The organism is Streptomyces sp. NPDC060049 (assembly GCF_042736715.1).
In the GTDB taxonomy this organism is placed as follows: Bacteria; Actinomycetota; Actinomycetes; order Streptomycetales; family Streptomycetaceae; genus Streptomyces.
Map to the genome: position 1 here is coordinate 55,537 of NZ_JBHWVV010000015.1, position 57,671 is coordinate 113,207.

The 57,671-nt window shown below is 71.7% G+C and carries 48 protein-coding genes and 2 pseudogenes (2 of these 50 only partly in view); 29 read left to right on the forward strand and 21 right to left on the reverse strand.

Features of this window, described 5'->3' with window-relative positions; genetic code table 11:
* From ACFWBY_RS26245 to ACFWBY_RS26255, 3 genes are all read right to left on the reverse strand, one after another.
* Positions 1-164, reverse strand: partial view of a cysteine dioxygenase gene (locus ACFWBY_RS26245; RefSeq protein ID WP_385333275.1) — the 5' portion only. 391 nt of this gene lie to the left of the window's left edge; the window shows 164 of its 555 coding nt (coding positions 1-164); its start codon is at positions 162-164; the stop codon falls past the left edge of the window.
* A gap of 111 nt (positions 165-275) precedes the next feature.
* Positions 276-1,181, reverse strand: a complete 906-nt coding sequence (locus ACFWBY_RS26250) for a LysR family transcriptional regulator (protein ID WP_385333277.1) — start codon at positions 1,179-1,181, stop codon at positions 276-278.
* A gap of 92 nt (positions 1,182-1,273) precedes the next feature.
* On the reverse strand, positions 1,274-2,794 hold the full coding sequence (locus tag ACFWBY_RS26255; protein ID WP_385333280.1) for a S1C family serine protease: 1,521 nt from the start codon (positions 2,792-2,794) through the stop codon (positions 1,274-1,276).
* A 234-nt stretch (positions 2,795-3,028) separates the two neighbouring features.
* Between ACFWBY_RS26255 and ACFWBY_RS26260 the strand changes: the two genes are divergently transcribed.
* The 3 genes and pseudogenes from ACFWBY_RS26260 to ACFWBY_RS26270 all read left to right on the forward strand — a co-directional run bounded on the left by ACFWBY_RS26260 (position 3,029) and on the right by ACFWBY_RS26270 (position 5,645).
* Positions 3,029-3,829 (forward strand): glycerophosphodiester phosphodiesterase, encoded by an 801-nt coding sequence (locus ACFWBY_RS26260; protein ID WP_385333283.1) that lies wholly within the window; start codon positions 3,029-3,031, stop codon positions 3,827-3,829.
* An 85-nt stretch (positions 3,830-3,914) separates the two neighbouring features.
* A pseudogene (locus ACFWBY_RS26265) lies at positions 3,915-4,516 on the forward strand (ATP-binding protein).
* A 154-nt stretch (positions 4,517-4,670) separates the two neighbouring features.
* A complete protein-coding gene (locus tag ACFWBY_RS26270; protein WP_385333285.1) occupies positions 4,671-5,645 on the forward strand; it encodes a DUF5926 family protein in 975 nt (324 codons plus the stop codon).
* Between the two features lie 220 nt (positions 5,646-5,865).
* Here ACFWBY_RS26270 and ACFWBY_RS26275 read toward each other — a convergent pair whose 3' ends face one another.
* Together ACFWBY_RS26275 and ACFWBY_RS26280 are read right to left on the reverse strand one after the other, a co-directional pair.
* Positions 5,866-6,471 carry a hypothetical protein gene (locus ACFWBY_RS26275; protein ID WP_385333288.1) on the reverse strand — a complete coding sequence of 202 codons (606 nt, stop codon included), beginning with the start codon at positions 6,469-6,471 and terminating at the stop codon, positions 5,866-5,868.
* 160 nt (positions 6,472-6,631) lie between these two features.
* Positions 6,632-7,330, reverse strand: a complete 699-nt coding sequence (locus ACFWBY_RS26280; RefSeq protein WP_385333291.1) for a bifunctional DNA primase/polymerase — start codon at positions 7,328-7,330, stop codon at positions 6,632-6,634.
* 419 nt (positions 7,331-7,749) lie between these two features.
* Here ACFWBY_RS26280 and ACFWBY_RS26285 point away from each other — a divergent pair, with 419 nt between their 5' ends.
* Entirely contained in the window at positions 7,750-9,351 is a 1,602-nt protein-coding gene (locus tag ACFWBY_RS26285) for a PP2C family protein-serine/threonine phosphatase (protein ID WP_385333294.1), read from the forward strand.
* A gap of 166 nt (positions 9,352-9,517) precedes the next feature.
* Positions 9,518-10,984 (forward strand): aminopeptidase P family protein, encoded by a 1,467-nt coding sequence (locus ACFWBY_RS26290; protein ID WP_385333297.1) that lies wholly within the window; start codon positions 9,518-9,520, stop codon positions 10,982-10,984.
* Positions 10,985-11,050: 66 nt separating this feature from the next.
* On the opposite strand, the gene ACFWBY_RS26295 is transcribed toward ACFWBY_RS26290, so the two are convergent.
* A complete protein-coding gene (locus tag ACFWBY_RS26295) occupies positions 11,051-11,509 on the reverse strand; it encodes an ATP-binding protein (RefSeq protein WP_385333300.1) in 459 nt (152 codons plus the stop codon).
* A gap of 257 nt (positions 11,510-11,766) precedes the next feature.
* Between ACFWBY_RS26295 and ACFWBY_RS26300 the strand changes: the two genes are divergently transcribed.
* The 9 genes from ACFWBY_RS26300 (at position 11,767) to ACFWBY_RS26340 (ending at position 21,732) form a co-directional block, all read left to right on the forward strand.
* Positions 11,767-12,588: a hypothetical protein gene (locus ACFWBY_RS26300; RefSeq protein ID WP_385333303.1), complete on the forward strand. Its 822-nt coding sequence runs from the start codon at positions 11,767-11,769 to the stop codon at positions 12,586-12,588.
* A gap of 109 nt (positions 12,589-12,697) precedes the next feature.
* Positions 12,698-13,417: a YcnI family protein gene (locus tag ACFWBY_RS26305; RefSeq protein WP_385333305.1), complete on the forward strand. Its 720-nt coding sequence runs from the start codon at positions 12,698-12,700 to the stop codon at positions 13,415-13,417.
* Between the two features lie 86 nt (positions 13,418-13,503).
* The gene (locus ACFWBY_RS26310; protein WP_385333308.1) at positions 13,504-14,157 is read left to right on the forward strand and encodes an SCO family protein; all 654 of its coding nucleotides are present in this window, start codon (positions 13,504-13,506) and stop codon (positions 14,155-14,157) included.
* On the forward strand, positions 14,154-14,660 hold the full coding sequence (locus tag ACFWBY_RS26315) for a copper chaperone PCu(A)C (protein WP_385333310.1): 507 nt from the start codon (positions 14,154-14,156) through the stop codon (positions 14,658-14,660). Before ACFWBY_RS26310 ends, ACFWBY_RS26315 begins: the two co-directional genes overlap by 4 nt.
* Before the next feature lie 22 nt (positions 14,661-14,682).
* On the forward strand, positions 14,683-16,833 hold the full coding sequence (locus ACFWBY_RS26320) for a copper resistance protein CopC (RefSeq protein ID WP_385333314.1): 2,151 nt from the start codon (positions 14,683-14,685) through the stop codon (positions 16,831-16,833).
* 5 nt (positions 16,834-16,838) lie between these two features.
* Positions 16,839-18,140, forward strand: a complete 1,302-nt coding sequence (gene efeB, locus ACFWBY_RS26325; RefSeq protein WP_385333317.1) for an iron uptake transporter deferrochelatase/peroxidase subunit — start codon at positions 16,839-16,841, stop codon at positions 18,138-18,140.
* Positions 18,141-18,182: 42 nt separating this feature from the next.
* Positions 18,183-19,118, forward strand: a complete 936-nt coding sequence (gene pheA, locus ACFWBY_RS26330) for a prephenate dehydratase (protein WP_385333320.1) — start codon at positions 18,183-18,185, stop codon at positions 19,116-19,118.
* A gap of 527 nt (positions 19,119-19,645) precedes the next feature.
* Complete coding sequence (gene serS / locus ACFWBY_RS26335) at positions 19,646-20,923, forward strand: serine--tRNA ligase (RefSeq protein WP_385333323.1); 1,278 nt, start codon at positions 19,646-19,648, stop codon at positions 20,921-20,923.
* Positions 20,920-21,732, forward strand: a complete 813-nt coding sequence (locus tag ACFWBY_RS26340) for an HAD family hydrolase (RefSeq protein ID WP_385333326.1) — start codon at positions 20,920-20,922, stop codon at positions 21,730-21,732. Before serS ends, ACFWBY_RS26340 begins: the two co-directional genes overlap by 4 nt.
* Before the next feature lie 142 nt (positions 21,733-21,874).
* On the opposite strand, the gene ACFWBY_RS26345 is transcribed toward ACFWBY_RS26340, so the two are convergent.
* A complete protein-coding gene (locus ACFWBY_RS26345; RefSeq protein WP_385333329.1) occupies positions 21,875-22,414 on the reverse strand; it encodes a hypothetical protein in 540 nt (179 codons plus the stop codon).
* Between the two features lie 153 nt (positions 22,415-22,567).
* Here ACFWBY_RS26345 and ACFWBY_RS26350 point away from each other — a divergent pair, with 153 nt between their 5' ends.
* Both ACFWBY_RS26350 and ACFWBY_RS26355 read left to right on the forward strand, forming a co-directional pair.
* Positions 22,568-23,557, forward strand: coding sequence for a sensor histidine kinase (locus ACFWBY_RS26350; protein WP_385333332.1), 990 nt, complete (start codon positions 22,568-22,570; stop codon positions 23,555-23,557).
* Between the two features lie 10 nt (positions 23,558-23,567).
* The gene (locus ACFWBY_RS26355) at positions 23,568-24,215 is read left to right on the forward strand and encodes a response regulator (protein ID WP_385333335.1); all 648 of its coding nucleotides are present in this window, start codon (positions 23,568-23,570) and stop codon (positions 24,213-24,215) included.
* A gap of 7 nt (positions 24,216-24,222) precedes the next feature.
* On the opposite strand, the gene ACFWBY_RS26360 is transcribed toward ACFWBY_RS26355, so the two are convergent.
* The 5 genes from ACFWBY_RS26360 to ACFWBY_RS26380 form a co-directional block, all read right to left on the reverse strand.
* A complete protein-coding gene (locus tag ACFWBY_RS26360; protein WP_385333338.1) occupies positions 24,223-24,873 on the reverse strand; it encodes a rhomboid-like protein in 651 nt (216 codons plus the stop codon).
* Between the two features lie 105 nt (positions 24,874-24,978).
* On the reverse strand, positions 24,979-25,698 hold the full coding sequence (locus tag ACFWBY_RS26365; protein WP_385333340.1) for an ABC transporter permease: 720 nt from the start codon (positions 25,696-25,698) through the stop codon (positions 24,979-24,981).
* 14 nt (positions 25,699-25,712) lie between these two features.
* A complete protein-coding gene (locus ACFWBY_RS26370) occupies positions 25,713-26,624 on the reverse strand; it encodes an ABC transporter ATP-binding protein (RefSeq protein WP_385333343.1) in 912 nt (303 codons plus the stop codon).
* Positions 26,621-27,508, reverse strand: a complete 888-nt coding sequence (locus ACFWBY_RS26375; RefSeq protein WP_385333346.1) for an ABC transporter permease subunit — start codon at positions 27,506-27,508, stop codon at positions 26,621-26,623. The genes ACFWBY_RS26370 and ACFWBY_RS26375 overlap by 4 nt, the downstream gene beginning before the upstream one ends.
* Positions 27,498-28,541 (reverse strand): ABC transporter ATP-binding protein, encoded by a 1,044-nt coding sequence (locus ACFWBY_RS26380; RefSeq protein ID WP_385333350.1) that lies wholly within the window; start codon positions 28,539-28,541, stop codon positions 27,498-27,500. The genes ACFWBY_RS26375 and ACFWBY_RS26380 overlap by 11 nt, the downstream gene beginning before the upstream one ends.
* Positions 28,542-28,776: 235 nt before the next feature.
* On the opposite strand from ACFWBY_RS26380, the gene ACFWBY_RS26385 reads away from it, so the two are divergent.
* From ACFWBY_RS26385 to ACFWBY_RS26400, 4 genes and pseudogenes are all read left to right on the forward strand, one after another.
* Positions 28,777-29,634 (forward strand): M24 family metallopeptidase, encoded by an 858-nt coding sequence (locus tag ACFWBY_RS26385; RefSeq protein ID WP_385333353.1) that lies wholly within the window; start codon positions 28,777-28,779, stop codon positions 29,632-29,634.
* Positions 29,635-29,639: 5 nt separating this feature from the next.
* Positions 29,640-31,412 carry an SDR family oxidoreductase gene (locus ACFWBY_RS26390; RefSeq protein ID WP_385333448.1) on the forward strand — a complete coding sequence of 591 codons (1,773 nt, stop codon included), beginning with the start codon at positions 29,640-29,642 and terminating at the stop codon, positions 31,410-31,412.
* A gap of 91 nt (positions 31,413-31,503) precedes the next feature.
* Positions 31,504-31,734: pseudogene (locus ACFWBY_RS26395) on the forward strand (metal-dependent hydrolase); the annotation flags it as partial.
* Between the two features lie 10 nt (positions 31,735-31,744).
* Positions 31,745-32,659, forward strand: coding sequence for a MerR family transcriptional regulator (locus tag ACFWBY_RS26400; RefSeq protein ID WP_385333356.1), 915 nt, complete (start codon positions 31,745-31,747; stop codon positions 32,657-32,659).
* A gap of 105 nt (positions 32,660-32,764) precedes the next feature.
* Here ACFWBY_RS26400 and ACFWBY_RS26405 read toward each other — a convergent pair whose 3' ends face one another.
* On the reverse strand, positions 32,765-33,598 hold the full coding sequence (locus ACFWBY_RS26405; protein WP_385333359.1) for an aquaporin: 834 nt from the start codon (positions 33,596-33,598) through the stop codon (positions 32,765-32,767).
* A gap of 134 nt (positions 33,599-33,732) precedes the next feature.
* On the opposite strand from ACFWBY_RS26405, the gene ACFWBY_RS26410 reads away from it, so the two are divergent.
* The 3 genes from ACFWBY_RS26410 to ACFWBY_RS26420 all read left to right on the forward strand — a co-directional run bounded on the left by ACFWBY_RS26410 (position 33,733) and on the right by ACFWBY_RS26420 (position 39,281).
* Positions 33,733-34,272 carry an RNA 2'-phosphotransferase gene (locus ACFWBY_RS26410; RefSeq protein ID WP_385333362.1) on the forward strand — a complete coding sequence of 180 codons (540 nt, stop codon included), beginning with the start codon at positions 33,733-33,735 and terminating at the stop codon, positions 34,270-34,272.
* Positions 34,273-34,404: 132 nt separating this feature from the next.
* Positions 34,405-36,264: an HSP90 family protein gene (locus ACFWBY_RS26415; protein WP_385333365.1), complete on the forward strand. Its 1,860-nt coding sequence runs from the start codon at positions 34,405-34,407 to the stop codon at positions 36,262-36,264.
* On the forward strand, positions 36,261-39,281 hold the full coding sequence (locus tag ACFWBY_RS26420) for a tetratricopeptide repeat protein (protein WP_385333368.1): 3,021 nt from the start codon (positions 36,261-36,263) through the stop codon (positions 39,279-39,281). The genes ACFWBY_RS26415 and ACFWBY_RS26420 overlap by 4 nt, the downstream gene beginning before the upstream one ends.
* A 104-nt stretch (positions 39,282-39,385) precedes the next feature.
* Here ACFWBY_RS26420 and ACFWBY_RS26425 read toward each other — a convergent pair whose 3' ends face one another.
* The gene (locus ACFWBY_RS26425) at positions 39,386-40,288 is read right to left on the reverse strand and encodes an LLM class flavin-dependent oxidoreductase (RefSeq protein WP_385333371.1); all 903 of its coding nucleotides are present in this window, start codon (positions 40,286-40,288) and stop codon (positions 39,386-39,388) included.
* A 399-nt stretch (positions 40,289-40,687) separates the two neighbouring features.
* Here ACFWBY_RS26425 and ACFWBY_RS26430 point away from each other — a divergent pair, with 399 nt between their 5' ends.
* Positions 40,688-41,611, forward strand: a complete 924-nt coding sequence (locus tag ACFWBY_RS26430; RefSeq protein WP_385333451.1) for a Cof-type HAD-IIB family hydrolase — start codon at positions 40,688-40,690, stop codon at positions 41,609-41,611.
* A 21-nt stretch (positions 41,612-41,632) separates the two neighbouring features.
* On the opposite strand, the gene ACFWBY_RS26435 is transcribed toward ACFWBY_RS26430, so the two are convergent.
* Genes ACFWBY_RS26435 through ACFWBY_RS26450 form a run of 4 tightly spaced genes read right to left on the reverse strand, consistent with a single transcriptional unit; the run spans position 41,633 to position 49,569 of the window.
* Complete coding sequence (locus ACFWBY_RS26435) at positions 41,633-43,381, reverse strand: GAF domain-containing sensor histidine kinase (protein ID WP_385333374.1); 1,749 nt, start codon at positions 43,379-43,381, stop codon at positions 41,633-41,635.
* A 43-nt stretch (positions 43,382-43,424) separates the two neighbouring features.
* Positions 43,425-46,994: a thiol reductant ABC exporter subunit CydD gene (cydD, locus tag ACFWBY_RS26440; protein WP_385333377.1), complete on the reverse strand. Its 3,570-nt coding sequence runs from the start codon at positions 46,992-46,994 to the stop codon at positions 43,425-43,427.
* Positions 46,995-47,043: 49 nt separating this feature from the next.
* Positions 47,044-48,045, reverse strand: a complete 1,002-nt coding sequence (cydB, locus tag ACFWBY_RS26445) for a cytochrome d ubiquinol oxidase subunit II (protein WP_385333380.1) — start codon at positions 48,043-48,045, stop codon at positions 47,044-47,046.
* A gap of 18 nt (positions 48,046-48,063) precedes the next feature.
* Positions 48,064-49,569: a cytochrome ubiquinol oxidase subunit I gene (locus ACFWBY_RS26450; protein ID WP_385333382.1), complete on the reverse strand. Its 1,506-nt coding sequence runs from the start codon at positions 49,567-49,569 to the stop codon at positions 48,064-48,066.
* A gap of 189 nt (positions 49,570-49,758) precedes the next feature.
* On the opposite strand from ACFWBY_RS26450, the gene ACFWBY_RS26455 reads away from it, so the two are divergent.
* Complete coding sequence (locus ACFWBY_RS26455; RefSeq protein ID WP_385333385.1) at positions 49,759-50,127, forward strand: cyclophilin-like fold protein; 369 nt, start codon at positions 49,759-49,761, stop codon at positions 50,125-50,127.
* A gap of 131 nt (positions 50,128-50,258) precedes the next feature.
* Here ACFWBY_RS26455 and hisC read toward each other — a convergent pair whose 3' ends face one another.
* On the reverse strand, positions 50,259-51,341 hold the full coding sequence (hisC, locus tag ACFWBY_RS26460; RefSeq protein ID WP_385333387.1) for a histidinol-phosphate transaminase: 1,083 nt from the start codon (positions 51,339-51,341) through the stop codon (positions 50,259-50,261).
* A 362-nt stretch (positions 51,342-51,703) separates the two neighbouring features.
* Between hisC and ACFWBY_RS26465 the strand changes: the two genes are divergently transcribed.
* From ACFWBY_RS26465 to ACFWBY_RS26475, 3 genes are all read left to right on the forward strand, one after another.
* On the forward strand, positions 51,704-52,819 hold the full coding sequence (locus ACFWBY_RS26465) for a LacI family DNA-binding transcriptional regulator (protein WP_214954921.1): 1,116 nt from the start codon (positions 51,704-51,706) through the stop codon (positions 52,817-52,819).
* 230 nt (positions 52,820-53,049) lie between these two features.
* Positions 53,050-54,312, forward strand: coding sequence for a metallophosphoesterase (locus tag ACFWBY_RS26470; protein ID WP_385333389.1), 1,263 nt, complete (start codon positions 53,050-53,052; stop codon positions 54,310-54,312).
* A 148-nt stretch (positions 54,313-54,460) separates the two neighbouring features.
* Positions 54,461-55,279 carry a hypothetical protein gene (locus ACFWBY_RS26475; protein ID WP_385333391.1) on the forward strand — a complete coding sequence of 273 codons (819 nt, stop codon included), beginning with the start codon at positions 54,461-54,463 and terminating at the stop codon, positions 55,277-55,279.
* Between the two features lie 15 nt (positions 55,280-55,294).
* Here ACFWBY_RS26475 and ACFWBY_RS26480 read toward each other — a convergent pair whose 3' ends face one another.
* Positions 55,295-55,693: a hypothetical protein gene (locus tag ACFWBY_RS26480; RefSeq protein WP_385333394.1), complete on the reverse strand. Its 399-nt coding sequence runs from the start codon at positions 55,691-55,693 to the stop codon at positions 55,295-55,297.
* Positions 55,694-56,464: 771 nt separating this feature from the next.
* Between ACFWBY_RS26480 and ACFWBY_RS26485 the strand changes: the two genes are divergently transcribed.
* A complete protein-coding gene (locus tag ACFWBY_RS26485; RefSeq protein ID WP_385333396.1) occupies positions 56,465-57,577 on the forward strand; it encodes a glycosyltransferase in 1,113 nt (370 codons plus the stop codon).
* Here ACFWBY_RS26485 and ACFWBY_RS26490 read toward each other — a convergent pair.
* Positions 57,574-57,671, reverse strand: partial view of an aldo/keto reductase gene (locus tag ACFWBY_RS26490; protein ID WP_385333454.1) — the 3' portion only. The gene runs 952 nt beyond the window's last position; only the last 98 of its 1,050 coding nucleotides appear in the window; the start codon falls outside the window, past its right edge; its stop codon occupies positions 57,574-57,576. The two genes, ACFWBY_RS26485 and ACFWBY_RS26490, sit on opposite strands and share 4 nt — an antisense overlap.

Here is a 57,671-nt window from a genome sequence, read left to right on the forward strand (position 1 = left end):
TGCCCGGCGGTGAGCAGTCCGGGCAGACCCAGGTGCGGCGCGAGGCGCTCGCCGACCAAGTAGGCGGTGAGGTCCGGGGCGAGCCCCCGGTTCACGACCGTGCGGATCTCACTGACGAGGGCGGCCATCCTCGCGGTCGTGCGGGCCGGCGTGGTGGTGGTCATACCCGGAGCGTCGGGGAGCCGATCCATCACGTCCAACGACAGTTCCGAGCTGAAATCCCTAGATCCGCTTATGGGTTGACGGGGCTGCGGGGCCGGATCCCGGTGGCCCGCTCAGCAGCCGACCCGGTTCGACGCGGCCCGCCGCAGGGCTTCGAGCACCACCGCCGTCGCCGGGATCCGCGCGTGGTCGCGGTAGACGTACGCGGCGATGTGGCGGCGTGCGGCCGGCTCCAGGACCCGGCCGCACGCCTTGCTCAGGGACAGCGACGGCAGCACCAGCGCGGGCATCATGGCGACGCCCAGGCCCTGCGCGACCAGACTCTGCACCACCAGGTTGTCGTCGGTGGCGAACCGGATGTCGGGGACGAAGCCCAGTTCCGCGCACTCGTGCAGGAGGTTGGCCCGACAGCGCGGGCAGCCCGCGATCCACCGCTCCTCGGAGAGGTCCGCGAGGTGCACGGCCCGCCGCCGGGCCAGCGGGTGGCCCGTCGGCAGCAGCACCGTCAGCTGGTCCTCCAGCAGCTTGACCTCGGAGACCTCCTCGGGGACCGCCTCGTGCAGCCCGGGATAGGTGAAGGCCAGGGTGATGTCGCACTCGCCGCGCTCCAGCCTGCGCAGGGAGTCCGGCGGTTCCTGCTCCAGCAGTTCGACCTGGATGCCCGGGTGGTCCTTCGCGAGGCTGCTCAGGGCTTCCGGGACGAGGGTGACGTTGGCGCTGGGGAAGCCGCACAGCCGGACGCGGCCGGTACGCAGCCGGGCGTACGCCTTGAGCTGTGCCTCGGCGGCGGAGAGGCTGCCGAGGATGGACTCGGCGTGCCGGGCCATGGACTCCCCGGCTTCGGTGAGCTGCATGCGGCGCCCGACGCGGGTGAACAGCGGGGTGCCGGCGGCGCGTTCGAGCGCCTTCATCTGCTGGGTGACCGCGGGCTGGGTGTACCCCAGGACACGGGCGGCGGCCGAGTAGGACCCGGAGGCGACCACCTCGTGGAACGTCCGTATGTGCCGAGTATCGAACACGCCCGAAGCATAAGCGGATGTTGGGAGGGGCCGTAGGCGTAATTTCGCCTACGGCCCCTCCCAACAAGCCAGTCGCGTCCTCGATCGGCTGCCTACTTGTCGCCGACCTGCGAGCCGAGGGTGATGTCCACCGTGGTCGGCTTGCCGCCGCGCAGGTAGGTCAGTTTCACCGTGTCACCCGGCTTGTACGTCCAGATCTCACTGATCAGGGTCGGGCCGCTGTCGATCGTCTTGTCGCCGAGCTGGGTGATGATGTCGCCGGGCTTCAGACCCGCCTTGGCCGCCGGGCCGTTCGGGTCGACCAGCACGTCGGGGGACGCGCCCGTCTCGGAGATCTTCGCGCCGTCGGTCTTGGCCGTGAGGTCCACGGAGACCTTGATCACCGGGTAGACCGGCTTGCCCGTCTTGATCAGCGATTCCGCGACGTTCTTCGCCTGGTTGATCGGGATGGCGAAACCGAGGCCGATGGAGCCGGCCTGGCCGCCGCCGAAGCCGCCGTTGCCCGCCGACTGGATCGCGGAGTTGATCCCGATGACCGCGCCGCGGCCGTCGAGCAGCGGACCGCCGGAGTTGCCCGGGTTGATCGAGGCGTCCGTCTGCAGCGCGCTCATGTACGAGTTCTTGCCGCCGGAGCCGTCACCGGAGGCGACGGGGCGGTTCTTGGCGCTGACGATGCCGGTGGTGACCGTGTTGGACAGGCCGAACGGGGCGCCGATCGCGATGGTCGAGTCGCCTACGGCGACCTTGTCGGAGTCGCCGAGCGGCAGCGGCTTGAGCCCGGACGGCGGGGTCTTCAGCTTGATGACGGCGACGTCGTACCCCTGGGCCCGGCCGACGACCTCGGCCTCGTACTTCTTGCCGTCCGAGAACGTCGCGCTGAGCTTGCCGCCGTTGGCCGCGGAGGCGACGACGTGGTTGTTGGTGAGGATGTGGCCCTGCTGGTCGTAGACGAAGCCGGTGCCGGTGCCGCCCTCGCCGTCACCGGCCGAGCCCGAGGCCTCGATGGTGACGACGCTCGGCAGTGCTCCGGCGGCCAGGCCCGCGACGGAGGCCGAGTCCCGCTTGAGGTCCTTGGGGGTGGCGGCGCTGACCGTGGTCGAGCCGGAGCCGTTGGCGCTGCGTTCCGCTGCCCAGTAGCCGACGCCGCCGCCGACGCCGCCGGCGACGAGGGCCGCCGCGAGCACGCCCGCGATCAGGCCGCCCTTGCCCTTCGGCTTGGGCTGCGGGGCGCCTTCGGTGCCCAGGGGCGTGCCCCAGCCGCCGCCCTGACCGCCGCCGGTCCCGTACGCGGGCGCCTCGGGCGGCGGGGGAGGCCAGCCCTCGGCGCCGTGCGCCTGCGGCTGGGGTGCGGAGTGCTGCGTCTGGGCGTAGGCCGGTGCGGCGGGCGGTACCGGGGACTCGGCGTACGCCGGAGCGGCCGGGGCCGTGGCCGCGGGCTGCGCGGCCGTGGTGTGGGGGAGCTGCTGGGTCGGCTCGGCGCCGGGCGTCGGCGGCAGCTGCTGGGTCACCGGCTCGGCGGAGGCGGGCACGGCATCCACGGGAGCGGCCACCGGGGGTGCGGGCGGGGCCGCGGGGGGCGTCGGGGCCGCGGTGCCCTCGTTCTCGGTGCTCACAGCGCTCTCTCCTCGTCACACACGGCTTCAGAAATACTGGCGATCGGTCCGACTGAACGTTCGACGTGGCGCACAAGTTCCTGGGCAAAGCTTTCCCCATGACCCGTCAGAGCACTGTAAGCCGGACCTGTGCGTCTCCCCCTATCCTTTATCTCCGACATTTCAGGCGCATCCTCAGAAGCGCCCACCGGACGCCCCCGACATCCGGAGCCCTCTCGGTGGCACCATGACCCGGTGACCCACGCAACGCCGCGCCCCATCCAGGTCGTCGCCCACCGCGGCGCCTCGGAGGATGCCCCCGAGCACACCCTGGCCGCCTACCGGAAGGCCATCGAGGACGGGGCGGACGCCCTCGAATGCGATGTCCGGCTCACGGCCGACGGCCATCTGGTCCTGGTCCACGACCGCCGGGTGAACCGGACGTCCAACGGCCGCGGCGCGGTCTCCGCCCTGGAGCTCGCCGATCTCGCCGCCCTCGACTTCGGCTCCTGGAAGGACCGGGAGGAGTCCCCCGACTGGGACGCCGACCCCGAGCGGACCTCCGTACTCACCCTGGAACGGCTGCTGGAACTGGTCGCCGACTCCGGGCGCCCCGTGCAGCTGGCGATCGAGACGAAGCACCCGACCCGCTGGGCCGGACAGGTGGAGGAGCGGCTGCTCTTCCTCCTCAAGCGCTTCGGCCTCGACGCACCGCCCGCCGGGGGACCGCACCCGGTCAGGGTGATGAGCTTCTCCGCGCGCTCCCTGCACCGGATGCGTGCGGCCGCGCCGACGGTTCCGACCGTGTACCTGATGCAGTTCGTCTCACCCCGGATGCGGGACGGGCGACTGCCGGCCGGGGTGCGGATCGCGGGGCCGGGGATGCGGATCGTGCGCGCCAATCCGGGCTTCATCCGAAAGCTTCAAGCCGCGGGCCATCCCGTGCACGTATGGACAGTGAACGATCCGGAAGATGTTCAGCTCTGCGCTGATCTAGGCGTAGAAGCGATCATCACGAACAGACCTCGACAGGTTCTGTCACAACTAGGACGCTGACGCCCCGTTTTGCCCTCCCGCCCCACAGGACCCGGGCGTCACGGGGTGTGCACCGGCGCATCCGCTCCGCATTCGGCCGTCGTCAATGCGCCAGAGGGCCCCGCTTGGGCGGTTTCCGGTCCAGGCCATTGGGGCATCCAGACCATGCGTGGGGCTAAGGAGGTTCCGGGGGTGGCGTTGATGGTGGCACAAGAAGTGCCCACGTCGTCGTGCATGGATGTACGCCATGGTCCTGCGGGAGTGGGCGAGGCGAGGCACCGGATGCGCGAGCAGTTGCGTATCGGCGGAGTGTCCGAATCGGTCGTGGACGATGCCGTACTGATCCTTTCCGAACTGCTCAGCAATGCCTGCCGGCACGGCAGACCGCTGGGCGCGCGGGACATCGGTGACGGAGGGATACGCGCGTCGTGGCGCGTCGACACGGCGGGGCGGCTGACGGTCGAGGTCACGGACGGCGGCGGGCCCACCCGCCCGGTCCCGGCCACACCCTCGGTCACCGCGCGGGGCGGGCGGGGGCTGAACATCATCAGCGCCCTGGCCCTGGACTGGGGTGTCCGGGACGGAGCGGCGGGTGAGGTCACCGTGTGGGTGATCGTGGCCTGCGGGGCCCGGCACGATGATTTCGCTACGCGCGTCGCGCCCCCGGCGATCGACTTCGTCTCGGCCTTCGACGACCTGGATCCCTGACCCCGATCCCCGGCCACGCGAGAGCAGATGGCGGCCGTCCGGGAGCGCACGCCGACCGTGCTCCCGGCCGCACCCCACCGGCTGCGGCGGTACGAACGGCTAGGCTCGCGCCCAGAGACCTACGCCGTACCGCCGCAACCGGGAGACACCCACGATGGCCAAGAAGCGCCCCGCAGCGAAGACCGCAAAGCCGCAGCTCAACAACGGTGAGATCCCGGTGGTGGGCGCTCGCGAGCCCTGCCCCTGCGGATCGGGGCGCCGCTACAAGGCCTGCCACGGCGCCGCCGCCGCGCACGCCGTCACCGAGCACGTGCGGCGCCCCTTCGAGGGCCTGCCCGGCGAGTGCGACTGGGTGGCGCTGCGCGAGCTCGTCCCCGCAGCCACCGTGCCGCTGACCCTCAAGGGTGCTCTGCCCGAGGGCGTTCCCTCCGTCACGCTGGTGACCGTGCTCCCGCTGGCCTCGCCGGCGCTGCGCCGCGAGGACGGCTCCGTCCTGCTCGGACTGCAGAACGACTCGAGCACCGGTGACCTCTCCCGCGACATGGCCGACACCCTGGAGCGCGCGCTCGCCGCCGAGCCGGGCACCGTCATCGAGGCCCGCCGGGTCCCGGCCGAGGGCCCGCGGCTCCAGGACCTGCTGTCCGCGGACGGCGTTTTCGAGCCGGTTGTTCACAGTGGGTTCGAATTCTGGATTCCCGAAGCGGAGAACGCCCAGACCGCCTCGCCGGAGATCGCCGCCTCCCTGGAGCGCGCCAACTCGGCCGCCATCCCGACCGTCAAGCTGACCGGCGTGGACGCCGCTTACTGGTGCGAGACCCCGGACAAGAACCACCTGCGCTGGGTCATGCCGCACCCCGAGGAGAAGCTGCTCGACGCGCTCGCCCGGCTGCACGCGGCCGGCACCTCCTCGCTCGGCGAGGGCACCAAGCTCGTCGGTTCCTTCCGCGCGCACGGCCTGATGGTTCCCGTGTGGGACCTGCCCACCGGTGTCACGGCGGACGACGTCGAGAAGCCCGCGGCCGAGCTCGCGGAGCGGCTGGCCGTCGCCCTCGCCACGGACGCGCCGCTGACCACGGAGGAGCGCCGGGCGCGCGGCGGCCTCACCAACCGTCAGGTGACGCTCAGCTGACCGGGGGCCGGGGGCCGTGCGCGACCCCCGGCCGCGGGAGGGCCACAGGTGCCCGGTTGCCGGTGACCGGTGTCACAACTCCCGCTAATCGCCTGCAAATCGGTGTCTGAATATCAGAGATCGAATTTGCGAACAGGCGATCTCTTGTTACCGTTCTTGTAGCCCGGTCGCTGGTGCATCCCCCGTCGCCAGCGACCGGGCCCTTGATTTCAGGCGGTGTTCAACCGTCACTCGGTACCGGTGAGTTGCTCCCGGACCGCAGCAGCAGGGTTCCTTCAGAATCCGGAACTGCAAATTCCGCCACGGCCGAGTAGTCGTCCTGCGTGCCCACCGATGGATCCCTCGGCGTCTCGCACAGACCCGGCTCGTCTCCCGCGCCGACAGTGCAGCGGATCTGCACCGTCCGTCCGGCCGGCCCCATCACCGTGAGCACCGCGTCGAGCGCACGGCCACTGGTGTTGCGGTAGTAGCTGCGCCCCCACGTCAGGCCCTCCCCGACCAGTACGCACGTCTGCGCCTCCACCCCTTGAGGGGAGGAGACTTCGGGCCCGCAGCGTGCGTCCGTGCGGGGCTGCTCGGACGGACCCGGGGCGGCCGGATTCCCGGCGGACGCCGGCGTACGCGACCGGCCGGAAGCGGAACTCGTTTCGGAATCACCGGAATCGGAAGTTCCGGAAGAAGATCGGCCGAGGCCGAAGGTGGAGAGCAGCCCGCCGCCCTTTCCGTCGCTCTGACCGGCGAAATCCGGCCCGGCGATCGCTCCTGCCAGCGGGAGCGACAAGATGATCAGCACACCGGCACCGATACCGATCAGGCGGAGATTCATTCGCCGAAGATAGCGACGCGGGAATGGGGCGCGGACTTCCCCGCGCCCAATTCCCCCGGAAACTCGTCCCGCTGGCACCCGTACGAGTGATCCGTGCGTACCGGAAGCCGGTACCCGAGGACCTACCCCGGGCCGGCGCCCTGAGGCCGGTACCCGAAAGTCAGTACGCGAGCCTGCTGCCGCCGCCCGGCGCCCCGGTGCTCGCCTCGACCAGCGCGTCCACGACCGCCTCCACCTCGGGCAGCCAGATCTCCCCGGCCGCCGCCGGCTCGCGCTCCCACCGCACGTGGCCGCCGCCGATCGCGGCGGAGGGCGGCAGCAGCAGGTAGCCGCCCTCGCCGTGGAAGCGCAGCGAGGAGGGCACGTGGTCCTTGGCGTAGAGGAGTTCGCCGAGCCGTTCCAGCGAGTACGGCGCCACCAGCAGCGACCACCGCGTGGACGTGGCGACCACCGGCCCGAGCCGCAGTCCCTGCGCGTCCAGTCGTACGAGGGCGCGCGCGGCCGCGGCGGCGGGCAGGCTCACCGCGCAGGGCGCGCTCCCGCCGGTGGCCAGCAGGACCGGTGCGGCGGGCCGGTTGGCCCACCACCAGGCCACCATCCGGGGGTCGGTGGTGGCCGCGAGCAGCCCCGGGTCGAAGGGATGCGCGCCGGGTACGACGCAGTCGGGGTCGGGGCAGGCGCACCGGGTGCTGTCGGCCTTGGAACGCCCGACAGCCGGCAGTACGGGCCACCGCCAGGTGGCGGCGCAGGTGAGCGCCGCGGCGAGCAGGGCCGAGCCGTCGTCCTGCGGTGGGGCGGGGCGCAGGGATCGCAAGCGATTGCGGAGCCGCTGGAGACGCCTTCCGAGGATCTCGCGCATGAGCGCTCGTTCCTTTCCGTTGAACGCCGAGGGCCACATCACACCACGTAGGCGGTGTCTCACCACACGTACACGTTTCGCGTCACTGTCCACAACAAGCAGGTTCACACGCTTCGTGCAGTTTTCTTACGGGTCCATGGAGCGTCCGGCGGGGGCGGAACGCGACGTGGATCGCGACCCCGGGCCGGGGCGGGAACGGCTGTCGTCGAAGGGGACGACTGGACGTGCCGGGCGGTTCCCGGCGGGTGACGGAGTGCGCCAACTGCCCCCGGTTGCCACCGATTACGTACCCGGACCGCCCGACGGACGCGCCCAGTCGACCGCAAAAACGGTGCGCTTCCCGCATTTTCCGGCCAAGTTCTAGCCTCGACCGGACAGTGAGTTGCCGTCCCACGGACACCAGGATTCCCACCTGGGCAATGCTGGACATCGCTCCTCGTGTGCGTGTAGATGTGGATTCATTGATGGCGGCGCAGCATGATCTGGGGGTTTGCGATGCTATATGGCGAATCGCACCAGCTGGAAAGGCGGACGCCATGAGCGCCCCGCATTTGCCGAAAGTGGCTGGAATCGATCCAGCAGTTACAGCGTCCCCGCACACTGTGGCGCCCCCACCGGCGCCCACGTCCCCGCTCACCCCCACCCCCGCGCGCACGGCCCACGCTCCGGCGCAGGCCCCCGCCGCGAGCTCTGTCATCCAGGACCGCCTGGCGGGCATGGTCTCCGACCTCACGACCCTCCACGAACTCACCGAGCGGCTCGCCCGCGCCACCGACCTCGCCTCCTCCCTCCAGGAGTTCCTGCGCGCCGGAGCGGCACTCGTCGGTGCCCGGCGCGGCCTGGTGGTCCTGGAGCCCTCCGACGGGCTCGGTCCCTCCACGACGATCGGCCTCGGCCTCGGCCACGCCGACCTCGGCCACATCGAGACGGTGCCGCGCAGCGCCACCTCCTACGGCCGCATCCTCGACGGCCTGCCCGACGCCCACGGCGGCTCCGACGTGCTCCCCGACCCGGGCACGTCCCCCGGTCCCGGTGGGTACGCCGCCCCCGTCGACCCCCGCCACCGCGAAGTCGCCGCCCGCCTCGGCTTCGCCGCCAGCTACGCGCTGCCGGTGACCGCCGAGGCCACCGGCCGGCTCGGCGCGGCCGTCTGGCTCTACGACGAACAGGCCGAGCCGAGCGAGCGCCAGCGCGACCTGGCCGGGCTGTACGTCCGGCACGCCGCCGAGCACCTGGCCCGCATGGTGGAGGTGGAACGCTCCCGCTCCGACCTGGCCACCGTCGCGGAGGAACTGCTGCCCAGCCGGCTCCCCCGCGTCTGCGGGGTCCAGCTCGCCGCCCGGCACCACACGGGTCCGCGCGGCGGAGGCGACTGGTACGACGCGCTGCCGCTGCCGGAGGGCGCCCTCGGGCTGGCCGTCGGCTCGGTCTCCGGCTCCGGCCCGAGCGCCGTCGCCGCCATGGGCCGGCTGCGGGCCTCGCTGCGCGCGTACGCCGTCATGGAGGGCGAGGACCCGGTCGCCGTCCTGTCCGACCTGGAGCTGCTGCTGCGCCTGACCGAGCCCGCGCGCTCGGCGACCGCGCTCTTCGCGTACTGCGAGCCCGCGGGAGGCTCCGACTCGGGCGGCCGGGGACGGAAGATCATCCTGGCCGGGGCGGGTCACACCCCGCCCCTGCTCATCGGCGAGCGCCGCACCGAGTACGTGGAGACCACGCTCTCCGCGCCGCTGGGAATGCTGTCCTGCTGGGAGGCGCCCAGCGTGGAGATCGAACCCGCACCCGGAGAAACGGTGCTGCTGTACACGGACGGACTGCTCCGGCGCACCGGCGACCCGATGGACCGGGCCTACGCGCGGCTGCACGCCGCGGCCGCGGGGATCCCCCGTAGCGCCCGCGAGGATCCCGCCGCCATCTGCGACCACATCCTGCGGACCGTGCTGCCCGAGGGCGACACGGCCGCCGCTGGATCACAGGGCGGCGCCGACGAGGACATCGTGCTGCTCGCGGCCCGGTTCGAGTGAGGAGCCCCGGACGGGCGGCCGGATGACAGGAGGACGACCCTGTGCGGGAGGGGTCGACTGACCCGGTTTGGCTGATTTGTCACACCCCCCGCCGGACCCCGTCCGCGCACACATACGATGGATGAGGTCCGTACCCGGTCCGTGTCCGTCGTACTGAGGAGAAGACGTGGCTGACGAGCTCACCCCGGAGACCCCGGAAGAAGAGCAGCCCAAGAAGAAGCACAAGCAGCGCAAGAACGGGCTGTACCCGGGCGTCAGCGAGGAACTCGCGCAGAGCATGCGCTCCGGCTGGGCCGACACCGAGCTGCGCGGACTGGAGCCGATCGCCCAGGCCGTGCACACCGCCGCCCGCCGCTCCGCGCTGTCCCTGCGCTTCCCCGGCGAGCGCCTCGTCATCCCGGCGGGCCGGCTGAAGACCCGCTCGAACGACACCGAGTACCCCTTCCGCGCCTCGACCGAGTACGCGTACCTCACCGGTGACCAGACCGAGAACGGCGTCCTGGTCATGGAGCCCGCGGGGGTGAGCGGCCACACCGCCACCGTCTACCTGCTCCCCCGCTCCGACCGTGAGAACGGCGAGTTCTGGCTCTCCGGCAGCGGCGAGCTGTGGGTCGGCCGCCGCCACTCCCTCACCGAGGCCGAGCAGCTCCTGGGCATCCCCGCCAAGGACGTCCGCAAGCTCCCCGAGGAGCTGGCCGAGGCCGAGGGCCCGGTTCGCGGCCTGCGCGGTCACGACTCGGTCATCGAGGCCGCCCTGACCGACAAGGTCACCAAGGAGCGCGACGAGGAACTGCGCGTCTACCTCTCCGAGGCCCGCGCCGTGAAGGACGCGTTCGAGATCGGCGAGCTGCAGAAGGCCGTCGACTCCACCGTCCGCGGCTTCGAGGACGTCGTGAAGGTGCTCGACAAGGCCGAGGCCACCTCCGAGCGCTACATCGAGGGCACCTTCTTCCTGCGCGCCCGCGTCGAGGGCAACGACGTCGGCTACGGCTCCATCTGCGCCGCCGGCCCGCACGCCTGCACCCTGCACTGGGTCCGCAACGACGGCGACGTCCGCTCCGGCGACCTGCTGCTGCTCGACGCCGGCGTGGAGACGCACTCCCTCTACACCGCCGACGTCACGCGCACGCTGCCGATCAACGGCACGTACACCGACATCCAGCGCAAGATCTACGACGCGGTGTACGCGTCCCAGGAAGCCGGCATCGCCGCCGTCAAGCCGGGGGCGAAGTTCCGCGACTTCCACGACGCCTCGCAGCACGTGCTCGCCGAGAAGCTCGTCGAGTGGGGCCTGCTGGAGGGCCCGGTCGAGCGCGTCCTGGAGCTCGGCCTGCAGCGCCGCTGGACCCTGCACGGCACCGGCCACATGCTCGGCATGGACGTCCACGACTGCGCCGCCGCGCGCACCGAGGCGTACGTGGACGGCACGCTGGAGCCGGGCATGTGCCTGACGGTCGAGCCCGGTCTGTACTTCCAGGCCGACGACCTGACCGTGCCCGAGGAGTACCGCGGCATCGGCGTCCGGATCGAGGACGACATCCTCGTCACCGAGGACGGCAACCGGAACATGTCGGACGGTCTGCCCCGCACGTCCGGCGACGTCGAGGCGTGGATGGCCCGACTCAAGGGCTGATACGTCCGCTGATCGCCAACGTGCCGATGGGCGGGACCCCGTACCGGGTCCCGCCCATCGCCGTGTCTACGACACCTTCAGCAGCGAGTCGTCACGCCACTTCAGCATCTTGTCGAAGCTCACCACGGCCCCCCGGCCCGGCCGGTTGCGGAAGCGGACGTGGTCGGCGAGTTCAGCGATCAGGTGCATGCCCCGGCCGTGCTCGGCCAGGGAGGGTCTGCGGCGGTCCACCGTCGCGGGCGGGAAACCGGGACCCGAGTCGCTCACCTCGATGCGGCAGCGGTCCCCGTCCAAGTAGGCCGTGACGTGGTACGCCCCGGTCTCGTCCGGGGCGCCCGCACGCGCGGCGGCTTCGCGGCCACCGTGCTCCACGGCGTTCGCGCAGGCCTCGCTCAATGCCACCGACAGGTCGAAGGAGATGTCCGGGTCGACTCCCGCGGTCTCCATCGTCCCCAGCAGCAGCCGCCTGGCGAGGGGCACACTCGCTGCTTCGCGCCTCAAGTGGAGAGACCACCAGATGCTCATACCGTTACCTATTGCCGCCCTGGGCACCGGGTAAGCCCCCGAGGCGGTACAGAGCCCCCGTTCGGCCGATGCGGCGCTCCCGGGCGGCGGTGTATGCGGCGATATGGGCGACGGTGGGCGGGGCCGTACGGGCTCCGGCACGACCGACGCCCGAGGGAACGCGGGTCTCCGGACGCGCCGTCCGTGCGCGGGAACGCAAAGTATCCGGCGCACCTGCCGTATGAGGCGGCCGGGGCCAGTGCGATGATGACCCGGCCATGACTGCCCCCCACGCGACACAGGCCGGACCCGGCCTGAGGCTGATCCGGGCCGCGGTGTTCACCGCGGTCTGTGTCGTGCTGTCCGCGGCCGGGCACGCACTGGCCTCCTGCGCGGCGGTCCCCTGGTGGTCGCTCTGCGCGGGCTTCCTCGCCGTCTTCGCGGTCGCGGCCCCGCTCGCGGGCCGCCGCCGCTCACTCCCCGGCATCGCCGCCGGGCTGGTGGCCGGACAGCTCACGCTGCACACGGTGTTCGGCCTCGGCCAGCACGCCGCCGCCACCCCGGCGGGCGCCGCCGGCACCGAGGACACCTCGCTCGCGGACCTCGCGGCCCAGCTGGTGTGCGGGGGCAACACCGTCCCGCTCGCCCCGGCGGAAGCCCGCCGGATCCTGGAGAGCGCCGGCCTGGACCCGACCGCCCTGGCCGCGCAGGCCGAGGCCCAGAACGGCCTCGCGCACGCCCACATGGGCCAGGGCCTCGTCGAACCGGCAACCGGCCTGGTGGGGTTGTTCAGCCCGGCCATGCTGCTCGGCCACCTGCTGGCGGCGCTCGCCGCCGGCTGGCTGCTCGGGCGCGGCGACGCCGCGCTGTTCCGCCTCCTCGAACTGTCCAGGCTCTCCGCCGAAGCCGGCCCGGTGCGCCCGCTGCGTGCCGCGCTGGCCTACGTACGGGCCCTCGGCGCCGGGCTCCATGACACGCCGGCCCGTACGCGCCGGGCCGCGCGGGCCGCCGCCGGACCCGCCGCCTCCACCGGCCGGGACTCGCTCCAGCACACGGTGATCAGGCGCGGGCCGCCCTCGGTGCTCGCCCTCGCAGCCTGACGCGGCACCCCCTCCCCGGGACACACGACGGGAGCACCGGTGCCGCGGACCTCCGCGCGCGCCGCACGCGGAGCCACCGTCACCACCGCTTCCGTGGAGTGTTCCTGCCATGAAGACCTCTCGCGTCTCCTTCGCCGCCGCCCTCGCCGCCGGCTCCGTCCTCGTCCTCTCCGGCACCGCCTTCGCCCACGTCGGCGTACAGCCCGGCGAGGCCACCAAGGGCGGCTACGCGACGATCAACTTCAAGGTCCCCAACGAGCGCGACGCCGCCTCGACCACTCAGCTCGAGGTCAACTTCCCGGTCGACCAGCCGCTGTCCTCCGTCATGCCGCAGGACGTTCCCGGCTGGACCGTGAACGTGGAGAAGAGCAAGCTCGACAAGCCGCTCACCGTGCACGGCAAGCAGATCAACGAGGCCGTCACCAAGGTGACCTGGTCCGGCGGCAAGATCGAGCCCGGCAAGTTCCAGCAGTTCCCGCTGTCCGTCGGCAAGCTGCCCGACAGCGTCGACAAGATGGTCTTCAAGGCGATCCAGACGTACGACAACGGCGAGGTCGTCCGCTGGATCGAAGAGCCCAAGGACGGCGCCGCGGAACCGCAGAACCCCGCGCCCGTCCTGAAGCTGATCGCCGCCCCCGCCGCGGCCGACCACCACGACGACGCCAAGGCGGACGGCGCGAAGAACGCCGGCGCCGGCCACGAGGACACTCACGTTGAGGCCGCCAAGAGCAGCTCCGACACGACCGCGCGAGCCCTCGGCGTCGCCGGCATCGTCGTCGGCCTCGGCGGCGTGGCCTTCGGCGTCGCCTCGCGCCGCCGCACCTCCTGACCTGCCGATCCCGCACTCCCGGCCGGCCACGACGGCCGTCCGGCGCGCGGATCCACCCGTACCGACCCGATCTCAGGGACATTCCCATGCGCACCACACGTGTGACGGTCGCCGCCCTCGTGGCGGCGGCCGCCCTCACCCTCACCGCCTGCGGCGGTGAGCCGGCCAAGACCGGCCAGGTCACCCAGATCAGCGGAGGCCAGGCGAAGGCCGGCTCCGCGACCGTGCTCGAGCGGCCCTTCGGCAAGCCGGACCTCGTCCTCACGGACACCACCGGCAAACCGTGGAACCTGCGCGAGCAGACCAAGGGCAAGCCCACGCTCATCTACTTCGGCTACACCCACTGCCCCGACGTGTGCCCCCTGACGATGAGCAACATCGCCGTCGCCAAGAAGGCGCTTCCCCCGGCCGACCAGGACAAGCTGCAGGTCGTCTTCGTCACCACCGACCCCGAGCGGGACACTCCCGAATCCCTCGGCGCGTGGCTCAAGGGCCTGGACCCGGCGTTCACCGGGCTGACCGGGGACTTCGCCACCATCCAGGCCGCCGCGCGCGCCCTCGGCATCGGCATCGAGGCCGCCGCGCCGGGGCCCGACGGCAAGGTCGTCTCCATGCACGGCGCGCAGGTCATCGCGTTCTCGCCCAAGACCGACGACGGGTACCTCCTCTACGGGGAGAGCGCCACCGTCGACGACTACACCCGGGACCTTCCGAAGATCCTCAAGGGAGAGAACCCGTGAACGCCCGCACCACCCGCACCCTCGCCGCCGCCCTCTCCCTGACGGCCGCGCTCGCCATATCCGGCTGCTCCTCGGACGGCGGCGAGTCCCCGGCCCGTGCCGGCGACAAGCCGAAACTGACGGTCAGCGGCGGCTACATGCCCGAGCCCGTCAACGCCGAGATGGCCGGCGCGTTCATGGTCATCAAGAACGACTCGAAGACGGCCGACAGGCTGACCGGGGTCACGAGCCCGCTCTCCGACGACCTGCAGATCCACGAGACCAAGGATCAGAAGATGCAGCAGGTGCAGTCCATGGACGTGCCCGCGAACGGGAAGCTCGCACTGGAACGCGGCGGCAACCACGTCATGTTCATGGGGCTCAAGAACACCCCCAAGGTCGGCGACAAGGTCACCGTCGAGCTGCGCTTCGAGAAGTCCGGCCCGGTCCGGGTCGAACTGGACGTCAAGGAGCGGACGTACAACGCACGGACCGCGACACCCACCGATGGCACCGCCCACTGACGGACCGAGGGACTGACACGCCATGACGGCCACCGCCCCGACCCCATCCACGGCCCGCGTGCGTGCCACGGCACTCCTGCCGCGGCTCACGCTGGTCCTCGCAGCCCTGCTGGCAGCCTTCTTCACCGCGGCCGCCCCGGCCTCGGCGCACGCCGCACTCACCGCGAGCGACCCCAAGGACGGGGCGGTGGTCGCCACGGCGCCCGCCCAGATCACCCTCTCGTTCTCGGAGGGGGTCGCCATGAACGGCGACTCCATCCGCGTCCTGGACCCGCAGGGCAAGCGCGTCGACACCGGTGAACTGCGCGACCTCTGCAGCGGCAACACCATCCGCTACGGAACCGCCCTGCGCCCCGGCCTGCCGGACGGCACCTACACCGTCGCCTGGCAGGCCATATCCGCCGACAGCCACCCGATCGCCGGCGCCTTCACCTTCTCCATCGGAGCCCCCTCCACCACGACCGTCTCCCTGCCCTCGCGGGCCGCGGGCGAGGGGCCCGTCGCCCTCGCCTACGGAGTCGCGCGCTACGCCGCCTACGCCGGCTTCGCCGTGCTCGTCGGCGCGGCCGCCTTCGTCCTCCTGTGCTGGCGGCGGGGCGCCGCCGAGCGGCCGATGCAGAAGCTGGTCGTCCGGGCCTGGGTCACGCTCACCGTGGCCACCCTCGCGATGCTGATGCTCCGCAACCCGTACACGGGGTCCGGGAACTTCGCCGACGCCTTCGACCTCGCCGGGTTGAGGGCCGTACTGGAGACCAAGTCCGGGGCCTCGCTCGTCTCACGGCTGCTCCTGCTGGGCGCCGCCGCGCTCTTCATCACCGTCCTGTTCGGCGCTTACGCGCGGCGCTACCAGCGCGGCGGCGGGGGCGGGGGCGAGGAGGCCGGCGCGCCGTCCACCGACGCCGCGGACCGCGGCTCCGAGGACGAGGACGCCAAGTCCGAGAGCGATCTCGTCTTCGGCCTCGGCATCGGCGGGGCCGTCGTCGCCGCCGGCATCGCCGCCACGTGGGCGCTGTCCGAGCACGCCTCCACGGGCATCCAGCCCGCCCTCGCCATGCCCCTCGACATCCTGCACCTGCTGGCCGTCGCCACCTGGCTCGGCGGGCTCACCGCCCTGCTCGTCGCCCTCCACAAGGTCCCGGGGATCGAGCGCGAGGCCGTCCGGCGGTTCTCCGCCGTCGCCTTCACCAGCGTTCTCGTACTGGCCGCCACCGGCGCCTACCAGTCCTGGCGCCAGGTCGGCAGCTGGTCGGCCCTGACCGGCACGGATTACGGCCGGCTGCTGCTCGTCAAGATCGGCCTCGTCCTCGTACTCGTCGCCATCGCCTACGTCTCCCGGAAGTGGACCTCACGGCTCGCCGGGGCGGCCGGCCGGGCGCAGGGCGAGGAAACGCAGGGCGAGGAGGCGGAGGGCGAGGAGGCGGAGGTCTTGGCCGAGACGGTCGGGGCGAAGACGGGTGTGGCCGAGACGGCCGGGGCCGAGACCGCCGTAGGCGAGACCGTCGGGGCCGAGACCGTCGGGGCCGAGGCCGTCGGGGCCGAGGCCGTCGTAGCCGCCGCGTCGAGCGATGTTTCACGTGAAACATCGGAGGCCCCCAAGGACCCCCGGCGCGCCGCCCAGCTCGCCCGCCAGAGCGCCGCCCGGCGCAGCGCGCGGGAGAAGCGGGCGCGCGACGCCGACCCGGACCGCGCGGGCCTGCGCCGGTCGGTGCTCGCCGAGGCGGGTGTCGCCGTGGTCCTGCTGGCGGTCACCACGATCCTCACGAGCACGGAGCCCGGTCGGGCGGCCGAGCTGGAAACGAGCGGCGGGGCAAGCGCCAGCGCCGTTCCGGACCGCGCGGTCAAGATCACCCTGCCCTTCGACACCGGTGGCCAGAACGGCAAGGGGTCCGTCCGGCTCCAGTTGGACCCGGGCCGCGTCGGGGCGAACAGCCTCCACGTATGGGCCGAGACCCCCGACGGCAAGCCGCTCGACCTTCCCGAGGTCAAGGTGTCCTTCACCCTTGCGGCCAAGGACATCGGGCCGCTGCCGGTCGAACCCGAGCTCCTCGCCCCCGGGCACTGGAGCGCGTCGGGCGTCCAGCTCCCGCTCACCGGCGACTGGCGGATCGACATCACCGTCCGCACCTCCGACATCGACCAGACGACCGTCCAGAAGAACATCAAGATCGGCTGACCAGCGTGACCCAGAACAGCAGCGAGACCACGGCGCGCGCCCAGGGCAGCCCCGACGTCGAGATCTCCCGGCGCCGCCTGCTGGGCACCGTCGGCGCCGCGGGCGCCGCCGGGCTCGCCCTCGGCGCCACCGGCGGGGCCCTCGTGCACGCGGCGGCGACCGGCTCGCAAACGGCGTGCGCCGGCGGCTCCGCGGGCACCCTGGCGTCGATCGGCTCCACACGGATCACCTTCGAGGGGGCTCACCAGGCCGGCATCACCACGCCGCTCCAGGCCAAGGGCCACGTCCTCGCCTTCGACCTGGCGCCCGGTGCCGGCCGGACCGAAGCCGCCGCCCTGATGCGGCGCTGGTCCGACACCGCCCGGCGGCTGACGGCGGGCGAGAGCGCGCCGGTCGCCGACAGCGGGATCGCCCTCGACTCCGGCCCCTCCTCCCTCACCGTCACCTTCGGCTTCGGGCACTCCTTCTTCGAGCGCACGGGCCTGACGGCCCGCCGCCCCGCCGCCCTCGAACCGCTGCCGGACTTCTCCTCCGACCGGCTCGACGCGCAGCGCAGCAACGGCGACCTGTGGGTCCAGATCGGCGCCGACGACGCGCTGGTCGCCTTCCACGCGCTGCGCGCCCTGCAGAAGGACGCCGGGCAGGCGGCCCGTCTCCGCTGGCAGATGGACGGCTTCAACCGGTCTCCCGGGGCCACCGCCACTCCCATGACCGCCCGCAACCTCATGGGCCAGGTCGACGGCACCAACAACCCGAAGCCCTCAGAGGCCGACTTCGACGAACGGATCTTCGTCCTGGGCACGGGGCCGGCCGAGCACGCCTGGATGGCCGGGGGTTCGTACGCGGTCGTACGCCGCATCCGCATGCTCCTCGACTCCTGGGACCAGCAGTCGCTCGCCCAGCAGGAGCAGGTCATCGGCCGCACGAAGGCCACCGGTGCCCCGCTGACCGGCGGCGGCGAGACCACCGCCATGGACCTCAACAAGATCGGCGCCGACGGCAGGGCGGTCATCCCCGCCAACGCCCACGCCCGGATCTCCGCGCCGGCGCAGAACGGCGGGGCGGCCATGCTCCGGCGCCCCTTCTCCTTCCACGACGGGACCGCCCCCGACGGGACCCCCGACGCCGGACTGCTCTTCATCTGCTGGCAGGCCGATCCGGCGCGCGGTTTCGTCCCCGTCCAGCGCAAGCTCGACCGCGGCGACGCACTGTCGGAATTCATCCGGCACGAGTCCAGCGGCCTGTACGCGGTGCCGCCCGGCGCACGCGCCGGGGAGTACGTGGGGCAGCGGCTGCTCGAGGGATGAACAGCTCAGGTGGCGTCCGGGTCCCGGCACTAGGCTGATCGCATGTCGGCCACCCGCTTCACCTATCTCGGTCCCGAGGGCACTTTCACCGAAGCCGCCCTTCGCACACTGCCCGAAGCCGCGACCCGGGAACTCGTCCCGATGGTCTCGGTCCCCGCCGCCCTGGACGCCGTGCGCAACGGCGAGGCCGCCGCGGCGCTGGTTCCGATCGAGAACTCGGTGGAGGGCGGGGTCACCTCGACCCTGGACGAGCTGGCCTCGGGCGTACCGCTGATGATCTACCGCGAGGTGCTGCTCCCGATCGCCTTCGCGCTGCTGGTCCGGCCCGGGACGAGCCTGTCGGACGTCAAGACCGTTACCGGGCACCCGGTCGCGCAGCCGCAGGTGCGCAACTGGCTGCGGGCGAACCTGCCGGACGCGCTGTGGGAGTCGGCCGCCTCCAACGCCGACGGGGCCCGCCTCGTGCAGGAGGGCCGCTTCGACGCCGCCTTCGCGGGCGAGTTCGCGGCGGCCACCTACGGGCTGGTGCCGCTGGTCACCGAGATCCACGACGCGCAGAACGCGGAGACGCGCTTCGTGCTCGTCGGCCGCCCCGCCCGGCCGGCCGCGCCGACCGGCGCAGACAAGACCTCGGTGGTGCTGTGGCTCGGCGACGACCGCCCCGGTGCGCTGCTGGAGCTCCTCCAGGAGTTCGCCGTCCGCGGCGTGAACCTGATGCTGATCCAGTCCCGGCCGACGGGTGAGGGGATCGGCAACTACTGCTTCGCCGTGGACGCCGAGGGGCACATCTCAGACCGCCGCGTCGGCGAGGCGCTCATGGGCCTCAAGCGGACCTGCCCCCAGATCCGCTTCCTCGGCTCCTACCCGCGCGCCGGTGTCGCTCAGGGTGACGTCCAGGGGGCGCGGCCCGGGACCTCGGACGGCGATTTCACGGCGGCCTCGGACTGGCTGACGCGTTGCCTCGACGGGCGCCCGTAGCGATCCGTCCACTGTCCACAGAGTTATCCACAGGCACAGAGGTGAACCTGGGGACAAGTCGACAGAGCGGCGCGACAAGGTCGACAAATCGGTCGGGTGGCTCAGGTTTCGCGCTGGGGAGCGAGAGGTGAACGGCGTCACCTCCGCATCGACGATCAACTCTTTGGGGCGAGTCATTCCCACCCGAATGAGCGTGTGAGGGCGGTTTGAACCCTGATTGAACCTGCCCGCTCCGCCGCTCGGATTGATCTATTCCTGTGTCCACAGATGCGGCGCACAGCCTGTGGATAAGCCGCTCCAAAGGGGAATCCCTGTGGACAAGGATCTCGCTGCGGCCCTGCTCAGGGGGTTCCCCGGTGAGCGCCGCGGGTCCCCTTTCGGGGAATGCCGGTGCTTTTGTCGACTTCGGAGGAAGGGCCACTTCCGGTCACCCCGTAGAAGTTTTCCATTCGCCGCAATTGGGGCAAAGTGCCACGCAGCGTGATATCGGTGCGCTCCCAGGAAGCCCGGCCCGGTAGCCTGGAGGGGTGATTGACCTCCGGCTGCTCCGTGAAGACCCTGACCGTGTCCGCGCCTCGCAGCGCGCCCGTGGAGAGGACGTCGCCCTCGTCGACGCCCTGCTCTCCGCCGACGAGCGCCGCAGGTCCTCCGGCATGCGATTCGACGAACTCCGCAACGAGCAGAAGTCGCTCGGCAAGCTCATCCCCAAGGCCTCTCCGGAGGAGCGGGCCGAGCTGCTGAAGAGGGCCGACCAGCTCAAGCAGGACGTCAAGGCGGCCGAGGCCGAGCAGAACGAGGCGGACGAAGCCGCCAAGCAGCTGCTCCTGCGGCTCGGCAACATCGTCCACACCGACGTGCCCGTCGGCGGCGAGGAGGACTTCACCGTCCTCGAGACGCACGGCACCGTCCGCGACTTCGCCGCCGAGGGCTTCGAGCCCAAGGACCACCTGGAGCTCGGCGAGTCCCTCGGTGCCATCGACGTCGAGCGCGGCGCCAAGGTGTCCGGCTCGCGCTTCTACTACCTCACCGGTGTCGGCGCCCTGCTGGAGCTCGCGCTCGTCAACGCGGCCATCGCCCAGGCCACCGAGGCCGGCTTCATCCCGATGCTCACCCCGGCGCTGGTCCGTCCGCGCGCCATGGAGGGCACCGGCTTCCTCGGCCAGGCCGCGGAGAACGTGTACCACCTGGAGAAGGACGACTTCTACCTGGTCGGCACCTCCGAGGTACCGCTCGCCGCGTACCACATGGACGAGATCATCGACGCGGACAAGCTGCCGCTGCGGTACGCCGGCTTCTCCCCGTGCTTCCGCCGCGAGGCCGGCACGTACGGCAAGGACACCCGCGGCATCTTCCGCGTCCACCAGTTCGACAAGGTCGAGATGTTCTCGTACGTCGCGCCGGAGGAGGCCGAGGCCGAGCACCAGCGGCTCCTGGAATGGGAGAAGCAGTGGCTGACCAGCCTGGAGCTGCCGTTCCAGGTGATCGACGTCGCCACCGGTGACCTGGGCTCCTCCGCCTCCCGCAAGTTCGACTGCGAGGCGTGGATCCCCACCCAGGGCAAGTACCGCGAGCTGACCTCCGCCTCGAACTGTGACGGCTTCCAGGCCCGTCGCCTGTCGATCCGCTACCGCGACGGCAAGAAGACCGCGCCGCTGTCCACGCTGAACGGCACGCTGTGCGCCGTCCCGCGCACGATCGTCGCGATCCTGGAGAACCACCAGCAGGCCGACGGTACGGTCCGCGTCCCCCCGGTACTCCGTCCCTACCTGGGCGGCCGCGAATTCCTGGAGCCGATCACCAAGTGAGCCCGGCCCCGTTCCCGTACAAGCTCGTCGCGACCGACCTCGACGGCACGCTGCTGCGCAGCGACGACACCGTCTCGGACCGCACCCGTGAGGCGCTCGTCGCGGCCACCGAGGCGGGCGCGGCGCACATCGTCGTCACCGGCCGTGCCGTGCCCTGGACCCGGCACGTCCTCGACGACCTCGGCTACAAGGGCATCGCGGTCTGCGGCCAGGGCGCGCAGGTCTACGACGCGGGCGCGCACCGGCTCCTGACCTCGGTGACCCTCGACCGGAAGCTGGCCGCGCTGGCACTGGAGAAGATCGAGGCCGAGGTGGGTCCGCTGGCGCTGGCCGCCAGCCGTGACGGCGTCGACGGCGAGGTGCTGTTCGGCCCGGGCTACCAGGTACAGGAGGGCCTTCCGGCGCTCTACCTGGAGGACACCGCCGACGTCTGGACGGCTCCGCTGAACAAGCTGTACATACAGCACCCGGAGTTGGACGAGGACGCCCTCGTCGAGGTGGCCCGGCAGATCGTGGGCAACCTGGTCGGCGTCGTCATGGCCGGTCCGGGCGTCGTGGAGATACTGCCGCTGGGGCTGAGCAAGGCCACCGGCCTCTCGCTGGCCGCGCGCCGGCTGGGCGTGAAGGCCGCCGACACGATCGCCTTCGGCGACATGCCCAACGACATCCCGATGTTCGGCTGGTCCGCGCACGGAGTGGCGATGGCCAACGCCCACGCGGAACTCAAGGCGGTGGCGGACGAGGTCACGGCCTCCAACGACGAGGACGGCATCGCGGTGGTGCTGGAACGCCTGCTGGGCGCCGCGTAACCAACGAAGGCACGCAGGAAGGGTCCGGAACAGCCCGCGCCGCGAGGCGCGCTCGAAGTGGCTGTCCCGGACCTTCTTGTTGCTCCCCGCACCGCTCACTCTGCCCCTGCCGCAGGCCTCGTACCAGTCATTTTTCCGTGAGTCAGCCGTGCACCCGGCGCCGGCGCCAGTAGGCGGCGGTCACCACCGCGAGCAGCGGGCCCCACAGCAGCAGCGGGGCGTAGCAAGCGGTCATCAACCACCAGCCGGCCCCGGTGGGCGCTCCCGGCATCGTCATGTTGGTCGACCACACGAAGGCACCGGACACCGTGACCAGGGTGACGGCGGCGGCCCCCAGGGCGGCGGGTACGACGGCCGCTAGGGGCGGGATGCGGCGGCCGCCCAGCCGGGGGATCCAGCTCGGGACCACCTCGCCCCAGCGCTGGACGAGGCCGAGGGTGAGTAGGCCCAGACCTTCCGCGAAGGCGCTGAGGGCCACCAGGTAGAAGGACCACACCCCGGGGAAGAGGTCGGCCTCCAGTCCGCTGCCGGCTCCCCAGCCGACGGGTACGCCGACCGCGATGACGACCCTCCACAGGCCGCTGGGGACGAGGGTGAGAGCGGCCGCGTGGGCGGCCCGGCGGATCGGGCGGCTGACGACGGGGCCGGCGCAGGGAGCCGGAGCGGCGGTGAGCGTGGTCATGGTCCAAGTCCTTTGCGGAAGACGGTCGGTGACGCCTCAAAGCCTGGTCCGGCCGGCGCCCCGGGACCATCCGCCGATCAGCAGGCGGTGGGGCGGCGGGTCTCTGCCGAACGGCAGATGTCCGGGGACGGGAGGCGCTCGTAGGGTCGGGGGGTGACCTTGAAACCGAGCGCGTCGTACGCCCCCGTCCTGGCCGCGGCGAGCCTGCTCTCCCTGACCGGTTCGGCCGTGCGCGTGCCCGACACCTGGACGCTGGCGGGGATGGCGGTCCTGCTGCCGCTGCTGGCCCTGGTGGCCCGATGGTCCCCGGTGCGGTCCGGGAGTCTCGCGGGCTCCCTCGGCGTGGTGGCGGTGACGCTGTGGCCGGTCCCGCTGGTGTGGGCGGACGGGTCGTGGCTGGAGATCGGCGGGGCCGCGGCCTTCTGGGCGCTGGCTGCCTTCGGTGCGGTGGCCGCCGGCGGCTACCTGCGCCGCCAGGCGGCCCGGGTACGGCAGGCCGTGCTGGACGCGCGGCGCGACCAGCAGTTGGAATTGGCCCGGGACCTGCACGACTTCGTGGCGCACGAGGTGAGCGCCATCGTGGTCCAGGCGCAGGCGGCCCGGTTCGTGGCCGTGCGGGACCCCGGGCAGGCGGTCCGCGCGCTGGAGCGGATCGAGACGGCGGGGTTGGGCGCCCTGGCCTCCATGGACCGGACGGTGCACGCGCTGCGGGAGGCGGCGGGCGGGCCGATGGCGCCGGTCCCGGGCCTGGCGGAGCTGTCGGAGCTGGTGGAGCGGTTCGAGGGCGGGGAGCTGGACGCCGACCAGGCGGCGGTCCAGGAGCTGTCGCGGGAGGCGGACACCGCGGCGTACCGGGTGGCCGTCGAGGCCCTGACGAACGTACGCCGGCACGCGCCCGGAGCGGCCGCGGTGCGGGTCGCCGTACGGCGGGCCGAGGCGGGCATAGAGATCAGCGTGACCAACTCCGCCGCTCCGCGCGGCGCGGGCGGAGTGCTGGGCCGTCGACGCCGGGGCGGTACGGGACTGGCCGGCCTGCGCGCGCGGGTGGAAGCGGCGGGCGGGACGCTGCGGGCCGGGGCGGGAGCCGACGGAGGGTGGCGGGTTTCCGCGGTCTTCCCGGCGGCGGGGGACCCCACCGGGTGATCATGTCGGCGTGACCACACGCATCCTGATAGCCGACGACCAAGAGGACATCCGCAGCGGTTTCCGGCTGATCCTCGATTCGCAGCCCGACATGACCGTGGTCGGGGAGGCTGCGGACGGCTGGAGCGCGGTGGCGCTGGCCCGGGAGCTACGGCCGGACGTGGTGCTGACCGACATCCGGATGCCTCGGCTGGACGGGCTGGAGGTGACCCGGCTGCTGGCGCCCGAGACCCGGGTCGTGGTGGTGACCACCTTCGACCTCGACGAGTACGTGCACACCGCGCTGGCCGCCGGTGCCTGCGGCTTCCTGCTGAAGCGGTCGGGACCGGCCCTGCTGATCGAGGGGGTGCGGGCGGCCATGGCCGGGGACACCCTGATCAGCCCGCAGCTCACGGTGCGGCTGCTGAGCCGGGCGGCCGGTGAGCAGCGGATCGCCCCGCCGCCGAGCGCGCATCCCCTGACGGAGCGAGAGGTGGAGATCGTACGGCTGGTGGCGAAGGGTCACACGAACGCGGAGATCGGCGCCGAACTCTTCATCACCGCGGGGACCGCGAAGACGCACATCGCCAATGTCCAGGCGAAGCTGCGGGTCAGGAACCGGGTGGGCATCGCTTCATGGGCCTGGGAGCACGGGGTGGTGCGACCCGAGGGGCCCTGACCGTGTTTCACGTGAAACACAGCCGGCCGGTGCGCGGGTGCGGGTATCGGGTCAGTGGCCACGCGAGCAGTCCGACGGCGAGCGCGATGGCGTGGCCGAGGTCGGTGAATGTGCCGCCCGTGACGAGCGGGAGCCCGAAGAACGCCAGGCACCCCGCCAGGTAGAGCGAGCGCCAGGGGCCGGGGAGCCGGTAGGCCAGCACGCCGATGGCGCTCGCGAGCCCGTAGCTGACGCCGATGTCGACGACGTGGACCATGCTGCGCGGTGCGCGGTGGTCCTGGATGGCCATCATGACCAGCTTCTGGCTGATCAGGGTGGCGGTGACGTGGCCGGTCGCGACGATGAGAATCCAGCGCAGGGTGCCGAGCCAGCGTTCGACATTGGCGTGGAAGGTCTCGAAGAGGACGACGTAGAGGGGCAGCGAGGCCGGGTTCTGGATCCAGAAGGCGCTGCTGAGCAGGGCCCGTATGGGGTGACGGGCGAGCTCGTGGATGTTGCTGCTGTTGCGGCGGAGCAGGACGTGTTCGAGGTGATCGGGCACGATCACGACCACCACGCTGGTCAGAGCGATGATCAGCATCCAGACGTGCGTACCGGGCGCGGACCGTATCCAGGACCGTACCGGCCTGGACGGCTCGGGCTCGGGGTGATCGATCATGTCCCCGATGATGCCGCGCGAACCTGTGCCCCGCCTGACCGGTGGGCCGGGCGGGGCACTGTTTCACGTGAAACATCCGGCGCGCGGGGGCCGGTGGCGCGGGCTCTACTCCTCGCCCGCCAGGGTGAGGCGGCGGAGCCTCTGGCCGGCGTAGACGGTGGCGCCGATGGTGACCGCGACGAGCAGGGTCACGGCGGTCGGCAGCCCGACCGTGGCGTCGACGTAGCCCTCGCCGGCGACCTTCTGCGCGAGGGCGAGCGCCCACTGCTGGACGCTGAGCGTCTTGGCGCCGTCGACGAGGCTGCCGAAGAGCGACTCCCAGATCAGCGCGTAGACCAGGCCGAAGACGACCGCGTGCCGGCTGATGGTGCCCAGCAGCAGGAACAGGGCGCTGTAGGCGACCGAGGCGATGAGCGCGGCGACGGTGTAGGCGACGGCGATCTGCTGGCCGTTGCCGTTGAGGATGAAGCCGGCGATCAGGGTGGGGATCGCGGAGAAGACCATGGTGACGGCGATCGCCACGATCAGCTTGGTCATGATGATCGTCGGGCGCTTCACCGGCTTGGAGAGCAGGTAGACGATCGAGCCGTCGTCGATCTCCGGTCCGATGGCGCCGGTGCCGGCGATGACGCCGATCAGCGGGACCATCGTGGCCAGCGCGAAACCGCCGAGGAGGTCGGCGGCGACCTTGTCGTCCAGGCCGGTGAAGGCGCGGACGGCAATGGAGATGACGATCAGCAGGGCGGGCAGCGCGAAGAGGATCAGCGCGCGGCGACGGCCGAGCAGGGCCCGGTAGGTGAGCCGGGCAACGGTGGGGTTGTACATGGGTGCCAGCTCCTTCAGGCCGCGACGAGGTAGGAGAAGACCGACTCGAGGGACTCGTCGGAGGGCGAGACCGTCAGCAGCCGGATGCCGTGCTCGCGGGCGACCCGCGGCAGCAGCTCGGTGAAGCGCCCGAAGTCGACCGCCTGGATGCGCAGGACGCCTTCCTTCAGGTCGACCTCGATCCCGGCGGTGGAGGGGTCGGCGATCAGGGCCGCGGCGAGCACCCGGTCGTCGGAGGACCGGACGAGGTAGCGGTGCGGGCGGTCCGTCATCAGACGGCGGATCTTGCGGAAGTCTCCGGAGGCGGCGTGCCGGCCGGCGACGACCACCTCGATGTGGGAGGCGAGCTGCTCGACCTCTTCCAGGATGTGCGAGGAGAACAGCACGGTGCGGCCGTCGGCGCCCATCCGCCGCAGCAGCTCCATGAGCTGCATGCGCTGGCGCGGGTCCATGCCGTTGAACGGCTCGTCGAGCAGGAGCACGGACGGGTCGTGGACCAGGGCGGAGGCCATCTTCACGCGCTGGCGCATGCCCTTGGAGTACGTGGAGATCTTGCGGTCCTGCGCGTACTCCATCTCGACCGTGGCCAGGGCCCGCTGAGCCGCCACGTCGTCGAGGCCGTGCAGTTCGGCGTTGGCGACGACGAACTCCCGGCCGGTGAGGAAGTCGTACATCGCCTCGCGCTCGGGCACGACGCCGATCTGCTTGTAGACCTGCTCGTTGCGCCAGATCGGGGCGCCGTCGAGGGTGACGGTGCCCGTGGAGGGGGCGAGGAAGCCGCCCATCATGTTGATGAGCGTGGACTTGCCGGCCCCGTTGGGGCCCAGCAGGCCGGTGACGCCGGGACCGACGCGCATGGTCACGTCGTTGACGGCGACGACGTTCCCGAACCAGCGGGAGGTGTGGTCGATGTCGATGGTGGTCACAGCCCGGCCTTCCGGTAGCGGGCCATCAGGGCGGCGTAGGAGCCGGCGATGAGGGCGAGGATGACGAGCAGGTAGACGGAGCCGGCGGCGGCCGAGGGGGCCTCCTGGCCGGGGAAGGCGGAGGTGGCGCCGAGGAAGGCGGCCTGGAACCCGTCGATGAGGCTGATCGGCGAGAACAGCCCCAGCCACTCGACGACACCGGTCGAGCCGGTGCTGTAGGCGATGCCCTGGACGGCGGACACGGCGCCGTAGGGGATCAGGAGCACGGCGATGATCGCGGCGACGCCGAAGCCGCGGCGCGGGGTGAGTGCGGCCATGACCAGGCCGAGCCCGGAGAAGAGCAGCGACAGCAGCAGTACGGACACCAGTCCCTGCCCGAATCCCTTGGTCTGGTCGCCGAAGTCGAACTCCGCGAGCAGCGAACCGATGTACATGATCACCAGCGGAGTGGCGGTGAGGATGAAGAGGGCCGAGGCCATGGCCGCGAACTTCGCCACCACGTAGTCCACGCGCTCGATGGGGCGCGAGAAGTAGAGCGGCACCGTCTTGAAGCGCAGGTCCCGCGAGACCGACTGGGGCGCCTGCGACGCGAGGTACAGACCGATGATCACCTGGGTGGTCAGGGCGTACGTCGTGTACTTGATCGGCAGGTCGGTGTAGGTGGGCACCATGATGGCCACCGCGACGAGGATCAGCGCGGGAACGCACATCACCGCGAAGAGCAGCATCGGCAGCACCTTGGACTTGGCCGAGCGGCCGAGTCCGTAGGCGCCGCGCAGGGACTGCGCGAACAGTGACTTGCGGGCGTAGGAGCGGCCGAGCCGGGGGCCGTCGTAGGACCGGTAGCCGATGTTGTGGATCTGGGTCGAGGTGTCAGGCGCCATCGGAACCGGCTCCCTTCTGCTGGGTGACGGACAGGGTGGCGGCCTGGTTGGCCGCCCAGGCGGCGGACCTGGCCGAGGCCTGGGCGGCCGTCTGGTCGGTGTCGCGGAAGACCTCCGCGATGTGGTGGCGGCGCTGCTCCATGCGGACGAGGCCGATGCCGAGGTCGGCCACGGTGTCGCGGACGATGTCGTACGTCGCCTCGCCGGTGGCCTCCACGAGGAGGATGTGGCCGGCCCCGGGCAGGCCCTCCTCCTCTCCGGCGTGCAGTGTGAGGCCCGCCTCGGTGAGCGCCTTGCGCAGGGCGGCGGTGCCGTCCGGGTGGGCGTCGGAGTCGGTGACCTCGACCGCGAGGGTCGCGGTGGTCTGCGTGAAGTCGCTGGTGGAGCTGGAGCGCAGCAGCTTGCCGCCGTCGACGACCACCACGTGGTCGCAGGTGCGCTCCAGCTCGCCCAGGAGGTGCGAGGTGACCAGCACCGAGATGCCGAAGTCGGTGTAGATGCGGCGGATCAGGCCCAGCATCTCGTCGCGGCCGACCGGGTCGAGTCCGTTGGTGGGCTCGTCGAGGAGGACCAGCTGGGGGTCGTGGACCAACGCCTGGGCGAGCTTGACCCGCTGTTTCATGCCGGTGGAGTAGCCGCCGATGGGGCGGTAGCGCTCCTCGTACAGCCCCACGTGGCGCAGGGTGTCCGCGGTGCGCTCGCGGGCGGCGGTCGGCGGGAGCCCGGACATGCGCGCCATGTGCACGACGAACTCGGTGGCCGAGACGTCGGGCGGCAGGCAGTCGTGCTCGGGCATGTAGCCGACGCGTTCGCGGATCGCGCTGCCATGAGTGGCGACGTCGAGTCCGAGTACGGCGGCGGTGCCCTCGGTGGCGGGGGAGAGTCCCAGCAGAATTTTGATCAGCGTGGACTTGCCGGCCCCGTTGGCGCCCACGAGTCCGGTTACGCCAGGCCCGATGTCCAGGGAGAGCCGGTCGAGAGCGGTCACTCGGGGGTACCGCTTGCTCAGGCTTTCGGTCGCGATGACAGTCACGTCACCGACGTTAGTGGTGCCGGGCGGTCCGATCGTCAGACCTGGAGCTCGATCCTTCCTCCGCCTTCAGGACTACGGCCCCTGACGGAAGGCTGACTCAAGGCTGACGCGCACCCGACAAGTTTGTCCACAGGTCCGTGCACGGCCCTTGACGTGATCTCCAGTCATTGTCACATTCATCAGTGTCAAGTTACGGGCGCGTACGGCATACGGACGGACGGCTGACATGGCTGGCATGGCTGGGGACACCGCACGACGCACCAGGGAACTCTCCTGCGACCTGCGCGGGTTCAGGGAAGTGCAGCGCCTCTCCTACGAGTGCGCGGAGGCCGTCGCGGCGCAGCTGCGCCCCGGTGTCACCGAGCGCGAGGCCGCACGGATGCAGCGCGAGTGGCTGCGCGAGCGCGGCGTGCGGGACTGGTTCCACATGCCGTTCGCGTGGTTCGGCGACCGCACCGCCTTCACGGGCTTCAAGATCCCCCTGCAGTTCTTCCCGACGAACCGGGCCCTGGAGCCGGGGATGGCGTTCATCCTCGACATGGCGCCGGTCTACAAGGGCTACACCGCCGACATCGGTTACTCGGGCAGTCTCGGCCTCAATCCGGTACAGGACCGGCTCATGTCCGACCTGAAGGCCCACCGTGCGCTCATCCTCGACCAGGTGCGCGAGCGCCGGTCGCTGCGCGACATCTACGAGGACGTCGAGCGGCTGATGATCAGCCAGGGGTACGCGAACCGGCACCGCGCCTACCCCTTCGGGGTCATCGCGCACAAGATAGACCGGGTCAAGGAGCGACGCTGGTCGCCGACCGCGTTCGGCTTCGGCACGCAGGCCCTGAAGGGGCTGGCCTCCGACGCCCTCCACGGCCACCGCGAGGGCTGGTCCCCGCTGTGGAGCCCGTACCACTTCTCCGACCACCCGCCGCGGGCCGGCCTGTGGGCGGTGGAACCGCACCTGGGTTTCCGGGGCACCGGCGCGAAGTTCGAGGAGATCCTGGTCGTCACCGACTCCCGGGACCCCGAGGAGAGCGCGTACTGGCTGGACGACGACCTGCCGCACGTGCGGCGCTGGGCTGAGGAGAAGGCGGCATGAGCGGGATGACGGACACGGGTCTGGCGGGCGCGCGCGAGCGCCGGGTGAGCACCGGCGGGATCGAGCTGTGCGTCGTCGAGCTGGGTGACGCGCAACGGCCGACCGTGGTGCTGGTGCACGGGTACCCGGACAGCAAGGAGGTCTGGTCGGAGGTCGCCGAGCGGCTCGCCTCCCGCTTCCACGTCGTGCTCTACGACGTACGGGGCCACGGGCGCTCCACGGCCCCGCGGCCGCTGCGCGGCGGATTCACCCTGGAGAAGCTGACCGACGACTTCCTCGCGGTCGCGGACGCGGTCAGCCCGGACCGCCCGGTGCACCTGGTCGGCCACGACTGGGGCTCGGTACAGGGCTGGGAGTTCGCGACGGCCGCCCGCACCGAGGGCCGGATCGCCTCCTTCACCTCGATGTCGGGGCCGTCCCTCGACCACTTCGGACACTGGATCAAGAAGCGGTTGGCGCGGCCCACCCCGCGCCGGGCCGCCCAGCTGCTGAACCAGGGCGCCAAGTCCTGGTACGTGTACATGCTGCACACGCCCGTGCTGCCGGAGCTCGCCTGGCGCGGCCCGCTCGGCAAGCGGTGGCCGAAGATCCTCCAGCGGATCGAGAAGGTCCCGGCGGGGAACTACCCCACGGCCTCACTGCCCTCCGACGCCGCGCACGGCGCGTGGCTCTACCGGGACAACGTCCGGCCCCGGCTGCGCCGGCCGCGCGCCGACGCGTACGCACACGCTCCCGTCCAGCTGATCACCCCGACCGGGGACGCCTTCCTGTCCGAGCGGCTCTACGACGAGCTGGAGCTGTGGGCCCCCGACCTGGTGCGGCGCACCCTGCCGGCCAAGCACTGGGTGCCCCGGACTCGGCCCGACCAGCTGGCCGCGTGGATCACGGAGTTCGTCGACGCCCGGGAGGAGCCCGCGACGCGCGCGCCCGAGCAGAAGGCCCCGGGCCGGTACGCCGACCGGTTCGGCGGCCAGCTGGTCCTGGTCACCGGGGCCGCGAGCGGCATCGGGCGGGCCACCGCCTTCGCCTTCGCCGAGGCCGGCGCCCGCGTGGTGTGCGTGGACCGGGACGCCGAGGGAGCGGCGCGCACCGCCGACATGGCCCGTCTCGTCGGATCGCCGCAGGCGTGGGGCGAGTGCGTCGACGTCAGCGACGAGCAGGCCATGGAGAAGCTCGGCGCGAAGGTCGCCGCCGAGTACGGGATCGTGGACGTCCTGGTCAACAACGCCGGAATCGGTCTCTCCGGTCCGTTCCTGGACACGACCTCCGAGGACTGGAAGAAGGTCCTCGACGTCAACCTGTGGGGCGTCATCCACGGCTGCCGGATCTTCGGCAAGCAGATGGCCGAGCGCGGCCAGGGCGGACACATCGTCAACACCGCCTCCGCCGCCGCCTACCTGCCGTCCAGGACGCTGCCCGCCTACAGCACCTCCAAGGCGGCGGTGCTGATGCTGAGCGAGTGCCTGCGCGCGGAGCTGGCGTCACGGTCCATCGGCGTCTCGGCGATCTGCCCCGGCATCGTCAACACCAACATCACCGCGACCTCCCGCTTCGCCGGGGTGGACGAGGCCGAGGAGAAGCGGCGCCGGCAGAAGTCCTCCCGGCTCTACGGGCTGCGCAACTTCCCGCCGGAGAAGGTAGCCGACGCGATCCTGCTCGCGGTGGTGAAGAACCAGGCCGTGGTCCCGGTGACTCCCGAGTCCAAGGGAGCCCTGTGGATGTCCCGGTTCGCTCCGGGCACCCTGCGACGGCTCGCGAAACTGGAGCCCCGGCTGTGAGCGGGACCGCCCCGTACGCGATCACACCGCGGCGGGTGGCCTTCGACTGAGAGCACCGCGCCGCGCCGGAGAGGGCCTGCCGCTGGTCACCGACCCCGAACTGCCCGCCCGGCGGCGCTGTTCGCCGCGCGAGCACCACCGGGCTGCCGGCAAAGGTCTGCTGCCCACCTGGAGACAGCTCGGCACGGCCATACCCCGCTACCTGCGGCGGTCGTACCATCCCTCGCAGGAGGGCTCGCTGCACAGGGCGGTCGAGTACCTCGCGCCAACGCCTGCCGCCCGGTCCGCCGCGGGCGCGGTCGGCCGAGCCGCCATGTCGTAGGGAGCCGGGAGTGTCCGATCAGGCAGTAGCCGAGTACCGGATCGAGGATCTGGCGCACCACAGCGGTGCGACCGTCCGCACCATCCGGGCGTACCAGGACCGCGGTCTGCTGCCGAAGCCGGAACGGCGGGGCCGTTCCAACGTCTACCGGGACACGCATCTGGCGCGCCTGCGCCAGATCGCCGACCTCCTGGACCGCGGGTACACCCTGGCCTCCATCAAGGAACTCCTGGAGGCCTGGGACGCGGGCCGCGGTCTCGGCGGGGTCCTCGGGCTCGTCGCCGAGGTGCACGGGCCCTGGACGGACGAGGAAGCGGCCCGGATCAGCCGGGACGAGCTGAACCACCGGTTCGGCGGGAAGCCCGACGACGAGGCGGTGGGCGAGGCCTGCGAACTGGGCGTGCTGGAGCGGATCCCGGGGCGACCCGACCAGTACCTGGTGCCCTCCCCGCAGGAGCTGGCGGTGGCGGCCGAGCTGTACGCCGCCGGCGTCCCGCTGCCCGCGATCACCGGCCACCTGCGGGAGTTGCGCGGCCAGGTGGAACACATCGCCTCGCGCTTCCTGGAGTTCACCACGGAGCACGTCTTCGCCCGCTACCTGGGCGCCGTCCCACCCACGGACTCGGACGCCGCCGAGGCGGCGACGATGGTGCGCAGACTGCGTCCCCTGGCACAGCAGACGGTCGACGCGGAACTGGCGCGGGCCATGCGCCTCTTCGCCACCCGGCACCTGCAGCGGCACCTCGGGGCCGTCGGGACCCCCCAGCCTTCGGGGCCGTCCCCGGTCCCGCTGCCCGCCGAGACCGTGCGGGCGGTCCAGGAACTGGTGGGCGCCGAGCACGTCGCGGAGTTCGTCCGGGCCGCCACGGAGCGGGAGCTGCAGGCTCGGACGATGAACGACCTGGCGAGCCGGGGCGGCCGGTAGTGCTCGATCAGTAGTCCACAGGGCGGATCGCCCCTTTGCCGCCGAAACCGGCGCAAAGGGCTGTGGACAACTCCGTCCACCCTGTGGGGAACTACGCCCCACGGGTCATCCGACGGCCTGGAACGCGGGACCGGACGGGCCGATTTCGGTCACTGAACGACTGTTCCCGGCCGCGCCGGTCATGTCAGTCGTGGCGATCGCGTCGGCCGCGTCCGCCACCGCGCCCTTCGCCGCCGGGGCTCCCGCGGCGGCCCGGGGAGTGCTCCCGTAGAGCAGGGCCGCGAGCGCCAGGCCGAGGATCCCGCCGAGCAGCTGGGCGGCGATGAACCCCGGGAGGGACTGCGGGGCGATACCGGTGAAGGAATCGCTGAAGCTGCGCCCGAGGGTTCCGGCCGGGTTGGCGAAGGAGCCCGAGGAGGTGAACCAGATCGCGGCGGCGACGTACGCGGCGACCGCGCCCGGGATCAGCTCCGGACGGCCGATGCGGCCGAGGCCCTGGATCACGAGGACCAGTCCGGCCGTGGCCACGACCTCCCCGACGAGCAGGTGCCCCCCGTCGCGGACCTGGGTGGCGAAGGCGCCCGGGACCCGCCCGAACATCGCCTCCGCGAGGAGGGCTCCGGCTATGGCGCCGACGGTCTGGGCCGCGGCGTAGACCAGCGCCTCCCGGCCGTCCGGCCCTTCGCCGCCGGAGCGCCGGCCCCACCAGGCGGTGAGGGTGACCACCGGGTTGAGGTGGGCGCCGGAGAGTGGCCCGAAGAGCGTGATGATCAGCCCGAGCCCGACGGCGGTGGCGAGCGAGTTGGCGACCAGGGCGACGCCGGTGTCCGTGGTGAGGGCGGTGGCCTGGATTCCGGATCCGACCACCACGACGAGCAGCCCCGCGGTGCCGATGAGCTCGGCGGCCGCACGGCGCGACAGAGAGGCACCGTTCGTCATTCTTTCTTCCCCCTTGGGTCAGAGTCCAGCGGAAAATGTATTCCGTATCTTGGAAAGGTGACAGAGGGAGTCCACGTCCGCGGGACGGCGGAAAATCGCTGCGCGGGCCGCCGCCGACGCGGCACTCTGGGCGGATGGACGACAGACGCACCGTGAAGGTGTCCAAATACGTCTCGAAACACCTGCGGCACCAGCCGGAACGCATCGGACTGGCGCTCGATCCCCAGGGCTGGGTCGAGATCGACGACCTGCTGGGCGCGGCGGCCGCCCACGGTTTCCCCATCAGCCGCGCGGAGCTCGACCACGTCGTGGCCGCCAACGACAAACAGCGCTTCGCCGTCGAGGGCACGCGGATCCGGGCCAGTCAGGGCCACACCGTCCCCGTGGACCTCGGCCTGCCGGAGGCCGAACCGCCCGCGTACCTCTACCACGGCACCGTCGCCGCTTCCCTGGACGCGATCCGCGCCGAGGGGCTGCGCCCGATGGCCCGCCACCACGTCCACCTGTCCCCGGACCGGGAGACGGCGACCCGCGTGGGCGCGCGTCGCGGACGGCCCGTCGTCCTCAGCGTGGACGCGGGGGCGATGCGCGCCGCCGGACACGTCTTCCGGATCAGCGCCAACGGGGTGTGGCTCGTGGACTGCGTGCCGCCTCGATTCCTGCGGTTCCAGTAGGCGGAAAGCCCAGGAATTCACAGAGGGATTGTCAGATCATCCCCCTACTCTGTTCCTCACTTCGGGATCTGTGAGGGGGGGAACACCTCGCGGTCGCCGAACACGACACGCCAGCACGCGAGGTGACGCACCATGACGTCCGAAGAACCCCACCCGAACACCTTCCAGGTCGATCTGCGCGGCCTGGTCGACCTGCTCTCCCACCACCTCTACTCCAGCCCGCGCGTCTACGTCCGCGAGCTGCTCCAGAACGCCGTCGACGCGGTCACCGCCCGCCGCACCCTGGACCCCGCGGCCGATGTCCGCATCCGGCTGTCGGCCGGCGCGGACCGGGTGACCATCGAGGACAGCGGCATCGGGCTGACCGCCGACGAAGCCCACTCCCTCCTCGCCACCATCGGCCGCAGTTCCAAGCGCGGCGGCGACAGTGCCGTCGAAGAGATCCACGGCCTCGAGACCACCCGTCAGGAGTTCCTGGGCCAGTTCGGCATCGGCCTCCTCGCCTGCTTCGTCGTCGCCCGCCGGATCCGCGTCGTCACCCGCTCCGCCCGCGACCCCCAAGCCGCGCCCGTCGAATGGCTGGCCACGGACGACGGCTCGTACACCGTGCGCGAACTGCCCGCCGACGCCCGTCCGGAGCCCGGTACGACCGTCATTCTGGAAGCCCGGCCGGGCACCGAGGAGTGGATGGTCCCGGCCAAGGTCGAGCAGCTCGCCCGCGACTACGGCTCGCTCCTCCCCTACGACGTCACCTTCGACGACACCTCCGGCGCCGAGCCGCGCCCGGTCACCGACCGGCCCGCCGTCTGGGACCGGGCGTTCCCGACCCCCGCGGCCCGCCGCGTCGCGCTCGCCGGGCACTGCGCCGGACTCTTCGGTTTCACTCCGCTCGACAGCATCGACCTCGACCTGCCGGTGGCAGGCGTACGCGGAGTCGCGTACGTACTGCCCGAGCCGACCAGTCCCGCCCACCGGTCCGGACACCGGGTCCACCTCAAGGGCATGCTGCTGACCGACAAGGCCGACAGCCTGCTGCCCGACTGGGCGTTCTTCGTCCGCGCCGTCATCGACACCGACACGCTGCGGCCCACGGCCTCCCGCGAGAACCTCTACGACGACGACACCCTGGCCGCGGTGCGCGAGGCCCTCGGGGCCCGCGTCCGCACCTGGCTCACCGAGCTCGCGGCGAGCGACCCCGAACGCCTGGCCGCCTTCCTGAGCGTCCACCACCTCGGGGTGAAGTCGCTGGCCCGGCACGACTCCGAGCTGCTCGGCCTGATGCTGCCCTGGCTGCCGTTCGAGACCAGCGACGGCTCGGTGAGCCTGGAGGAGTTCGCGGCCGCGCACAAGGAGATCCACTTCACGCGCACCGTGGAGGAGTTCCGCCAGATCGCCCCGATCGCGGCGGCCCACGGCCTCGGCGTCGTCAACGCCGGCTACACCTACGACGCGGACCTCCTGGCCCTGCTGCCCGCCGTACGGCCGGAGATCAAGGTCAGCGAGCTCGACGCGGGAGCCGTCACCGAACGCCTCGACCCCGTCCCCACCTCCGCCGAACTGTCCCTCGCCCCCTTCCTGGCCACCGCCCGCACCCGGCTGGAGCCCCAGAGCTGCGACGTCGTCCTGCGCGCCTTCCAGCCCGTCTCCATCCCCGCGCTCTACCTCGACGACCGCCAGGCCCGGCAGGAACGCGACCGCACCGCCGCCCTCGACAGCGCCGACTCGCTGTGGAGCGGCATCCTCGGCGCGCTGCGCGGCTCCGCCCCGCGCGCCCGCCTGGTCCTCAACCACAACAACCCGCTGATCCGCCGGATCGCCTCCCTCCCCGACGAGGCGCTGAGCGCCACCGCCGTCGAATCGCTGTACGGCCAAGCCCTGCTGATGTCCCAGCGGCCCCTGCGCCCGGCCGACGCCACCCTGCTCAACCGAGCCTTCCTCGGGCTCCTGGAATGGGCCACGCACCCCGCCGACACCCAGGAGGACCACAAGTGAGCACGATGACCGCGGCCGAAATCCGCCAGGCGCTCCACGACAACCAGTGCCTTCCCAACGGGCCCGCGCGCAGCGCGCAGGCGGAGGCCCTGGCGAACGCCGCCGAAGCCTGCGGCGACAGCGGCCTGTTCCGCCAGACCCTGCTCAACCAGATCGACGCCTACGAGTACAGCTCCGAGCGGACCCGCATGGTGGTCCCCTTCGCCCGGCTGCTCCAGGAGTACGACCGCGATCCGGGCGCCTTCGACAGCGGTCAGGCGCACTCGCTGTTCTGGCGGTTCAAATGGGTGTCCGGCCAGCTCGTCAGCTCCCCCGAGATACCCCTGGCCTCGGTCACGGGCTGGCTGCAGGACATGGAACGGCGCTACCGGCTCGCCGGCTACAGCGAGCGCGCGGTGCGCCAGAGCGAGTTCTACCTCGCCGACGCCACCGGCGACGACGAGCGGGCGGAGCGGGCCGTCAGCCGCTGGCAGTCGGCCGACCGCGACACGATGAGCGACTGCCACGCCTGCGAGACCAACTCCCAGGGCTGGTTCTGGGCGGGCCGGGGCGACGACGCGAAGGCCGTCGACATCTGGGAGCCGGTACTGACGGGCAAGCAGAGCTGCCTGGAGGAGCCACACCGGGTGCTCGCCCGCTCCCTGCTCCCCCTGCTGCGGCTCGGCCGCGCCGACGAGGCCCGCGCCCACCACCTGCGGGGTTACCGCTTGGCTCGGGGCAACCAGAGCCTGCTGCGCTCCATCGGTGAGCACATCGAGTTCTGCGCGCTGACCGGCAACGAGGCCCGCGGCCTGGAGATCCTCGCCGAGCACTCGGCCCACCTCGGCCCGCTCGTGGACGTCGAGGCGCAGCTCCGGTTCTACGGAGGCATCCTCGTGCTGCTGCGCCGCCTCGGCGAGCTCGGGCACGGAGCGGACCTCTCCGTCCCCTACGAGGGCTCCGCGCGCACGGTGGACGAGCTCCACGGCGTCCTGCGCGAGGACGCCCTGGCGATCGCCCGCCGCTTCGACGAGCGCAACGGCACCACCCGGGTCTCGGACCGGCTCGTCGAACGCATCGGTCGTGCCCCGCTGCTGGAGGTCCTGCCGCTGGGCGTGCGCAGTCAGGCGCTGCCTCCGGCGGCGTCCGCCCCCGTACGGAGGGCGCCCGCGCCGGCGCCCGCCTCGACCGGGGGCTTCACGGACCTGGTGGAGCGGGCCCGCGCGGCGCGGGAGCTCGGGCACCCCGGCGCGGACGCGCTGTGGGCCGAGGTGGCGGCACACCCCGAGGCCGGGGCGGACCGGCTGGTCGCTGCCGACGTGGCGGACCACCGGGCCCTGTCGGCAGCACGGTCCGGGGCCGCCGGGGCGGCGGAACTGCTGGCCGGGGTACGCGACGGCTACCGGGAGCTCGGGCGGGCGGAGCGCGCGGCCCTGGCCGAGCTGCGGCTCGCGACGGTGGCCGCGCAGTCCGGGACCGCACCGGGTGAGCTGCGGAAGCTGATCGCGGTGGCCCTGCGCGCGGCCGAGGCGCTGGACGCGGACGAGCCGCTGCGGACCCGGCGGATCGCGTACGCGGAGCTGACCTCGATCCGCGTGGAGTCCTACCTGCGCTCGGTCGAAGCCTCGGGTGAACACGAGCACGGCCACGACGCGGGCCAAGGGCACGAGGAAAGTCACACACACGGGCACGGGCACGGCGAACTGGCCGCCGAGCTCAAGGCCTTCATCGACGCCTACGGGGCCGCCCTGCCGGACGTGGCGGCGGAGGCCGAGGAGATGCTGGGCCGCCTCGCGCTCTCGGAGGGCGACCCGGAGCGGGCCGTGGCCCTGCTCGCCACCTGCGCCGACCGGGCGCTCGCGGCGGACCGGCCCTGGCTGGCCGTGGACCCCCTGGTGCTGCGGGCCGGAGTCCTGATGTCGCTGGACCGCCCCGAGGAGGCCGAGGAGGCGGCGCGCGCGGGGCTGGCGCACGCCTCCGAGGCCACCGACCCCGAGACGCAGGGCGTCGTACGGCTCACGCTGACCGACATCCTGCTGCGCCGGGGCGGGGCGGACGCGGAGGCCGCAGCTCACGCCCTGGAGGCGGCGCACTGGTTCGACCAGGCCGGCCTCAGCGCCGACGGCGGTGCCCAGGCCCGGCTGCTGCTCGCCCGCTGCCACGCCCGGGAGGGCCGCACGGCCGAGGCGGCGGAAGTCCTCCAGTCGACGCTGCCCGACCTGCTGGAGCACGGCGAGGGCCAGGCCGTCTCCGTACGGGAGTTCCTGGGCGATCTGCTGCGCGAACTGGGGGACGCCCGGGGCGCGGCGGAGCAGTACCTGCTGGCGGCGGAGGTGACCAAGGACTGGGAGGACCCGCGTCCGCAGGCGCACTTCGCCCACGCTGCGGCCGACCGGCTCTCCGAGGCGCGGCTGGTGCCGGAGGCGGTCGCCGCGTACGAGCGGGCGCTCGACCTGCACCGGCGGTCGAAGGACGCGCCGATCGCCGAGGTCCGGATCCTGCGGTCGCTGGCCTGGCTGGAGCTGCGCGAGGAGGTCACCGACGCGGCGGTGGCGCGCGCCCGGGCGCGGATGGACGAGGCCGCGGACGTGCTGCGCGCCGCTGTGGCCGAGGCGCCGGACGCGGTCGAGGCGCGGGCCGAGCTCGCCGAGACCTGGAACCAGCTGGCCCAGATCCTCGACCGGCGGGTCTGCGCACACGAGGAACGCTTCGACGACGAGGAGGCGGACGGGGCCACGGGTCCCGCCGAACCGCTCGGCGCGGCGGAGCTGGAGGCGCTGCGACTGGAAGAGGTCTCGCTCTGGGAGCGGGCCGCCGCCCTCCAGGCCGAGCTGGGTCCGGACCACCTGGAGGCCCGGTACCGCTGTGTGAACAACGCGGCTTGGACCGAACACGAGCTGGGACGGCCCGAAGCCGGCGCGGCCCGGTTCGCGGCGCTGGCGGACGAGGTGCGGGCGCTGCCCGAGGGCACGGCACCGGAGTGGCTGCTGCAGGAAGCCGAACGCACCCGAGGGCACCTGCTGCGCGCGTCGCCCTGACGCCGTACCGCGCTGCCCCCTTCGTCAAGCGGGGCAGCGCGGGCGCTCCTTCGTCAGCGGGGCAGCGCGGGCGGCAGCTTCGCCGAGCCTCGTTGCGGGGCGGATCAGCCCAGCTGGGCCAGCCCCTCGGTGGCGATCCGCTCGAAGACCTCCTGGTCGGCGGCGAAGTCGGACTCTGGGATCGGCCAGTGGATCACCAGCTCCGTGAAGCCGAGCTCCTGGTGGCGGCCGGCGAAGTCGACGAAGGCGTCCACGGACTCCAGCGGGCGCCCCCGGTCCGGCGTGAAGCCCGTGAGCAGGACTTTGTCCAGCTCGGCCACGTCCCGGCCGGAGTCCGCGCACGCCTTGCCGAGCTTGCTGATCTGGCCCCGGAGAGCCTCCACGGAGTCCTCCGGGGTGCCCTCGTCGAAGATCTTCGGGTCACCGGTCGTCACCCACGCCTGCCCGTACCGCGCGGCGAGCTTCAGGCCGCGCGGGCCGGTCGCGGCGACGGCGAAGGGCAGCCGGGGCCGCTGGACGCAACCGGGGATGTTGCGTGCCTCCACGGCCGAGTAGAAGGTGCCCTCCTGCGAGACGTCCGCCTCGGTGAGCAGGCGGTCGAGGAGCGGCAGGAACTCGCCGAAGCGGTCCGCCCTCTCCTTCGGAGTCCACGCCTCCTGGCCCAGCGCGGTGGCGTCGAAGCCGTTGCCGCCGGCGCCGATCCCGAGGGTGATCCGGCCCCCGGAGATGTCGTCGAGGGACATGAGGTCCTTGGCCAGCGTCACGGGGTGGCGGAAGTTCGGCGACGTGACGAGGGTCCCCAGCCGCAGGCGCTCCGTCGCGGTCGCGGCGGCCGTGAGCGTGGGCAGCGCGCCGAACCACGGCCCGTCACGGAAGGTCCGCCACGACAGGTGGTCGTAGGTGTACGCGGCGTGGAACCCCAGTTCTTCGGCCCGCTGCCAGCGGTCGCGTCCGCCTTCGTGCCAGCGGTGGACGGGAAGGATCACGGTACTCAGGCGCAGAGTCATGCCCCGAGCCTACGACCGCCGCCCCTGCCCTCGTCACGTCGCGGGCCGGACGCGCCCTCGCCACGGCACGAACGGAACCGGGCGTACGCGTCACCGGCGAGGATCTCCCCCACCAGTACCGGTTCTCGCTCCGGGTATGCGGCGCCCGTCCCCTCGCATGCCGCGCAGAGCGCCATCCACAGGCTCGCGACCCACTTCGCGTGCGGGCCGCCGCAGGCGTCACAGTCCGACTTCCGGGCTGAAGGAATGAGCACGGCGCCCCCCGTGTGACATCGTCGAAACCGGCGAGGAGATCCTTCCACCCCCCACTGACAACCATGTGGCGATGTTTCACGTGAAACATCGCCACATCCCCCTGATCCATGAGGAATGTTTCACGTGAAACACGGCCCCGGCGTCATGGGCGAAGATGGACGCGTGACCTCGGCTCCCCAGCGCCCGGACGGGCCCACCCCCACTTCCCGGCCCACCCCCATCACCCGGCTCATCGCCACCGATCTCGACGGCACCCTGCTGCGCGACGACAAATCCGTCTCGAGCCGCACGGTCGCCGCACTCGCCGCCGCCGAGGAGGCGGGCATCGCGGTGTTCTTCGTGACCGGACGCCCGGCCCGCTGGATGGGCGTGGTCAGCGACCACGTACAGGGCCACGGTCTGGCCATCTGCGCGAACGGCGCCGCCGTCGTCGATCTGCACGCCATCGGGCCGGTGCCCACCGGCCGGGAGTTCGTACAGGTCAGGCCGCTGCTCCGGATCACGGCTCTCAAGGTGGTGGAGGCCCTGCGGGCCGCTGCCCCCGGCACCTCCTTCGCCGTGGAGCTGACCACGGGGATCAACTACGAGCCCGCCTACCCGCCGTTCTTCCAGGACCCGGGTGCCAACGTCGCCACCGCCGAACAGCTGCTCGACGAGGCCAGGGACGACGACTCGGCGCCGGTCCTCAAGGTCCTCGCCCATCACGCCGAGCTGGCTCCGGACGAGTTCCTGGCGCTGGCCCGCTCCACCGCCGGCGCGTACGCCTCGATCACCCGCTCCAGCCCGACCTCCCTGCTGGAGATCAGCGGTCCGGGCGTCTCCAAGGCCAGCACCCTGGCCCTGTGCTGCGAGGAGCGCGGTATCTCGCCGGCCGAGGTGGTCGCCTTCGGAGACATGCCGAACGACGTCGAGATGCTCAGCTGGGCAGGTGCCTCGTACGCGATGGGCAACGCCCATCCCGACGTGATCGCGGCCGCGTCGGGCCGCACGGTCGCCAACAACGAGGACGGCGTCGCCCTCGTCATCGAGCGCATCCTGGCCGAACGGTCCGCACGCGCCGAGGCCTAGCGCGAGCCGAGGCGGGCCGGCTCAGAGCGGGGCCTCCCACACCAGGGTGGTCCCGCCGCCCGCCTCGCCGAGGCCGGGGCCGTACGAGCTGGAGCCGCCGAGCGACTCCGCCCGCCGACGCAGGTTCCGCAGCCCGCTGCGCCGCCCGCCCTCCGCGACGCCCACCCCGTCGTCGGCGACCTCCAGCCGGACCCCGGGCCGTCCGTCGGCCAAGGTGACGGTGCAATCGAGCACCACCTCGATCCGGGACGCGTCCGCGTGCCGGAACGCGTTGGAGAGGGCCTCGCGCAGGGCGGCGATCAGATTCTTCGCGACGAGCTCGTCGACGACCGCGTCGACCGGCCCGAGGAAGCGGTGCGCGGGCTTGAAGCCCAGCGGAACGGCAGCCATGTTGATCTCCCGCAGCACCCGCGTGCGCAGACCCGAGGGGGCCTCCGCCGGTCCCTGCTGAAGCGCGAAGATCGCGGTGCGGATCTCCTGGATCGTCACGTCGAGCTCGTCCACGGCCTTGCCGACTCCGTCGCGCACCTCGGGTACGACGGACCGTCGTTGGGCGCCTTCCAACATCATTCCGGTGGCGAAGAGCCTCTGGATGACCAGGTCGTGCAGATCGCGTGCGATCCGGTCTCGATCCTCGAAGACCGCGAGGCGCTCCCGGTCGCGCTGCGCCTCCGCCATCATCAGCGCCAGCGCCGCCTGGGAGGCGAACTGCGTGGCCAAGGTCCGCTCGGCCTCGCTGAACGGCCGCTCGCCACGCGCCCGGGGGGTGACGAGCGCGCCGAGCACCCGGCCGCCGCTCTGCAGGGGCAACAGCATGCAGCCTCCGTACTGGCTGGTCAGACGATTGATCATGCGCGGGTCGGAGGAGGCGTCGTCCACGAAGACCGGCTCGCCCCGCAGCAGTCGCGCCACCACGGGGCTCTCGGCCGGGATGACGACGCCGAGCGAGGTGGCCGGGTTGTCGGCGGAGACCGCGACGATCTCCATCCCGCCGTCCTCGGCCGGCAGCATCACGATCCCGGCAGCCGAATCGGCGAGCCGACGGGCCTGCTCGGCGACGACCGCGAGCGCGTCGTCCGCGTCCCCGCCCGACAGCAGGGCGGTGGTGACGGCCACCGAGCCGTCGATCCAGCGCTCGCGCTGGGTGGCGGCCTCGTAGAGGCGGGCGTTGCCGATGGCGATGCCCGCCTCGGTGGCCAGCACCCGGACCATGTGGACGTCGTAGTCGGTGAACTCGCCACCGCTGTTCTTCTCGGCGAGGTAGAGGTTGCCGAAGATCTGGCCCTGCACCCGGATCGGAACGCCGAGGAAGGTCTTCATGTGCGGGTGGTGCTCGGGAAAGCCCGCCGCGCGCGGGTCCTTGCCGAGGTCGGCGAGGCGCACCGTGTCGGCATGCGAGATCAGCGCGCCCAGCAGTCCGCGCTTCCCGTCCGGGCGGTGTCCGATCTCCTTCGCCAGGGCGTCGCTGACGCCGAAGGTGACGAAGTCGGAGAGCCCCCGGCCCTCGGTGTCGACGACGCCGATGGCGGCGTAGCGAGCACCCGCGAGCTCGGCGGCCGTCTCGCAGATGCGGTCCAGCGTGGAGTGCAGTTCGAGGCCGGTACCGACCGACCGCATGGCTTCCAGCAGCTGCGGAACCCGGGCCGTGAGCTCGGTGGACAGCCCCTGGAGGCTCCGGGTGGCGGCAGCCGCGGCCTCCAGCGGGTCGGGCTGTTGCTGCGCCGGCTCCGCAGACGGCTCGGGCGATTGCTGGGACTGCTGGGCTGACATGGTCTTGAGACTAGTTAGTCCGGTTTCGCGAGGAAAGTCGAGACTAGGAGAATCCGGCCGCCGCCCCGTCCGTTTCGCGCTCGCGCTCCAGAAGCCTCCGGAGCGCCCCAGGGACGATGGCCAGCTCCGCGTACGCACCGCGCTGGACCACCGCGCCGCGGTCCAGGACGAGCACCTCGTCGACCTCCTCCAGACCGGCCAGCCGGTGCGTGATCAGCACGGTGGTGCGGCCCTCGGTCGCGGCCAGCAGATCCGCCGTCAGCGCGTCGGCCGTCGCCAGGTCCAGGTGCTCGGCGGGCTCGTCCAGGACGAGGACCGGGAAGTCCGCGAGCAGCGCCCTTGCCAGCGCGAGGCGCTGGCGCTGGCCGCCGGAGATCCGCTCGCCGTGCTCGCCGACGAGCGTGTCCAGACCCTCCGGGAGCCCGTCGGCCCACTCCAGTAGCCGGGCCGCCGCCAGGGCCTCCCGCAACTGCCCTTCGCTCGCTCCGGGCCGGGCCAGGAGCAGGTTCTCCCGTACCGAACTGTCGAAGATGTGCGCGTCTTGGGCGCACAGGCCCACGACCCGGCGCACGTCGTCTCCGTCGATCGCGCACGCGTCGGTCCCGCCCAGGGTGTACGAGCCCTCGTGCGCGTCCAGGAAGCGCAGCAGGACCTGCGCCAGCGTGGTCTTCCCGGATCCCGAGGGGCCGACCACCGCGATCCGGCGTCCCGCCTCCAGGGTCAGGTCGAGCCCGCGCACCGCGTCGCACTCCTGCCCGGGGTGGCGTGCGGCGAGGCCGGCCAGGCGCAGCGGGAAGGGCGAAGCCGGCAGCGGCGCCGGCACCTCCGGCTCGGCGACCGGGACGGGCGCGTCGATGACCTCGTACACCCGCTCGGCGCTGCGGCGGACCCGCTGGCGGTACTGGACGGCCTGCGGAAGGCCGGCGACGGCCTCGAACGCGGCGAGCGGAGTCAGCACGACGACGGCCATGGCGACCCCGGACAGCCGGCCTCCCGCGACGGCGTTCGCACCCACCGCGGCGGCGCACACCACGGTCAGTCCGCACAGCAGGGCGGACAGTCCGCTCCCGAGTCCCGTGACGGCGGCCGCACGGGCGGCGATCCCGGTCAGCGTGCGGTCGCTGTCCTTCGCGGCGGCCTTCCGGCCGTCCAGGGCGCCGGCGACGGTCAGTTCGGCGGTCCCGGTGAGCAGATCGGCCACGCGGGTGGCGAGCTCTCCCCGGGCGGGCGCGAGCCGGCGCTCGGTACGGCGCGCGCAGACCGCGCTGAGCAGCGGCACCCCGACCCCGGCGGCGAGCAGCCCGGTGGCGAGTACGGCCCCGGCCTCGGGCAGCAGCCATGCGGTGAAGGCCACCGATCCCGTCCCCACGAGCACGGCGGTGCCGACGGGCAACAGCCAGCGCAGCCAGTAGTCCTGCAGGGCGTCGGCGTCGGCCACCAGCCGGGTCAGCAGATCGCCGCGCCGCTGCGCGGGCAGCCCGGCGGGCGCGATGCGCTCCAGCCGGCGGTAGACGGAGACGCGCAGGTCGGCGAGCATCCGCAGCACCGCGTCGTGGGAGACGAGCCGCTCCGCGTACCGGAAGACGGCCCGCCCGATGCCGAAGGCGCGCGTGGCGGTGACGGCCACCATCAGGTAGAGCACGGGCGGCTGTTCGGAGGCCCGCGAGATCAGCCATCCGGAGACGGCCATCAGCCCGACGCTGCACCCGACGGCCAGCGCCCCGAGCAACAGTCCGAGCCTGAACCGCCCCTGCCAGGCCTTGGCCACCCCCCGCACCCGCTTGAGCGGATCCCGACCGCCGGCTTCCACCCCGCCCGTCCTGGCCGACCGCTCGGCGGCAACCCCGAGGATCCACTCCCCGGGATCGCGCGGTACGGCTGCCCGCGGCGCGACCGCGCCGTCGGCGGGGGCGGGAAGGGGTGTACGGGGCGCGGGCCCGGCGGGGCCCGCCTCGACCCGTACGACCCGGTCGGCCAGCGCCAGGAGCGCCGGCCGGTGCACCACCAGAAGCACCGTCCGGCCGACCGCGAGCCTGCGCACGGCGTCCACGACGGCCGCCTCGGTCTCGCCGTCCAGCGCAGCCGTCGGCTCGTCCAGCAACAGCACCGGCCGGTCCGCCAGGAAGGCCCGTGCCAGCGCGAGGCGTTGCCGCTGCCCGGCGGACAGCCCGGCCCCGCCCTCGCCGAGCGCCGTCTGCGCACCGCGCGGGAGGGTCCGTACGAACTCCCACGCCCCGGCGTCCTTCAGCGCGGCGGTCACTTCGGCGTCGGCCGCCCCCGGCCTCGCCAACCGGACGTTCTCCGCGATCGTTCCGGCGAACAGGTGCGGCCGCTGGGGCACCCACGCGATCCGCTCCCGCCACTGTTCGACCGACAGTCCGGCGAGGTCCACGCCACCGATCCGCACCCGGCCCGCGCTCGGCCTCACGAACCCCAGCAACACTTGCAGCAGCGTGGACTTGCCCGCGCCGCTCGGCCCGGTGAGGGCCACGCATTCGCCCGGTCCGACGGACAGCGAGACCGGCCCGGGGGAGTCCTCGCCCCGGCCCTCGTAGCGGACCGCCACCGCGTCGAGCTCGATCCGCAGCCCCGAAGCGGGTACGGCGGCCGTCCCGCCCGACGCGGCGAGCGGGGTCTCCAGCACCTCGAAGATCGCTTCCGCGGCGGCCAGTCCTTCCGCCGCCGCGTGGTACTGCGCCCCGACCTGGCGCAGGGGCAGGTACGCCTCGGGCGCCAGGACCAGGATGACCAGCCCGGTGTACAGGTCCAGCTCACCGTGGACCAGCCGCATGCCGATGGTCACGGCGACCAGCGCCACCGAGAGCGTCGCCAGCAGTTCGAGCGCGAACGACGACATGAACGCGATGCGCAGCGTGCGCATCGTCGCCTGCCGGTAGTCATCGGTGATCTTGCGGATCGATTCCGCCTGCGCCTTCGCCCTGCCGAACACCTTCAGGGTCGGCAGGCCGGCCACCACGTCGAGGAAGTGCCCCGACAGCCGGGACAGCAGGCGCCACTGGCGGTCCATCCGGGACTGGGTGGCCATCCCGATGAGGATCATGAAGAGCGGGATCAGCGGCAGGGTGCCCACGATGATGGCCGCCGACACCCAGTCCTCGGTGACGACCCGGGCGAGCACCGCCACGGGGACCACGATCGCGAGCCCCAGTTGGGGCAGGTAGCGGGAGAAGTAGTCGTCGAGCGCGTCCACGCCCCGTGTGGCCAGGGCCACGAGGGACCCCGTCCCTCCCCAATCACTTCGCGCAGGGGACACCCCATGGGCGCTCAGCCCGCCGGGGCTGAGATCCGCGGCCCGCTCCAGCAGCCGGCCCCGGAGTTCCGACTTGACCGCCGCGCTCGCCCGGTGCGCGGCCAGCTCCGTCAGCCATGCCACGAGGCCCCGGCCGAGCGCCACCGCCGCGAGCAGCAGCAGGGGGGTCCGCAGGGCTCCGCCGTCCAGACCGTCCTCGAAGGCGCCGACCACGATATCGGCGATCAGCATCGCCTGGCCCACGACCAGCCCCGCCCCGGCGAGCCCGAGGGCCACCACCGCTCCCAGGAAGAGGCGGGTGGAACGGGCGTACCGGAGCAGGCGCGGGTCGATCGGTTTCACGTGAAACATCCCCAGTCAGGAGCAGGCGGGGCGGACAAGCGGATCGGAATCAGTGCGCGTCGGCGATGTGCTGGGTGCCGATGCGCTTGCGGAACACCCAGTACGTCCATCCCTGGTAGAGCAGGACGAGCGGAGTCGCCAGCGCCGCCAGCCAGGTCATGATCTTCAGGGTGTACGGGCTGGACGAGGCATTGGTGACCGTGAGGCTCCAGGCGTCGTCCAGCGAGGACGGCATGACGTTCGGGAAGAGCGACAGGAACAGCATCGCGACGGCGGCCGCGATGGTGACCCCCGACAGGGCGAACGCCCAGCCCTCCCGGCCCTTGAGGTTGAAGCCGAGTGCGCCGAGCAGCGCCAGGACCGCGACGGCCATCGCAACGAGGCTCCAGCCGTCGCCGCGCGAGGCCTGGGTCCAGGCCAGGAAGACGACCGCCAGGGCGGCGGTCACCACCCCGAGTCGGGCGGCCAGCTTGCGCGAGCGCTCCCGGATGTCACCGACCGTCTTGAGCGAGGTGAACACCGCGCCGTGGAAGGTGAACAGGCTGAGCGTGACCAGGCCGCCGAGGACCGAGTAGACGTTGACCAGGTCGAAGAGGGTTCCGACGTACTCCTTGTCCTGGTCGATCTTCACTCCGCGCACGATGTTGGCGAAGGCCGCCCCCCAGAGGAACGCGGGGATCAGCGAGGTCCAGAAGATCGCGTGTTCCCAGTTGGTCTGCCACTTGTCCTCAGGCCGCTTGTGCCGGTACTCGAAGGCGACGCCGCGGATGATGAGGCAGACCAGGATGAGCAGGAGCGGGAGGTAGAAGCCGGAGAAGAGGGTGGCGTACCACTCGGGGAAGGCGGCGAAGGTCGCGCCGGCCGCCGAGAGCAGCCAGACCTCATTGCCGTCCCACACGGGCCCGATCGTGTTGATCAGGACCCGCTTCTCCGTGCGGCCGCGGGCGAGCAGCTTGGTCAGTACGCCGACTCCGAAGTCGAAACCCTCCAGGAAGAAGTAGCCGATCCACAGGACGGCGATGAGCACGAACCAGACGTCGTGGAGTTGCATGGTGTGGTCTCCTCAGCCTCAGTACGAGAAGGCCATCGGCCGGTCGGAGTTCTTGTCGTCCCCGCCGATCTTGGTGGGGGGGTTGAGGTCGGCCTCGGTGAGCTCGGGCGGGCCGGCCTTGACGTACTTGATGAGGAGCCTGACCTCGATCACGGCGAGCACGGCGTAGAGCGTCGTGAAGCCGATCATCGAAGTGAGCACCTCGCCCTGGGATACGCCCGGCGAGACCGCGTCCCTCGTGCGCAGGACCCCGTAGACCACCCAGGGCTGGCGCCCCATCTCGGTGAAGATCCAGCCGAACGAGTTGGCGATCAGCGGGAAGCCCATGGTCCCGAGGGCGACCATCCAGTACATGTGCGAGAACTTCGGGCTCAGCGCCTTCTTGAAGAGGACCAGGTGCGGGACCTCGTCCTCCCCCGTGCGCAGACCGGGCGGCAGCATGAACTTCTTGCGGGTCAGCCACAGCCCCAGCAGACCGACGCCCAGCGAGGCCATGCCGAAGCCGATCATCCCGCGGAAGCCCCAGTAGGCGACGGGGATGTTGGGCCGGTAGTCGCCGGGCCCGAACCTCTCCTGCTCGGCCTCGTTGACGTCGTTGATGCCGGGGACGAAGGAGGTGAAGTCGTCGTTGGCCAGGAAGGACAGCAGTCCCGGGATCTCGATGGCGACCTTGTTGTGGCCCTTCTCGACGTCGCCGTAGGCGAAGAGGGAGAAGGGGGCGGGCGCCTCGCCGTCCCAGAGCGCCTCGGCGGCGGCCATCTTCATCGGCTGCTGCTTGAACATCACCTTGCCGAGGAGGTCGCCGCTGATGGCGGTTCCCATGCCCGCGATGACCATGACGACCAGCCCGAGCCTCAGCGAGGTCCGCATGACGGGGATGTGCCTCTTGCGGGCGAGGTGGAAGGCCGCGATACCGACCATGAACGCGCCGCCGACCAGGAAGGCCGCCGTGATGGTGTGGAAGAACTGGGTCACCGCGGTGTTCTGCGTCAGCACCAGCCAGAAGTCCGTGAGCTCGGCCCGGCCGCGCTCCGGATTCATCCGGTATCCGACGGGGTGCTGCATCCAGGAGTTCGCCGCGAGGATGAAGTACGCGGACAGGACGGTGCCGATCGAGACCATCCAGATGCAGGCCAGGTGGATCTTCTTCGGCAGCTTGTCCCAGCCGAAGATCCACAGGCCGATGAAGGTGGACTCGAAGAAGAAGGCGATGAGCGCCTCGAAGGCCAGCGGGGCCCCGAAGATGTCACCGACGAACCGCGAGTAGTCGGACCAGTTCATGCCGAACTGGAACTCCTGGACGATGCCGGTGACGACACCCATCGCGATGTTGATCAGGAAGAGCTTGCCCCAGAACTTGGTGGCCTTGAGGTACTTCTCCTTTTCCGAACGCACCCACGCGGTCTGCAGGATCGCGACGAGCGCGGCCAGCGAGATCGTCAAGGGGACGAAGAGGAAGTGATAGACGGTGGTTATACCGAACTGCCATCGCGCCAGGGTCTCTGGCGCCAGAGCTAGGTCCACGTCGTCGTCTCCTTCGTTCCGTCGTGGTCACAGCCGCTGTTTTGCCTCTTGTATCCCACTCAATCCGGGAGGAAGCAGGACACGCTTGTGAACGCGTTCACATTCACAAGCATTATGTCGCATCGCTCTCGGCGCGTTTCAGGGGGGTCCCCCTAGCGAAGAAATTCAACAGATTGTTGAATACAAGGCGTGAAGATTCGAATCTCCTGGCCTGCGGGCCACCTCACCGCAACCCTCGACGAGACCCCGACCGCCAAGGCCCTCACCGAGGCGCTCCCGATATCCGCGTCCGCCAACACCTGGGGCGAGGAGGTCTACTTCGACACCGGCGTCCGCGTGCCACTGGAGGACGACGCCCGGCAGGTCGTCGAGCCGGGCACCGTCGCGTTCTGGACCGAGGGCGACGCGCTCGCGCTGCCCTACGGTCCGACGCCCATCTCGCGCGACGGCGAGAGCCGCCTGGCGAGCCCCTGCAACGTGCTCGGCTCCTTCGACGGCGACCCCCGCCTGCTGGCCACCGTCCGCGACGGCGACCCCGTCCGCGTGGAACCGGCCTGAGGGCTGTCTCTTCGGATCTTGCCGGAAGAGACGGCCTGGTGCTGTGACCGGGGCGCCCCCGGCCCGAACCCCGACCGGAGGACCCCCGACCGGAGGACCCCCGACCGGAGAACCCCCGACCGGGGAGCCGGCTAGAACTCCTTGAAGAAGGCCGCCGCCGTGTTCAGGAAGAGATCGTTCGCCTCGGGCTCGCCGATCGTGACCCGCAGGCCCTCGCCCGCGAAGGGCCGGACCACGACTCCGGCCTTCTCGCAGGCCGCCGCGAAGTCGGCGGTCCGCTCCCCGAGCCGCATCCACACGAAGTTGGCCTGCGTCTCGGGCACGACCGTCCAGCCCTGGGCGAGCAGCGTCCCGTACACCCGGGTGCGCTCACCGACCAGCGACCCGACCCGCCCCATCAGCTCGTCCTCGGCGCGCAGCGAGGCGACCGCCGCGTCCTGGGCGAGCTGGCTGACACCGAAGGGCACCGCCGTCTTGCGCAGCGCCGCGGCCACGGGCTCGTGTGCGACGGCAAAGCCCACGCGCAGGCCCGCGAGCCCGTACGCCTTGGAGAAGGTGCGCAGCACCGCGACGTTCGGGCGGTCGCGGTAGAGCTCGATGCCGTCCGGAACCTCGACGTCGCGGACGAACTCCTTGTACGCCTCGTCGAGCACGATCAGGATGTCGGAGGGCACCCGGTCCAGGAACCGCTCCAGCTCGGCGCGGCGCACCGCGGTGCCGGTGGGGTTGTTGGGGTTGCAGACGAAGATCAGCCTGGTGCGTTCGGTGATCGCCTCGAACATCGCGTCCAGGTCGTGCACGTCACCGTCGGTCAGAGGGACCTGGACGGACGTCGCACCCGAGATCTGCGTGATGATCGGATAAGCCTCGAAAGACCGCCAGGCGTAAATGACCTCGTCGCCGGGACCCGCCGTCGACTGGATCAGCGACTGGGCGACCCCGACCGATCCGGTGCCGGTGGCGATGTGCTCGACCGGGACCCCGAACCGCTCCGCGAGCTCGTTCGCCAGGCCCGTGCACGCCATGTCGGGGTAGCGGTTGAACTGGCCGGCCGCCGCGACCACGCTCTCCAGCACCCCAGGCAGGGGCGGGTACGGGTTCTCGTTGGAGGACAGCTTGAACGCCACGGGACCGCCCGCCGCGGCGGGCCTCCCGGGCTTGTAGGTGGGGATGCCGTCCAGCTCGGCGCGCAGCCTCGGGCTCTTCTCGCTCACCGCAGGTCCTCCTCGACCGTCCCGTACGACGTCGCCGTCGACTCAATGCTCCTCACCTTATGAGGATTCCGCCGATCCGAGAACGGCAGGCGCCAGGAATGCGGGAGAGCGCACGCATATATGCGTGCGCCGGTGGCCTGCGCCGTGGCGCGCGTCCCTCGTACAGGTGAGTTGAGACCGACCCCGGAGCCCTCCGTTTTGGCATGCTCGGGCCCGACGACAAGTGCACTCGCCACTCTCCGCAACCAAAAACCTTTGTTTCCAAGGTCATTGGGGGTGGCGAACCGTGCAGAATCGTGCCTGTCAACGCCTGCATATGCACCCGGACCACCCGCCCCACCGCGCCCTACTATCGGCTCGCCATGACAGCAGCAGGGAAGCATCAGGTGAGCCGGACCGAGACCACCCGGCGGGCCGCCGGCCGACAAGGCCGGGCCGGCATCAGGGACGTGGCCGCCGCGGCGGGCGTCTCGATCACGACCGTCTCCGACGCGCTCAATGGCAAGGGGCGCCTTCCGGACGCCACCCGCCGCCACGTTCGCGAAGTCGCAGACCGGCTGGGCTACCGCCCTTCCGCGGCGGCCCGAACCCTCCGTACCGGCAAGTCGGGCCTCATCGGCCTGACCGTCACCACGTACGGGGATGAACCTTTCACCTTCACCGAATTCGCTTACTTCGCCGAGATGGCCAGAGCCGCCACCTCCGCCGCGCTCGCCCGCGGCTACGCCCTCGTCATCCTCCCCGCCACCTCCCGACACGACGTCTGGTCCAACGTGGCCCTCGACGGCACCGTCGTCATCGACCCCTCCGACCACGATCCGGTCGTCACCGAACTGGTCCGCCAGGGCCTGCCCGTGGTCTCCGACGGCCGCCCGGCCGGCTCACTTCCCGTCACCGCCTGGGTCGACAATGATCACGAGGCCGCCGTACTGGGCCTCCTAGACCACCTCGCAGCCGCCGGCGCCCGCCGCATCGGGCTGCTGACCGGAACCACCACCGACACCTACACCCGGCTCTCCACCACCGCGTACCTGCGCTGGTGCGAGCGCGTGGGCCAGGATCCCGTCTACGAGTCCTACCCCGCCCACGACCCGTGCGCCGGCGCCGTCGCCGCCGACCGGCTACTCGCCCGACCCGACCGGCCCGATGCCGTCTACGGGCTCTTCGACCCCAACGGAACCGACCTGCTGGCCGCCGCCCGGCGCTACGGCCTGCGCGTCCCAGAGGATCTGCTGCTCGTGTGCTGCAGCGAATCCACCGTGTACGCCAACACCGAACCGCCCATCACCACCCTGTCCCTCAAACCGCGCCGCATCGGCACCGCCGTCGTACAGCTGCTCATCGACGCCATCGAGGGCGTCGACACGGGCGGCCCCGTCGAACAGGTCATCCCGACCGAGCTGATCATCCGCACCTCCTCCCAGCGCAGGCAGCCCCGTACGACCGTCAGCCCGCCCCGTTCCCCCGCGCAGGACTGACCACCACACCGGTCCACCGGCGGGGCCGCCGGCCCCGCCGAGGATTTCGGCAACACCGATATCGGAAGAAATCGGCAGGAACGATCGGCTCCGCACAGGATTCACCACCCCTGGTGCGTCACAGAGCGCGAGCTGCATTCCTATGATGGGCGCACGACATCACGGACCCTCCGCCCTCGAGGCGGGAGGGTCCGCAGGTGTACGGCAGCGCGACGGTGGTGGAGGGGTCGATGACTCAGGGGGCCGGTCAGGTACCCGCGGTGCGGACGGACACCGAGCGGGACTTCCGGTTGCCGGTCGCGGAACCAACCCCACATGCCGGGGCCGTGGCGGCCATCGGGCTTCCCCGCGACGCCCCCGTCTACGGCGAGTACCCCGCGTACTACGACGGGAGCCCGTCCCCCGTCCCCGCGCAGCACGGGTACGGCTACCGGTACGAGGGCACCGCGCCGCCCACCGTGCAGCACGGCTCCGCCCACGCAGACCCGTACGGCATCGGCGCCGGTGAGGCCGTGCGCGCCACGGCCCACGCCGCCGAGGAGGACGAGCCCGACGAGGGCTACACGCCGACACAGCGGGACCTGCCCGTCATAGGGCGCGGCGCCATCGGCGGCCCCGGCGACACCGTCCAGGTCCACTACGTCCCCCAGGACGCCGCGGCGGACGGCCCGGGTCCGCTCTACGTCGTCGGCGACGTCCACGGCTACCTCGACGAGCTCGTCACCGAGCTCCAGGCCCAGGGCCTCATCGACGCCGACCTCAACTGGTCCGCCGGCACCGCCCGGCTCTGGTTCCTCGGCGACTTCACCGACCGCGGCCCCGACGGCATCGGGGTCATCGACCTCGTCATGCGGCTCTCCGCCGAGGCCGCCGCCGCCGGCGGCTACTGCAAGGCACTCATGGGCAACCACGAGCTGCTCCTCATCGGCGCCAAGCGGTTCGGCGACACCCCCGTCGCCTCCGGTGCCGGCACCGCCACCTTCCAGGCCGCCTGGCTCCTCAACGGCGGTCAGCGCACCGACATGGAGCGCCTCCAGGACGTGCACCTGCAGTGGATGTCCCGGCTCGACGCGGCCGTCCTGGTGGACGACCACCTGCTCCTGCATTCCGACACGACCGCCTACCTCGACTACGGCGACTCGGTCGAGGACGTCAACGACACCATCCACGAGCTGCTCAACCGCAACGACGCCGACATCACCTGGGACCTGTTCCGCAAGTTCACCAAGCGCTTCGCCTTCCGGGACGAGGAGAGCGGCCCGGCGGCCGTCCGCGAGCTCCTCGGCACCTACGGCGGCAGCCGCGTCGTGCACGGCCACAGCCCGATCCCCTACCTGCTCGGCGAGGTGGGCACCGAGGACGGCGACGCGACGCGCGGCCCGGAGGCCGTGGTCGGCCCGCACGTCTACGCGGAAGGCCTGGCCATCGCCATGGACGGCGGCGTGACGATGGCCGGCAAACTGCTGGTCGTACAACTCCCGCTGAACGACTAGGGCTTCCCGGAGCTGGGTATTTCCGGAAAGCCCCTGTCAACGTACGGCGTGGGCGCTCTACCATCGCTCTATCCGTAGCAGGCTCTCCTCCGTTTGTGCCGGCGCCCGGGTCTACGCGGGCATACCGGCTTGTACGGAGCATCGGGGGATGCACATGACCAGCGCTCCGCACCTGCTCACCGAAGACCGACCGGAGTTCGATCGGCTCCTCGACGAGGCGCTGCGCACCGCGAACGACCGGCCCGAGCTCGCCTCCATCGGCGAACGGCTGAACGCCGAACAGCTGCGCACCATGGCCATGGCGGCCACCGCGCTGCTGACCGGCGCGGCCGCGGCAGAGTACGACCATTACGTGAAGGTCCGCAAAGAGCGGCAGGACGAGCTCCTGTCCACCCCCGGAACGACGGGGGAGGAGAGCGGCGGACAGGGCGCGGGCGGCGGCGCGGGTGTCAGCGCCGTCGTCGCGGTCCTCGCGCCGGTCCTGGCCGGCACCGCCATGCTGATCTTCCTGATGGTGGGCTACATCCTGAAGATGATCGAGCCCGAACCAGCCTTCGCCGACACGATGCTGACGACGGGCTGGCTCTTCGGCGGCCTCACGGCCGCCGCGCTGCTCTTCGCCGTGATCGGGCTGCTCGTGACGGCCGTCCGCAACAGTTCCACCGAGGTGGTGGCGGACGAGACCGAGGCGGTACCCGACGAGGTCTCACGGGCCCGGGAGGCTTGGCGCAACGCCCTGCTGGAGCGCGGCATCATGCCGTTCCTGCAGGATGCGCTGGCCGATCCCAGCGCGGCGTCCGCGTTTCCGGTCCCGCGCAAGCCGGGGGCCGGGCGCATCCCCAACCTGGGATACACCCGGCCCGATTTCACCAGTCCCGGGGCCCCGGCTGAGGGACCCCGTCCTGGCTACTCGTCTCCGGACTTCACGAGCCCGGACTTCGGCGGCCCGGAACCCGAGCCGGAGTGACGATGAGTCAGCACGCTAGTTCGTCGCGTTCGGCCGCAGGCTCATGTCCTCCTTGGTCAGCTTCTTGTTGGTGAACCGGGCCAGACCATTGGCACCCGCGGCGGGCTGAGGAGCCGCCGCGGCCCACACCTCGTTGCAGACGAGGGCGTCCGGAGTGCCGGGATTGATGGTGCACTGGGTCTCGTAGATCTCGCCCGCAGTGGTCAGCACCTCGATGTTGACGATGTTGGCCTGGGAGGAGACCGAGACGGCGCAGGCGTCCGTGGGGTAGGTCTCCCCGGTGTCGGTCAGGTCGTACCAGCGCCACGGAGTGGGCGACCCCGGCCCCGTCAGGTCGCGGATGCCCGCGTAGGTGATGGTGTCCGAGAGCACCGCCTTGACCTCACGGGAGGCGGCAGGCCTGATGGCGTCCACGTCGAAGCACTGGCCGCTGGCACCCTGAGTACCGGTCGGACCGGTCGGACCCGTCAGACCGTCAGTGCCCGCCGTACCCGTCGGACCCGTCGGACCCGTCAGACCGTCAGTGCCCGCCGTACCCGTCGGACCCGTCGGACCCGTCGGACCCGTCAAACCGTCAGTGCCCGCCGTACCGGTGGGACCGGTCGCGCCCGTCGCGCCCGTCGGTCCCGTGTCGCCCTGGCGGCCGCGCGGGCCTCGGGGACCCGTCGGGCCCACCCTGCAGTCGTCGTCGTGCGGCGACTTCCCCGCCTCCGTGGCCCCCTTCTTAGCCGCTGACGTCCTGTCAGGGTCGTCGTGCCACGACTCGCAGTGGTCCCCGTTCCGGGGGGCCGCCACGGTCGTAGTCGCGACTGCGGGCGCCGCGATGCTCGCCAGCACCAGGGCCACCGAAGCGAGGGTGCCTCCGGCCAGCCACTTGCCCCGACGGGGCAGGGGGCCCAACAGTCGGGACTTGTCTTCAGAACTCATTTACCGCTCCTCGCACACACCGGGATCGAATGGTTCTCCGGAGTCCGGACTGGAAGCCGGACCCCGCGGGCCATCCTGAGGAGGCGTGCGTCGATAACCAGACCGGCTCGCTGACGTGTCAACGGAATGGCGGAACCCCACACCGCCACTTGGAGGCCCGCGAAGCGGCAACCCGGCCCGCACACCGGCGTGCCGCCACCGGACCGCCCCTTCCCCTGCCTAGGGTCAGCCGCCGTGAAGCCGACCATTTGCCTCTGCATGATCGTGAAGAACGAAGCCGCCGTCATCGGGCGCTGCCTCGACTCCGTGCGGGACCTCATCGACACCTGGGTCATCTCGGACACGGGTTCCACCGACGGCACCCAGGACCTCATCCGCGAAGCGCTGAGCGGGATCCCCGGAGAGCTGCACGAGGAGCCCTGGATCAACTTCGGACACAACCGGAGCCTCAACATCGGCCATGCCCGCGGCAAGGCCGACTACCTCCTGCTACTGGACGCCGACCTCGTCCTGCGCCGCACCGGCCCACTGCCCCCACTCACCGCGGACTCGTACATGCTCCGCCACGAGGGCACGACCGAGTACCGGATCAAGCGCCTGGTCCGCGCCGGCCTTCCCTGGCGGTACGAGGGCGTCACCCACGAGTACCTCACCTGCGACCGCCCCGACGAGAACGACCAACGCCCGGGTATCCAGGAGAACCTGGACGCGCTGGTGATCGAGGACTACGCGGACGGCGGTTCCCGGCACGACAAGTTCGAGCGGGACGCGCGCCTGCTCGGCGCCGAGCTGCAGCGGGACCCTTCGAACACCCGCACCGTCTTCTACCTCGCCCAGACGATGCGCGACATGGGGGAGACGGCCGCGGCCATCGAGCTCTACGAGCGCCGCGCGTCCATGGGCGGCTGGGGCGAGGAGGTCTACTACGCCTTGCTCCAAGTCGGCGTCCTGAACGGCGAGTCCGGCCATCACCCGGCCGCCCTGGACGCTCTCTCCCGTGCCTGGGAATCCCGGCCCGGGCGCTTGGAGGCTTGCTACGAACTCGCCTCCAGGCTGCGTCTCCTGGGACGCCACCACACCGCGCACGCGCTCACCAGCGCGGTCCTGGACCGGCCGGCCCCGCAGGACCTGCTCTTCGTCCAGCCGTGGGTGTACCGGTGGGGCCTGCTCTTCGAGCACTCCATCACCGCGTACTGGGTGGGTGACATGGCGGCCTCGCTGCACGCCTGCGACCGCCTGCTGTCCCTGCCCGACCTGCCGGAGTCCTACCGCCGTCAGACCGAAGTCAACCGCGGCTTCGCGGCGAGCCGTGTTTCACGTGAAACACCGGTCCCTGTTTCACGTGAAACATCGCAGCACTCGCCCGTCTAGCCTGCCGACCGGTCCCCCGGGGCCCGCCGTCGCTGCGCGACATCCGTCAGCGCCGGCGGGCGCCAGACCCCGTCGGGCCGGTACAGGTTGCGGC

Bases quoted from the DNA above. Each gene is read 5' to 3' on its own strand.
- ACFWBY_RS26270 (WP_385333285.1), top strand. From the start codon at position 4,671: ATGGCCAAGAAGCGCCCCGCAGCGAAGACCGCAAAGCCGCAGCTCAAC.
- ACFWBY_RS26430 (WP_385333451.1), top strand. From the start codon at position 40,688: ATGGGCGAAGATGGACGCGTGACCTCGGCTCCCCAGCGCCCGGACGGG.
- ACFWBY_RS26390 (WP_385333448.1), top strand. From the start codon at position 29,640: ATGACGGACACGGGTCTGGCGGGCGCGCGCGAGCGCCGGGTGAGCACC.
- ACFWBY_RS26485 (WP_385333396.1), top strand. From the start codon at position 56,465: ATGATCGTGAAGAACGAAGCCGCCGTCATCGGGCGCTGCCTCGACTCC.
- ACFWBY_RS26435 (WP_385333374.1), bottom strand. From the start codon at position 43,381: ATGTCAGCCCAGCAGTCCCAGCAATCGCCCGAGCCGTCTGCGGAGCCG.
- ACFWBY_RS26405 (WP_385333359.1), bottom strand. From the start codon at position 33,598: ATGACGAACGGTGCCTCTCTGTCGCGCCGTGCGGCCGCCGAGCTCATC.
- ACFWBY_RS26275 (WP_385333288.1), bottom strand. From the start codon at position 6,471: ATGAATCTCCGCCTGATCGGTATCGGTGCCGGTGTGCTGATCATCTTG.
- ACFWBY_RS26410 (WP_385333362.1), top strand. From the start codon at position 33,733: ATGGACGACAGACGCACCGTGAAGGTGTCCAAATACGTCTCGAAACAC.
- ACFWBY_RS26305 (WP_385333305.1), top strand. From the start codon at position 12,698: ATGAAGACCTCTCGCGTCTCCTTCGCCGCCGCCCTCGCCGCCGGCTCC.
- ACFWBY_RS26475 (WP_385333391.1), top strand. From the start codon at position 54,461: ATGCACATGACCAGCGCTCCGCACCTGCTCACCGAAGACCGACCGGAG.
- ACFWBY_RS26375 (WP_385333346.1), bottom strand. From the start codon at position 27,508: ATGGCGCCTGACACCTCGACCCAGATCCACAACATCGGCTACCGGTCC.
- ACFWBY_RS26425 (WP_385333371.1), bottom strand. From the start codon at position 40,288: ATGACTCTGCGCCTGAGTACCGTGATCCTTCCCGTCCACCGCTGGCAC.
- ACFWBY_RS26345 (WP_385333329.1), bottom strand. From the start codon at position 22,414: ATGACCACGCTCACCGCCGCTCCGGCTCCCTGCGCCGGCCCCGTCGTC.
- ACFWBY_RS26280 (WP_385333291.1), bottom strand. From the start codon at position 7,330: ATGCGCGAGATCCTCGGAAGGCGTCTCCAGCGGCTCCGCAATCGCTTG.
- ACFWBY_RS26320 (WP_385333314.1), top strand. From the start codon at position 14,683: ATGACGGCCACCGCCCCGACCCCATCCACGGCCCGCGTGCGTGCCACG.
- ACFWBY_RS26470 (WP_385333389.1), top strand. From the start codon at position 53,050: ATGACTCAGGGGGCCGGTCAGGTACCCGCGGTGCGGACGGACACCGAG.
- ACFWBY_RS26300 (WP_385333303.1), top strand. From the start codon at position 11,767: ATGACTGCCCCCCACGCGACACAGGCCGGACCCGGCCTGAGGCTGATC.
- ACFWBY_RS26415 (WP_385333365.1), top strand. From the start codon at position 34,405: ATGACGTCCGAAGAACCCCACCCGAACACCTTCCAGGTCGATCTGCGC.
- ACFWBY_RS26285 (WP_385333294.1), top strand. From the start codon at position 7,750: ATGCTGGACATCGCTCCTCGTGTGCGTGTAGATGTGGATTCATTGATG.
- ACFWBY_RS26310 (WP_385333308.1), top strand. From the start codon at position 13,504: ATGCGCACCACACGTGTGACGGTCGCCGCCCTCGTGGCGGCGGCCGCC.
- pheA (WP_385333320.1), top strand. From the start codon at position 18,183: ATGTCGGCCACCCGCTTCACCTATCTCGGTCCCGAGGGCACTTTCACC.
- ACFWBY_RS26295 (WP_385333300.1), bottom strand. From the start codon at position 11,509: ATGAGCATCTGGTGGTCTCTCCACTTGAGGCGCGAAGCAGCGAGTGTG.
- cydB (WP_385333380.1), bottom strand. From the start codon at position 48,045: ATGCAACTCCACGACGTCTGGTTCGTGCTCATCGCCGTCCTGTGGATC.
- ACFWBY_RS26365 (WP_385333340.1), bottom strand. From the start codon at position 25,698: ATGTACAACCCCACCGTTGCCCGGCTCACCTACCGGGCCCTGCTCGGC.
- ACFWBY_RS26385 (WP_385333353.1), top strand. From the start codon at position 28,777: ATGGCTGGGGACACCGCACGACGCACCAGGGAACTCTCCTGCGACCTG.
- ACFWBY_RS26465 (WP_214954921.1), top strand. From the start codon at position 51,704: ATGACAGCAGCAGGGAAGCATCAGGTGAGCCGGACCGAGACCACCCGG.
- ACFWBY_RS26360 (WP_385333338.1), bottom strand. From the start codon at position 24,873: ATGATCGATCACCCCGAGCCCGAGCCGTCCAGGCCGGTACGGTCCTGG.